Here is a 55329-nt window from a genome sequence, read left to right as displayed (position 1 = left end):
CGTGTTCGAGCTGACCCCCATGATGCCAGAAACCCGTTGCGCGATAGGGCAAGCCGCATTCGATGCAGCGATAGGCGTCGGGTCTGGCGAGCATGGGCCTGGTTCCGGTCGGCTGGTTCTGTCTGTCGACGTTCGACTTGAGGTGGCGTCCATCGAATTTAATACAGGCCGGCGCGATTGCAAAATCCGCGTGACAAAATTTGACGTTTACGTAAAAAGAAGATGGGAGACCGCCCAAAGGCGGATGGTTTTGCGGCTCTGCCAGCCATACTGTCGGCAGGCGGAAGCTGAGGAGGAAAGCGGCATGTATCAGGCACCGGTCGAGGACATTGCATTCACCCTCAAGCATGTGGCTGGCATGAAGTCGGCCCTCGATGCCGGCACGTTCGGCGATCTCGGTGAGGACCTGGTCGATGCCGTCCTTGGCGAGGCCGGCCGTTTCGCCACCGAGGAGGTGGCACCCCTTTACAAGATCGGCGACGAACACGGTGCCGTGCTCAAGGATGCCGCCGTCACCACGCCGCCGGGCTGGAAGGACCTCTATCGCCGCTGGATCGACGGTGGCTGGAACGCGCTCTCCGGACCGGAAGAATATGGTGGCCAGGCGCTGCCGACCATGCTCGGCGTCGCCGCGCTCGAAATGTGGAACTCCGCCGCCATGGCCTTCGGCATCGGCCCGACGCTGACCATGGGCGCGGTCGAAGCGCTCGACAAGCATGCTTCCGAAGACCTCAAGGCGAAGTACCTTGCCAAGCTCGTGTCCGGCGAGTGGATGGGCACGATGAACCTGACCGAACCGCAGGCCGGTTCCGATCTCGCCGCCTTGCGCGCCCGCGCAGAGCCCGCCGGCGACGGCACCTACCGCATCTTCGGCCAGAAGATTTTCATCACCTATGGCGAGCACGATTTTACCGACAACATCATCCATCTGGTGCTGGCGCGGCTGCCGGATGCGCCGGCCGGCACGCGCGGCATCTCGCTGTTCCTGGTGCCGAAATTCCTGGTCAGCGGCGACGGCTCGCTTGGCGCTCGCAACGACGTCTTCTGTTCCGGCCTCGAGCACAAGCTCGGCATCCATGCCTCGCCGACCTGCACCTTGATCTATGGCGACGGCTTTCAGGGCGCCAAGCCTGGTGCCATCGGCTGGCTGATCGGCGAGGAGAACAAGGGCCTCGCCTGCATGTTCACCATGATGAACAACGCGCGGCTTTGCGTTGGCATGCAGGGTGTGGCCGTCGCGGAAGCCGCCACCCAGAAGGCGATCGCCTATGCCAACGACCGCCGCCAGGGCAAGGCGGCGGATTACGCCGGTGCCGGCATGGCGCCGATCGTCCATCACCCCGACGTGCAGCGCAATCTCCTGACCATGAAGGCGCTGACGCAGACGGCACGGGCGATCAGCTATTCCTGTGCCCACGCCATCGACATGGCGCGTGTCTCGGATGGTGATCAGGCTGCGCATTGGCGCGACCGCGCCAATCTGTTGACACCGTTGGCCAAGGCGTTTTCGACCGACGTCGGCGTGGACGTCGCTTCGCTCGGCCTCCAGGTGCATGGCGGCATGGGCTTCATCGAGGAAACGGGCGCGGCAGCCCTCTATCGTGACGCGCGCATCGCGCCGATCTATGAGGGCACCAACGGCATCCAGGCGATCGATCTGGTCACCCGCAAGCTGCCGCTCGGCGACGGCGAACATGTGCATGGCTTCATCGGCGAATTGGCCGCGGTCGCCAACGCCGTGCGCACGTCGAATTTGCAGGGTTTCGGCCGCACCGCCGATGCGCTCGATGCTGCACTCAGCGATCTGACACTGGCGACCCGTTTCTTGCAGAGATTGTCGGCCGATGGCCGCGTGGAGGAAGCGCTGGCGGGTGCCACGCCGTATCTGCGGTTGATCTCGCTTGCCGCCGGCGGCGCTTATCTGGCGCGGGGTGCTCTTGCCGATCAGGGCCGCATCGCGCTTTGCCGTTTCTTCGCCGAAAACCTGCTCGGCGAGGCGGGTGCCTTGAAAGGGCGTGTTGTCGATGGCGCGGAGAGCCTCGCTGCCGCCGGCAAGTCGCTGATATCAGCCTGAATTCTCACAGCGCTCACCAGGGAAAAAGACCGTGACAGACCACATCCTCGTCGAGCGCCAGGGCGCCATCCAGATCATCCGCATGAACCGCCCAGACAAGAAGAACGCACTGACGCGCGCCATGTATGCGAAAATGTCGGCGGCTCTTGCCGAGGGTGACGCCGATCCGGCCATCCGCGTCCATGTCGTCCTCGGCGTGCCCGGCGCCTTCTCCTCCGGCAACGATCTTGCCGATTTCATGGTCGTGGCCACCGGTGGCGATGGCGGCACCGAAGTCTGGGATTTCCTGATGGCGCTGGCCAGGGTCGAAAAACCCATCGTCTCCGGCGTCGACGGCATCGCGGTCGGCATCGGCACGACGATCAACCTGCATTGCGACCTGACCTTCGCCACGCCGCGCACCGTGTTCAGGACGCCTTTCGTCGATCTCGGCCTTGTGCCCGAGGCGGGCTCAAGCTTGCTGGCCCCGCGCATCCTGGGGCAGCAAGGTGCTTTCGCCCTGCTCGGTCTTGGCGAGGGCTTTTCCGCCGAGCGCGCGAAGGCCACCGGCCTGATCTATGAAGTGGTCGAGGAAGGCGTGCTTGAGGCCTCGGTGTTGGCGGCTGCCGGCCAGATCGCCGCCAAGCCGCCGCAGGCGCTGAAAATCGCGCGTGACCTGATGCGCGGCTCGCGTGACGACCTCATCGCCCGCATCGGCGAGGAAAGCGAGCATTTCCGCGAGCGGCTGAAGTCGGACGAGGCGCGTGCGGCGCTCACCGCATTCATGACCAGAAAGAAATAGCTCGACCTTCTACCTCCCCTCGGTGGGGAGGTCGGCCCGCAGGGCCGGGTGGGGTGGAGCGCCGATCTATCCCGTGTAGCTCCTTCGCCACCACTCAACCTGTGACGAGCCGGCGTTATTTTCACAACCTCAGGGATAAAGCCGCGTCTTGTCCCAGCCGCCTTTGGCGTTGCGGGAAAAAACCACCCGGTCATGCAGCCGGAACGGCCGATCATGCCAGAACTCGATCACCTTCGGCACGATACGGAAGCCTGACCAGTGCTTTGGCCGCGGAATCTCGCCGATGGCATAGCGCGCCGTGTATTCGGCGACCGCTTTCTCCAGCGCGAAGCGGCTTTCCAGCGGCCGCGACTGCTTCGAGGCCCAGGCGCCGATGCGGCTGCCGCGTGGGCGCGTCGCATAATAGCTGTCGGCATCGGCATCGCTGACGATCTCCACCGGACCGCGAATGCGGACCTGGCGGCGCAGCGATTTCCAGTGAAAGCACATCGCCGCCTTCATGCTGCCAAGAATCTCCTGGCCCTTCGCGCTCTCGAAATTCGTGTAGAAAACAAAGCCGCCCTCATCGAACCCCTTGAGCAGCACCATCCGCACATCCGGCATGCCTTCGGCATCGACGGTCGCCAGTGCCACGCCATTGGCGTCGTTGATTTCGCTCTTGGTGGCGTCGTCCAGCCATGCGGCAAAGAGGCGAAACGGCTCGGCCGCTTCGGTAAAGTCACCGGTTGTTAACTCTGTGTCACTCATAGTTTTTCTCAAATTGTCACGAGATCAGGGAGGTTGCCGATTGTCGCGTATCGCGCAAGCTTTTGACAGCAGGCAATGGGGCGTTATCGCTTCGGCCAGCGCGAAAGCGGCGATCGTGTCAATCGCCCTGCCGCTTGTTGGCTGTGGCGCAGGCGGCTTCAGCCTGGAAAAGGCCGAAGTGGACCGCTCGATCCTGACCAGCAGCACGCAGGCTTCGGCCGCGTCGAAAGATTCGGACCGCGACTCAGACCAGACGACGATCGGCAACGCGGTGTCCTCCGCCGACATCGAGCAACTCGGCGGCCAGGCCGTGCCATGGGCCAATACCGGCACCGGCTCACGCGGCTCGATCACCGAACTGGCGGAACTGAAGGACAGGGGCCAGACCTGCCGACGCTTCAAGGCTTCGCGCGAGAGCTTCGATGGGGTTGCCATGTTCGAGGGCGAACTCTGCCTCGCCGATGCCGGCGGCTGGCGCATGCAGGGCTTCAAGGCGCTCTGAGCCGGACTCGAAAGTCGATCGGGTCGGCTCGGCGGGTCTCGCCGATCCTCAGCCGGCGACTTTCGGATCAGGCTCTGATTTTCCGCTTCCGATATGGTGACCCGCTACTGGAATTTCTTCCTATGCGAGCGCATATAGGGGGCAAGTATGGACTCAACTCATTTCCAGGGCAGGAAGCATGCGCGACCCGTATGAGGTCCTGGGCGTTGCAAAGAACGCATCGGCCAAGGACATAAAATCGGCGTATCGGAAACTCGCCAAGAAACATCATCCGGACCAGAATCCGGATGATCCCAAGGCAAAGGACCGTTTTGCCCAGGCCAACCAGGCCTATGAGATCGTTGGCGACGAGAAGAACCGTGCCGCCTTCGATCGCGGCGAGATCGACGCCGACGGCAAGCCGCGCTTCCAGGGATTTGAAGGCGCCGCCGGTGGCGGCGATCCCTTCGGCGGGTTTCGCCGCCAGCAAGGGGCCGGTGGTTCGCGATTCGAATTCCGGTCTGGGGCGTCCGGGCGGTGATCCGTTCGACGGCAACAGCGATATTTTCAGCCAGATTTTTGGTGACGCCTTTTCCGGCGCGCGCGGCGCTGGCGCTGGCGACCGCCGCCAGCCGGCGACGGCTGCCGATCTCAACGTCACGCTCGACGTCACCATCGAGGAAGCAGCGACCGCCGAAAAGGTGACGGCGATGTTCCCCGATGGCCGCAAGGTGGCGGTCAAACTGCCGGCTTTTGTTGAGGATGGCCAGACCATCCGGCTGAAGGGGCAGGGCGAGCAGGGGCCGGGCCAACCCGGCGACGCACTGGTCAAGATCCATATCCGCCGGCATCCGCGCTACCGCATCGAAGGCCGCGACCTGCATGCCGATCTGCCGGTGTCGCTGGCGGATGCGGTGCTAGGCGCCAAGGTGCCGGTCGAGACGCCAACCGGCAGGCTCGCGGTCAATGTTCCCGCCTGGTCGAGCTCGGACAAGGTCCTGCGGCTCAAGGGCAGGGGCTTGCCGGAGAAAGCCGGCGGCCATGGCGATCTCTACGCCCATGTGCGCATCATGCTGCCGGAGGGCGGGGATTCTGCACTCGAGGCCCTGCTGCGCGGCCAAAAAGGCTGATCCAGCGCTTTTGTCCCCCGAACTGTCCGGTTTGAGCGCTTGAAGGGGCTGTGTGCCTGTGCGATAGGCACTCCACAAAGCAGAAACCTTGCGGAGAGCGCTCACATGGCGGGTGGACAGGGCCTGATGGCCGGCAAGCGCGGCCTTATTCTTGGCGTCGCGAACAACAGGTCGATTGCCTATGGCATCGCAAAGGCCTGTGTGGATCATGGAGCCGAGATTGCGCTGACCTATCAGGGCGAGGCGTTCAAGAAGCGCGTCGAGCCGTTGGCGGCGGAACTGGGCGCCTTTGTCGCCGGGCATTGCGACGTCACCGATCCGGCGAGCCTCGATGAGGTTTTCGCCAATGTCGCCAGGCATTGGGATGGCAAGCTCGACTTCCTCGTCCATGCCATCGCCTTCTCTGACAAGGACGAGCTGACCGGCCGCTACGTCGAGACGACGCGCGACAACTTCCTGCGCACCATGGACATTTCGGTCTATTCCTTCACCACCATTGCCAAGCGCGCCGAGGCACTGATGACCGATGGCGGTTCGCTTCTGACGCTGACCTATTACGGCGCCGAGAAGGTGATGCCGCATTACAACGTCATGGGTGTCGCCAAGGCCGCGCTTGAGGCCAGCGTGCGTTACCTCGCCGTCGATCTCGGCGCCAAGAAGATCCGCGTCAACGCGATCTCCGCTGGCCCGATCAAGACGCTTGCCGCATCCGGCATCGGCGACTTCCGCTACATCCTGAAGTGGAACGAATACAATTCGCCGCTGAAGCGGACGGTCACCCAGGAAGAGGTCGGCGATTCCGGCGTCTATTTCCTGTCCGACCTGTCGCGTGGCGTCACCGGCGAAGTGCATCATGTCGATTCCGGCTACCATGTGGTCGGCATGAAGGCGGTCGACGCGCCTGATATTTCGACGGTCAAGGACTAATTCCCTCCGCCTATCCTCCGCCCAGGCCCTGGCCCGATCTCCGGAAGACCTGATGTACCCGCTGGTTTATATCGTGCGCCACGGCCAGACCGCGTGGAACGCCGAGTTCCGGCTGCAGGGGCAGGCCGATACCGATCTCAATGCCCTCGGCCGCGAGCAAGCGACCGGCAACGGGCATCGGCTGGCCGAACTCGTCGGCGATCCCGGGGACTTCGATTTCGTCGCCAGCCCGATGCGGCGGACGCGCGAAACGATGGAGCGAATCCGCGCCGCGATGACGCTCGATCCGCTCGCCTATCGAACCGATGCACGCCTCATTGAAGTCAATTTCGGCGACTGGCAGAGTTTTACCTTTGCCGAACTCGAGACGCAGTCACCCGGAGCAAGCCGGTCCCGTGCACTCGACAAATGGAACTTCCAGCCGCCCGGCGACGGGGCGGAGAGCTACCAGATGTTGCTCGAACGGGTGAAGCCCTGTTTCGACGGGATGGACCGCAGGACGGTCTGTGTGACACATGGCGGCGTCATGCGCACGCTGTTCCGCTTCGTACTTGATATGGCCGAAGACGAGGCCGCGAACCTGGGGATACCGCAGGATCGCGTGCTTAAACTTGAAGGCAAGAGCCTGGAGTGGCTTTAGCCCGCTTGGGCTGCGGCATATTCTCTAGTTTGTGTCGCCGTCCGGCAACTGCATATCGGTGATGACGTTCTCGCCATTGGTCACGTCGTAAGCGATGACGATGTCCATGCCTGGCTTCAGCGCGTCGAGGTCGGTTTCGGCATTCAGCTTGTAGGATTTGCCGTCGTCCAGCGTCAGGGTCAGCGCGTCCTTGTCGACCTTCTTGATCAGGCCTTCGGTCTGGCCGGCGAATGCAGCGGTGGAAAGCAGCAGTGTGGCGGCAACAGCGCCAATCAGGGTACGCATCATCGTCCTCTTTGGTCATTGCGCCGGCTTGGGTGGCGGCGGATCCTCAACGGCGAATGGAAGAAAGCAGAAACCAGCCGAATGTGTCAAAACTTAAACGGCGGGGATGACAGTTTGACCACCGCAAAAAACGCCAATAGAAGGCAGGCTTCAACCGGCTCCGCTGCCGGGCAGGGCACTTTTCCATGTCTCACAACACGTTCGGCCATCTTTTCCGTGTCACCACCTGGGGCGAAAGCCATGGCGCAGCGCTTGGCTGCGTGGTCGACGGCTGCCCCCCCGGCATCCGCTTTACGCGTGACGAGATCCAGGCCGAACTGGACAAGCGCCGGCCGGGCCAGTCGCGGTTCGTCACCCAGCGCCGCGAGCCGGACGAGGTGAAGGTGCTGTCGGGCTTCGTGCTCGACGAGGACGGCGAGACGATGATCACCACCGGCACGCCGGTCTCGATGCTGATCGAAAATGTCGACCAGCGTTCGAAGGACTATGGCGAGATCGCCCGCCAGTACCGGCCGGGCCATGCCGACTACACCTATGACGTCAAATACGGCATACGCGACTATCGCGGCGGTGGCCGCTCCTCGGCCCGTGAGACGGCGGCGCGGGTGGCGGCCGGTGCCTTGGCGCGCAAGGTGGTGCCGGGCATGGTGGTGCGCGGCGCGCTGGTCTCGATGGGCGAGAAATCGATTGACCGCGCCAACTGGAACTGGAATTTCATCGGCGACGCCGAGAACCCGTTCTTCACCCCAGATCCCGCTTCCGTTCCCGTCTTCACGAGCTATCTCGACGGCATCCGCAAGGCCGGTTCCTCGGTCGGCGCGGTGATCGAGATCGTTGCCGACGGCGTTCCGCCAGGGCTCGGTGCGCCGATCTATGCCAAGCTCGACCAGGACATCGCATCGGGCCTGATGTCGATCAACGCCGTTAAGGGCGTCGAGATCGGCAATGGTTTCGAGGCCGCGCGCATCACCGGCGAACGGAATGCCGACGAGATGCGCATCGGCAATGACGGCAAGCCGGTGTTCCTGTCCAACAATGCCGGCGGCATCCTCGGCGGCATCTCGACCGGCCAGGCGATCATTGCGCGCTTCGCCGTCAAGCCGACCTCGTCGATCCTGACGCCGCGCAAATCGATCGACAAGGACGGCAACGACGTCGAGGTGATGACCAAGGGCCGGCATGACCCCTGCGTCGGCATCCGCGCCGTTCCGATCGGCGAAGCGATGGTTGCTTGCGCCATCGCCGATCATTATCTGCGCCATCGGGGACAGACGGGGAAGGCAGTAGGGCAGTAGGGCAGTAGGGCAGTATGCTACGCCCAACGCTCAGACAGCCAAATTTTTGCTTTCCCCTGCTGCCTTACTGCCCTATTCCCCTACTGCCCTGCGAGCAAAGCGAGCGTCCATGCCTTACGATCAGAAGAAGATTGTCGAAGCCATCCGGGCCTTCGAACGCGGCGAGATCGTCGTCGTCATGGACGATGACGGGCGAGAGAATGAGGGCGACCTGATCGTCGCTGCTGTTCACTGCACGCCGGAGAAGATGGCCTTCATCGTGCGCAACACCTCGGGCATCGTCTGTACGCCGATGCCGCGCGAGGAAGCCAAGCGGCTCAACCTGCAGCCGATGGTTGCCGATAATGATTCCGCCCACACCACCGCCTTCACCGTCAGCGTCGATTTCAAGCATGGCACGACGACAGGCATTTCGGCCGACGACCGCACGCTCACCGTGCGCAACCTCGCCAATGGCAATGTCGGTGCCTCCGATTTCGTCCGCCCGGGCCACATCTTTCCGCTGATCGCGCGCGAAGGTGGCGTGCTGATGCGTTCGGGCCATACCGAAGCGGCGGTCGATTTGTGCAAGCTCGCCGGCCTGCCGCTGATCGGCGTCATTTCCGAACTGGTCAACGATGATGGCACCGTCAAGCGGGGCCCGCAGGTGCAGGCCTTCGCCGAGGAGCATGGTCTCAAGCAGGTTTCGGTCGCCGATCTCATCGCCTACCGCCAGCGCAAGGAAACGCTGGTCGAGCGCGTCGCCTGCTCCGATATCGACACGCTCGGCGGCAAGGCGCAGGTCTTCACCTACACGCTGCCCTGGGACACGATGCATCACGTCGCCGTCGTCTTCGGCGACATCCGCGACGGCGAGGAGGTGCCGGTGCGCCTGCATTCCGAGGATGTGGTGACCGACGTCTTCGGCACCAGCCACCGGCTCGACGGCATCATGAAAGCGATGGGCGAGCGCAAGCGCGGCGTCATCGTCTATCTCAGAGAGGGTTCGGTCGGCGTCGCCCACCAGGAGCGAAAGCGCCCGCTGAGTGGCGACCGCGAGGATCATGAAGAGGCCCGCCGGCGCGAGAACGAATGGCGCGAGATCGGCCTCGGCGCTCAGATCCTGAAGGATCTCGGCATTTCCTCGATCAACCTGATTGCCTCACGCGAGCGCCATTATGTCGGCCTCGAAGGCTTTGGCATCCACATCGCCAAGACCGAGATCCTCTAGGATATGTCGATATTCAGGTGAGGCCGGCCTGCAAATGACGGCTTTCTGCGCTTCCGGTGCTCACGGAGTCCGCTGCGCTCCGGTTCTCGAAATCCATCATTTTCGGCGCGGCCTGACCTGAATCTCAACATATCCTGGCCGTCACTCGGCGGGAACCGCGGCGGCTTCGCATCCATCCAGCTCGCACCTGTGGGTGGCCAGGCTGCGTTGGCCGAGCAGCACTGTGGCCAGCGCAATCGTGCCTGATGCAACGGAGACCCAGAACCCGCTCTGGGCGCCGAACGCATCCACCACCGCGCCGGCGACGAACGCGCCCAGCGCCATGCCGATGCCGATCCCTGTTGTCACCCAGGTGATGCCCTCGGTCAGCATCGCTTCCGGCACATGCCGTTCGATCAGGCCGAACGCGGTGATGAAGGTCGGCGAGATCGCCACGCCGCTAAGGAACACGGTCAGGGCCAGCAGCGGCACTGAGCCAGCCGTGAGCGGCAGCAATGTGCTGAGCGCCAGGACGGCGACTGCAATGGCGAGTTGCCGCTGTAGTGGCGCCGTCAGGTTGAGCGCGCCGACCACGATGCCGAGCACGAACGATCCCACTGCATAGACGCCGATGACGAGGCTGGCGGCACCGGGCTGGCCGAGCTCCTTGGTGAGCGCTATCGTGCTGACCTCCGTCGTCGCGAAGGTCGCGCCAACGAAAATTATGGCGAAGGTGATGATCTGCACCGGCCGCAGACGGATTGCCGAGCCGCTGGAGCCATGACCAACCGGCCGCACCTGTGGTTCGGTTGAACGCTGCAGGATGAACGCGGCCCAGCCGATGGCAAGAAACAGCGTGCTTGCCAGGACACCGGCTTCCGGAAACAGCGCGGCGCTAAGCCCTACCGAAAGCGATGCGCCGAGAATATAGACCAGTTCGTCCGCGACCGACTCGAAGGCGAATGCAGTGTTCATTTGCGGACGTCCGCGAAAAAGCTCGGTCCAGCGCGCGCGAACCATTGCCGGCATGCTGGGCATGGCGGCTGCCGCCAGCGCCGACACGAACAGCGTCCATACCGGCCAGTTGTGATTGGCTGCGGCAATCAGCACCGCAAAGGCGATAAATGTGATGAGGGTGGTGGGGACCGCAACCCGCGTCTGCCCAAGGCGATCCACCAGCCTCGAAGTCTGCGGCGAAACGAATGCGTTGCCGAGAGCGAATGTCGCCGAGACTGCGCCCGCCAGCCAGTATTCGCCGCGCGTCTGCGACAGCATGGCCACAATGCCGATCGGCGCCATGGCGATCGGCAGGCGCGCGATGAAGCCGGCGGCCGCGAAGCCCTTGGCTCCCGGAGCACGAAAGATTTCAGCATAGGGGTTTCGCATGGCGTTCCTCGACAAAGGGCGATCTGACAATTACATACGAAGCGTATGAAGATTAGATAGACCATACGCAACGTATGTCAATTGGCATACGGAGCGTATGTGGATAGGGCCAGACGCAATGCACAAACCCCGCAAGGAGATGATTGCCGAGACACGCGCCAAGCTGATCGCCGCGGCACGCCAGGCTTTCGGCACGACAGGCTACGCCGAAGCGTCGATGGATGATTTCACTGCCTCGGCCGGGCTGACGCGCGGCGCGCTCTATCATCATTTTGGTGACAAGAAGGGACTGCTGGAAGCCGTTATCGCCGAAATCGACGGCGAGATGGCGGCTCGGGTGAATGAGGTCGCCTCGAAAGCGCCGACCCGCTGGCAACACTTCGTCGACGAATGCACGACCTATATCGAGATGGCGCTGGAGCCGGAAATCCAGCGCATCATGTTCCGGGATGGTCCAGCCGTGCTGGGCGATCCGGCACAATGGTCGAATGCCAATGCCTGCGTCGGTTCAATGACCGATCATCTGACCGCGCTGCAGGGGGAGGGGGTGGTCGTCCCGAGCGTCGACCCCGAGACCGCCGCACGGCTGATCAACGGCGCCAGCAGCCAGGCGGCGCAGCGGATTGCCAATTCGAACGATCCCGAAGCGACATCGAAGATGGTGGTGGCGGCGTTCAAGCAGCTGCTTGAAGGCCTCCTCAGAAAACCAGGTTCATAACAGACCCAAATCCCCGTTTGGCGCCTCGCTGGCCACCGCCCCCGATTGACAATCTTCAGGCAGAGCGCATCCTCCGCAGCCATCTCTGAGGGGAGATTCGGAGCATGTGGGATTTCGAGATCGGCCGGTCGGTGTCCATCATGATCAGGACCTGGCCCTTCATTGTCTTTCGTATGATCGTCTATTTCGGCATCACGCTGGCCTACATCATGGCGACCGGCACCGGCGCCTCGGTCGGCTATGGCGTCGGCCATATCTCCACCGATCCCGACGGGCCAATGTCCTTTGCCCTGTGGGGTGGCGTGGTCGGTTTCGGCGTCGTCTCGATCGCCGTCTACTGGATCCGCGAATACATCCTCTACGTCGTCAAGGCCGGCCACATCGCCGTCATGGTCCATCTGATCGATGGCCGGGATGTTCCCGACGGCCAGAACCAGATCGCCTATGCGAAGCAGGTCGTCACCGAGCGTTTCGCCGAGGCCAACATCCTTTTCGTCGTCGACCAGCTGGTCAAGGGCGCCATCCGCGCCATCACCGGCCTGCTTGGCGGCATCGCCGCTTTCCTGCCCATTCCAGGCCTGAGCGGGCTGGTCTCTTTCATCAACACGGTGATCCGCCTGTCGCTGACCTATGTTGACGAGATCATCCTCGGCTACAACATCCGCATCAATTCGTCCTCGCCCTTCGAGACCGCGCGGCAAGGCGTCGTGCTCTACGCCCAGAACGGCAAGACCATGGTAAAGAACGCCATCTGGTTGGCGGTCATCATGTGGGGCGTGTCGTTCGTCATTTTCCTGCTGATGCTGGCCCCGGCCGCCGCCATTCTGTTCATGATGCCGGGACAACTGGCCGGCTGGGCCTTCGTGCTCGCCATCGTCTTCGCCTGGGCCTTCAAGGCGGCCTTCATAGAACCCTTCGCCATCGCCTGCCTGATGCAGGTCTATTTCAAGACCATCGCCGGCCAGGTGCCCGATCCGGCCTGGGATGCCCGGCTGGCCGAGGGGTCGTCGAAGTTCAGGGAGTTGAAGGACAAGGCGCTGGCCTCGTTCGGCGGCTCGCGCTGGGGCACGGCCGGCGCGACGCGCTGATCGGCGGGCTGCGCCGGCGCAATGACAGCGATGTTGAGGTCCGCCACCGCTGACTTGAGCCGCGCCTCGCCTTGCCCGCAAAATGTTTCGCTCATGATCAGTTCGGGCAGCGGCAGCCGCCGGCCCCAGCCATGCGTTTCAAGGTCCGGTTTCGGTGCGAACTCGGAAACACGGCCGACGCAGAGATAGGCGATAGGCGTTACATGGTCGGGAATGGAGAGCAGGCATTTCAACGCTTGCGGCTCGATGATGCTGACCCAGCCGACGCCGACGCCTTCGGCCCGCGCCGCCAGCCAGAAATTCTGCACCGCGCAAACCGTGCTGTAGAGATCCATCTCCGGATTGTGCCAGCGTCCGAGTGGCGAACCTTGCGAGCGCTGGCGGTCGCAAGTGATGCAGATGTTGAGCGCGCTTTCGCAGATGCCTTCCAGCTTGAGCTTGCGGTAGAGCGCCTGTCTTTCGGCCTCGATCGCCGGCAATTCCTGTTCTCGCGCGGCGAGGAACAGGTCGCGCACCTTCTCCCGTCTCGCGGCATCGCGGATGACGATGAAATTCCACGGCTGCATGAAGCCGACAGACGGCGCGTGATGGGCAGCGAGCAGCAAGCGCGCCAGCACCTCATCATCGAGTGCGGTGGGGAGGAAATGGCTGCGGACGTCGCGCCGCGTGAACATGGCGCGGTAGACTGCGTCGCGCGCCCTCCGGTCGAATCCGTCGTTCATAGAAGCGGTTACAGTTTCCGGCATCGCTCGTCCCCTTGCGATTTCAGTCCATGTCCTCCGCCTGACCATGCGGATGACGATGCCTGCCAGGCCGGTCTTCTGGCTCGGGATCAACCCGCGTCCGGTGCCTTCCCGTCATAGACAGTGGCATTTACCGGCGCGGTCCCCCTCACAGCGTTGGGCACGCCACGGAGTTCAACCGTGTTCCCGATTCTCCCGCTTGCGGCGGGCACCAGGCAGTGGCCGCGACCTTACGCCGAAGCTCCTGCGGCGCCAATCCCCGCAGCGACGCCAATGGACGCAGGTGTGATTTTCCCCAGCGATCGAGCCGCTACGCATGGCCATCGCGGCGCCGGGGCACTAGATAGGGAGCATGACAACCCGTCTTTACACCCACCCGATCTTTCTTGAGCACATCACACCGCCCGGTCACCCCGAGCGGCCGGACCGCTTGCGCGCCATCGAGCGCGTCCTCGACGACGAAGCCTTTGCCGCGCTTGATCGCGTCAAGGCGCCGGAGGGCGACGAGGCCACCATCCTCTACGCGCATCCCGCCGATTTCGTCGCCCGCATCCGCGCCGCCATTCCCGAAGAGGGCCTTGCCCGCGTCGATGCCGACACCACCGCCAGCCCGAAGAGCTGGCAGGCAGTGATCACCGCGATCGGCGCCGCCAACGCCGCCGTCGACGATGTTTTTTTAGGCCGAGCCGACAACGTCTTCGTCGCCGCCCGCCCACCCGGGCACCATGCCGAGAAGGCCACCGCAATGGGCTTCTGCTTCTTCAACACGGCGGCGATCGCCGCGCGCTATGCGCAGAAGAAGCATGGCGTCGAGCGCGTCGCGGTCGTCGATTGGGACGTGCACCATGGCAACGGCACGCAGGACATCTTCTGGGACGATCCGTCGGTGCTCTATTGCTCGACGCACCAGATGCCGCTTTATCCTGGCACTGGCGCGAAGAGCGAGACTGGCGCCGGCAACATCGTCAACGCGCCCTTGGCGCCGCAGACCGGCAGCGAGGTGTTTCGCGATGCCTTCCTGTCGCGCGTCCTGCCGGCGCTCGACAATTTCGCGCCCGATCTGATCATCATTTCGGCCGGCTTCGACGCACACCACCGCGATCCGTTGGCAGAGATCAATCTGACCGAGGACGATTTCGACTGGGCGACCGGCCAGTTGGTGCAACGTGCGGCCCGCCACAGCGGCAACCGGCTCGTCAGCCTGCTCGAGGGCGGCTACGATCTGCAGGGATTGGCATTTTCGGTCGCCGCTCATGTCGGGCGACTGATGAAAGGATGAATGATGGCTGCTGAGACCAACGAAGACGTCAAGGCAATGAGCTTCGAGCAGGCACTCGACGCGCTGGAGAAGATCGTGGATGATCTGGAGCGTGGCGACGTGCCGCTCGACCAGTCGATCCGCATCTATGAGCGCGGCGAGGCGCTGAAGGCGCATTGCGACCGGCTGCTGAAGGCCGCCGAGGACAAGGTCGAGAAGATCAGGCTGTCGCGCGACGGCAAGCCGGTCGGAACGGAGCCGCTCGACGCGGATTGAGGCACGGAGCAGCCTTACCGGCTTTTGGACACGATCATGGTTGAGGATTAAGCTCGTCCCGATTGAAACGGCTCCAGGACAAGAGGAGATACGGAAGCGATGTGCAGAAACATCAAGACCCTGTTCAATTTTGATCCGCCGGCAACCAATGACGAAGTCCGCGACGCGGCACTCCAGTTTGTCCGCAAGCTGAGCGGAACGACACGGCCGTCGAAGCAGAACCAGCACGCATTCGACCACGCGGTCGAAGCCATCACGGCATCGGCGCGCGAGCTGCTCGATTCGCTCGAAACCCACCAGCATCCGCGCAATCGCGAAGAGGTGGCGGCGAAACTGCGGGCAAAATCCGCGATCCGCTTTGCCTGAGGCGTCCAATGCGGTCCTTGACCGCTGACAAGGAGATCTCGTGAGCTTCTTCCCGGGGAAAGACCCTGAAGCCGGCGATGCCTTCGCCAGCGACCAGATCGAATTGATGGTCATCCCGAACGCCAAGGACATTGGCGGTTTTCAGGTGCGCCGCGCTTTGCCGACCGCCAAAAGGCGGCTGGTCGGGCCTTTCATCTTTTTCGATCGCATGGGCCCGGCGATCCTGCGCGGCGGCCAGGCGATGGATGTCCGTCCGCATCCGCATATCGGCCTGTCGACAGTCACCTATCTGTTCGACGGCAAGATCCGGCATCGCGATTCGCTGGGCACCGAAATGGTGATCCAACCCGGCGACGTGAATTTGATGACTGCCGGCCGCGGCATCGTCCACTCCGAGCGCACGCCGGAGGAACTGCGCGGTGCGCCGATGTCGATCTCCGGCCTGCAGACATGGCTGGCCTTGCCGGACGGCAAGGAGGAAGTCGCGCCGGTGTTCGAGAACACGGCTGCCTTGCGGCTGCCCGAGATCGATGCCGAAGGCGTCCGCGGCCGTGTCGTCATTGGTGACTTCCAGGGGCTGCGCTCGCCGGTGCGGGCGGATACCGAGACGCTCTATGCTGATCTCAGACTGGCGCCGGGCGCCAGCGTGAAAATCCCGGCCGATGCGGAAGAGCGCGCCATCTACACCCTGGAAGGCGAGGTCTCGATTTCGGGCGATGTTTTCCCGGCGGAGCGGCTGCTGGTGTTCCGGCCCGGTGACGAGATCGTCGTATCGTCGGATACCGGCGCGCATTTCATGCTGTTCGGCGGTGCCTCGCTCGGCTCGCAGCGCTACATCTGGTGGAATTTCGTCTCCTCGTCCAAGGAGCGCATCGAACAAGCCAAGCAGGAATGGAAGACGGGCCGCTTCGATATCGTTCCTGGAGATGAGGAAGAGTTCATCCCGCTGCCGGAAAACTAATGAATATCGCCCAAAAGGGGCCCGGTTTCGGGACCACGATATGGACGAAACAAGGACTTGAAAGCGCGGGCATAGCCTGTTTCGACGCGCTGTGCTTTTGGGAGCAGGCCCGCGTCACCGACACGCATTTACTTTCGCCGGCCGGCGGCCTATCCCGCCGTTGAACAGAAAGCCTGAGCACCCGTGAACGCAACGCCGCATACGCCGCTTCTCGACAAGGTCCGCATTCCGGCGGATTTGCGCGCGCTTGACGAGAGCGAATTGCCGCAACTGGCTTCCGAGTTGCGCCTCGAACTGGTCGACGCGGTGTCCCGCACCGGCGGCCATCTCGGCGCCGGTCTCGGCGTGGTCGAACTGACGGTGGCGCTGCACTACGTCTTCAACACCCCCGATGACCGGCTGATCTGGGATGTCGGCCACCAGGCCTATCCGCACAAGATCCTCACCGGCCGCCGCGACCGCATCCGCACACTGCGCCAGGAAGGCGGTCTGTCCGGCTTCACCCGCCGCGCCGAGAGCGAATACGATCCCTTTGGCGCCGCCCACTCCTCGACATCGATATCGGCCGGCCTCGGCATGGCGGCCGCCCGCGACCTTGCCGGCGGCCGCAACAATGTCATTGCAGTCATCGGTGACGGCGCCATGTCGGCCGGCATGGCCTATGAGGCAATGAACAATGCCGGCGCGCTCGACGCCCGCCTGATAGTCATCCTCAACGACAACGACATGTCGATCGCACCGCCGACCGGCGCCATGAGCGCCTATCTGGCGCGTCTCGCCTCAGGCAAGGCTTATGCCGGCCTGCGCGACTTCGGCAAGAAACTGACATCCTACCTCGGCAAGCGTGCCGATCGTGCCATCACTCGGGCGGTCGAGCATGCGCGCGGCTATGTCACCGGCGGCACTTTGTTCGAGGAGCTCGGTTTCTACCACATCGGCCCGATCGACGGTCACAATCTCGAGCATCTGATCCCGGTGCTCAAAAACGTCCGCGACAATGGCGAAGGCCCGGTGTTGATCCATGTCGTTACCCAGAAGGGCAAGGGCTACGCACCGGCTGAGGAAGCCGCCGACAAGTATCACGGCGTCAACAAGTTCGACGTCATCACCGGCGCGCAGGCCAAGGCGCCGGCCAACGCGCCGGCCAACGCACCGGCTTATACAAAAGTGTTCGCCGAGAGCCTGATCCAGGAGGCCCGCGAGGACGACCGCATCGTCGCCGTCACCGCCGCCATGCCGAGCGGCACCGGGCTTGACCTGTTCGGCGAAGTGTTCCCGTCGCGGACTTTCGATGTCGGCATCGCCGAACAGCACGCGGTGACCTTCGCCGCCGGTCTCGCCACCGAAGGCTACAAGCCGTTCGCCGCGATCTATTCGACCTTCCTGCAGCGCGCCTATGACCAGGTCGTGCATGACGTCGCGATCCAGAAATTGCCGGTGCGTTTCCCGATCGATCGCGCCGGTTTCGTCGGCGCCGATGGCGCCACCCATTGCGGTGCTTTTGACACCACCTTCCTGGCAAGCCTGCCGGGCTTTGTCGTGATGGCGGCCGCCGACGAAGCGGAGCTGCGCCACATGGTGCGCACCGCGGCAAGCTATGATGACGGCCCGATCGCCTTCCGCTATCCGCGCGGCAACGGCGTCGGCGTCGACATGCCGGAACGCGGCTCCGTTCTCGAAATCGGCAAGGGCCGAATCGTCAGGGAAGGTACAAAGGTGGCGCTGCTGTCCTTCGGCACGCGCCTGCAGGATTGCCTGATGGCTGCCGAGGAGCTCGGCGCGGCCGGGCTTTCCACCACCGTTGCCGATGCCCGCTTCGCCAAGCCGCTCGACGAGGATCTGATCCGGCGGCTGGCCCGCTCGCACGAGGTTCTGGTCACGGTGGAGGAGGGCGCCATCGGCGGCTTCGCCAGCCACGTGCTGCAGTTCCTTGCCCAAGAAGGACTGCTGGAAAGCGGCCTGAAGGTGCGCCCGCTGGTGCTGCCCGATATCTTCGCCGACCACGCCAAGCCGGAAAAGATGTACGCTGATGCCGGCCTCGACGCCGCCGGCATAGTGCGCACCGTTTTCACCGCGCTCGGGCATACGGCCCGCGCCCAGCGCGCCTGACTCAAAACCTCAAGCGCTTGAATCAGTTTGCCGGCTTTATTTCTTAACGCATTGTTTACGCTACCGTTTGGCGCTTTGCTTACCGTGTCTCTTGGCCGTTTTTCAACGGCGCCCTGCTAGATCGTGATCAGGCAGGGAGACAACAACAATGAGAACGCTTCTGTGTGGCGTGGCGCTTTCAGCCACCATCGCAGCATCCGCCGCCGAGACGCGTTACGACCGCAATCTCGAAAAAGCGGCGGTGGGCATCGTTGCCAGCAAGATGGGCGATATCAGGGGCGGCTTTTCCTACAAGCAGGTGCCGCAGCTTGTGGTTCTGCCCGATCCTGCGCCTGCGTCCGCGGCTGAGCCTCCACGTGAGCAAGCTTCAGGGGATCGGCACGACGGCTTGTCTCCTGCCGTCGAGCGCCAGGCGTCACGAACAATCTTCTAGAACCACATATCGCGCACGCAACGGCCATCGCGCGGCAGGTCGTCGTACGTGTCGAGACCGTCGAAATGGTCGATCGGCAGATCGGCGACGGCCTCCGGCGGCGCCAGCCGTACATTGACGGCGATGCGTGTGCGACCGGACGCGCCGGCGCGCAAGCCGCGCCAGGCCAGCACGCACGCGCAGGTCGGGCAGAACAGGATTTCCAGCGAGGGATCGCTCTTTCCGGCGCGCGTATAACTGCCCGTCGGTCCCGCAACACGGATGCGTTCGTCGGCATAATCATAGGCCCAGAGCGTGCCATAGCGCCGGCAGAGCGTGCAGTTGCAGGCTGTGATCGGCCCAGGATCGCCCTCCAGGGTCCAGTGGGTTGCACCACAGTGGCAGGTTCCCGTCAGCATTTCTTCTCCCCGGGTTTCGACGACAGAGGGCTCTGCTTGATACCATTTTGCCGGACCCGATACGGTGCACGCAAGCCGCTACGCGGCTCGATGCGTTAGCCGCTCTTTCCTTGTTGCGCCCAATGTCCTTGCCTTCGCTGCCGGCTTTCGCCATGAAGGCCGATGAACTTGCCTCTGCCAGCCAGCACCCGCCAGCGGCTCGACGACCTGCTCGTCCAGCGCGGCCTGTTTGCCAGCCGCTCGCGTGCCCGTGACGCGGTCGAGCGTGGCACGGTGACGGTTGACGGTGTCATGGCCCGCAAGCCCGGTCAGAACGTTTCGCCGCAATGCCTTGTTGCCATCGATGATCCGGCGCAGGGCTATGTCTCGCGCGCGGCGCTGAAGATGATTGGCGGGCTCGACCATTTCAGCCTCGACCCAACCGGCCGCGAAGCGCTCGACATCGGCGCCTCGACCGGCGGCTTCACCCAGGTCCTGCTCGAACGCGGCGCGTCCCATGTCACGGCAATCGACGTCGGTCATGGCCAGATGCATCCCGATGTCCGCAAGGACCCGCGCGTGACGGCCATCGAGGGGCTGAATGCACGGGATCTCACTGCCGAGGATCTTGCCGGCCGTATTCCGGATTTCATCGTTTCCGACGTCAGCTTCATCTCGCTGAAACTGGTGTTGCCGCCGGCGCTCGCCATTGCGAAGCCCGGTGCCGCCGCGATCTTTCTGGTCAAGCCGCAATTCGAGGCGGGTCGCGAGGCGATCGGCAAGGGCGGTCTGTTGAAAGACCCCTTCGATGCCGCCCGTGTCGCCGGCCTGCTGCAGGATTGGCTTGATGCCGTTCCCGGCTGGCGCTCGCTCGGCCTGCATCTGTCGCCGATCGAAGGCGGCGACGGCAATCGCGAATTCCTGCTCGGTGGGATCAAGGATCGATGAGTACGCGCTTCACCATCAAAAAGCTGGGCGCCCAGGGCGACGGCATTGCCGAGACTGAAAGCGGCGATCTGTTCATTCCCTTCACGCTGCCGGACGAGACCGTCACCGCCGCGCGCGAAAGGGATCGCGCCGCGTTGATGGCGGTGCTGGAAGCCTCGCCGCTGCGCATCGAACCCGCCTGCCGCCATTTTACCGAATGCGGCGGCTGCGCCCTCCAGCATTTCGAGGCCGAAGCCTATCGCCAGTGGAAACGCGACAAGGTGGTGCACGCCTTGAAGGGCTTCGATTGCGACATCGATCCGCTGGTCGCCTGCGCGCCGCACACGCGCCGCCGTGTCGTGCTCGCCGCCCGGCGCAGCGACAAGGGTATGCTGCTCGGCTTCAACCGCCATCTGTCGCCAGAAATCATTTCCATATCGGAATGCCCGATCTCGCTGCCCGAGATCGTCGCGGCACTCGACCGGTTGAGGGCGCTCGCCGACCTGATATGCGCCACCACCAAGTCGTTCCGGATGGCGGTCACCGTGACCGGTTCCGGCCTCGACGTCGCGGTGCATGAGTCCGGCAAGCTCGGCGAACACCAGCGCCGTATCGCGTCCAATTTTGTCCTTGCGCAGGGATTTGCCAGACTGTCCATCGACGACGAAATTGTCATCGAGCCAAGGAAGCCCGTGGTCATGTTCGGCAGCGTTGCGGTCGCGCTACCGCCTGGCGCCTTCCTGCAGGCAACCGAGGCCGCCGAACAGACCATGGCCGAGATCGTCGGCGGCCATCTCAAGCGCGCCAAGAAGGTCGCCGATCTTTTCGCCGGCTGCGGCAGCTTTGCCTTGCGGTTGGCTGCGAAGTCGGAAGTCCATGCAGTGGAAGGCGATGCGGCGGCACTTTCGGCGCTGGACAAGGGATCACGCTTTGCGACCGGCCTGAAGCGGGTGACGGGCGAACGCCGCGACCTGTTCCGCCGGCCGCTGACGTTCAAGGAGTTGAACGCCTTTGACGGCCTGGTGTTCGATCCGCCGCGCGCGGGCGCCGAGGACCAGTCGAAGCAGATCGCCCGATCGGATGTTCCCTTCGTTGCCGCGGTGTCCTGCAATCCGGTGACGCTGGCTCGCGACCTGCGCATTCTCATCGACGGTGGCTATCAACTGAAAAGTGTGACGCCGATCGACCAGTTCCTGTGGTCGCCGCATGTCGAGGCGGTCGCCCTGCTGGAAAAGCCGAGAAAAAGGCGCGGCTGAGCCGGACAATGATCACGTTTGGTTGAGACCGGGCAATCCGGCCGCTTGAGGCCGGATTGACGCCGCAAAGCCGCCTTTTTGCGCCGGCTAGTCTGGGCTCTGGGGCGGAAGCATCGGCACTCTCACCTGACGGATGATCGTAATGCGGACGGTCTCGAAACTCCTCGCTTTCTTCCTTGCCCTCACCATTTTCGCGTTTGGGTCGACGGATGGAGCGCTGGCGCAAAGCCAAAAGCGCCTTGCCTTTGTCATCGGCAACGCTGCGTACCCGGCGGGCGCACTGGCGACTCCGGCCAACGACGCTGGCCTGATTGCCCAGACATTGCAGGCGGCCGGGTTCGACGTGGTCGGCGCGCGTGATGTCGACCAGGAATCTCTGCGTGGCGCTTATCGCGATTTCCTCGCCAAGGTGACGGCAGCCGGTCCCGACGCGGTGGTATTCGTCTATCTGGCCGGCCAGGGCCTGCAATTCGAGGGCGAGAACTATTTCGCGCCCATCGATGCCCAGATATCCAACGCCGCCGATGTGCCGATGGCCGCGGTACGGGTTTCCGATCTCACCAAGCCGCTCGCCGCGTTGCCGACGAAGGTCAACATCGTCGTGCTCGACGCGGCGCGGGCAAATTCCTTCGCCAGGTCGAACCAGCCGCTGGCCGGCGGCCTCGCACTGGTCGATCCCGATCCGAACATGCTGATCGCTTTCAACGCCGCCCCGGGCACGGTCGCGCCGGAAGGCAAGGGCCCGTACGGCGCCTATGCGCAGGCGCTCGCCGAAATGATCCGGGACGGCGGGCTGCAACTGGGCGACGTCTTCGACCGCACGCGGCTGCGCGTCAACGAGGTGACGCAGGGCGCGGAGGTGCCCTGGAACGTCTCCAAGATCAGCGATCCCTTCGTCTTCTTCGACCGTGGACCGGATGCTCCGGCGCCGCAGGTTTCGGCCGCCGAGGTGCGGACAAACCGCACCAAGGAGATCCGCGACTTCGATGCGCATGACGCCTATATCGCGGCTCTCGATCGCGACACGATGCGCGGCTACGAGGATTTCATCGTCGCCTATCCGCACGACCCGATGGCCAAGCGCGTGCGTGCCATTCAGGCGGCGCGGCGCGAGGCGATCACCTGGCGCCAGACCTGGCTCAGGGACACGCCCGAAGCGTACTGGTCCTATCTCGATCGCTACCCGCATGGTCCGCATGCCTGGGACGCCCGCCGCCGGCTCAAGCATTTCGACGCCGCACTGGAGCCGCCGCAGAGTTTTGCCGTCTACGCCTATGACGTGCCGCCGCCACCGCCGGAAGAGATCGTCTATGTCGACCGGCCCGTGCTTTATTTCGACGACCCCGAGTTCGACTTCGATCCGCCGCCGCCTGTGGCGGTGATCTTCCTGCAACCGCGGCCGCGCGACTTCATTGAGCTGCCACCACCACCGCCGCCAGTCGGTATCTTCCTTCTGCCGACGCCTGCCTTTGTGCCGGTGCCGGCCTGGGTGAACCCGCCGCATGACATCTTCCCGCCGCCGAACGACGTCATCTTCAACAACATCCACAACACCACCATCGTCAACAACACGACGATCAACGAGAACCAGGGTGGCCTCACCACCGGCCAGAAGCTGACCGCGGGTGCTGTGGGCCTTGGTGCGGCCGCTTTGGCGACCAAGGTGGCGCTGCCGGCTTTCCTGCAGAAGAAGGAAGCGACGCTCGCCAAGGTCAATCCGGGCGGCCTGCCGTCGAAACTGGTCCGGACGGGCCAGCAGAACGGCGTCGCGCCGCGGGCGGACAGGCTAGCCGGTCACGCTCTGCCCGGCGCGGATGGCAAGACGCTGCCGCTGGTCAACGGCAAGCCTGTGCTCAATGGCCAGAACCTGCCCGATGACCGCTATGGGAAGCGCAAGCAGGGCGTTGCAGCCGGGAACGCTGCCGCGACCGCCAATGGCGGGACACCGGTTCCGAATGGACAGGGCAAGGGCGGCAAGCTCCGCAAGCTCCCGGCCGGGGGTGCCACGCCCGTTGGCAACGGGCAGGACGCCCAGCAGAAACTGAAGACCAACAATCCCATAGCGCTCAACGGCCAGATCGCGGCCAACGGCAAACTCAAGAAGCTTCACGGTCAAGCTGGGGGCGGCCCGGCTACGACGAATGGGGCCGTCAACGGACAGGGCAAAGGCCCCAAGTTCCACAAGCCGCCGGTCGATGGCGGACCGGCGGGCGACAAGGTCTCGAGCGGCAATCCGCACCGTCAGGTCAAGCAGCAGGCACAGGTGCTTTCGAAACCGCAAAAGCCTGAATTCCACGCCGCCCAGATGCGTCGGCAGCCGTCGGCACAGCAAAAACCGCAGCGGGAGGCTGGCAAGAAGCCGCCTTGCGGACACCCCAATGAACCTGCCTGCAAGAAGTAGTGTTTGTCGGACCGCGAAACATGGCCGTGCCGCGCGACACACGATGCCATCACAACTTCGTGGTTGGCCAAGGCCAAGATTGCGCGCTGCTTTGGCTCACTGATACCAGTCAACGTTGGGTGGGGCGCTCAAGGGAGTAACAATAATGAGGATTGCAAGCGTTCTGACATCGATCGCCGTGGCCGGGCTCGTTGCGACGGGAGCTGCCGCGGCAGCGACGACAGCAGCAACCACGACGGCGCCGGCCACCACCACAGCCGCCCCCATGAAGAAGGCGGCGGCGACTGCCACGACGCCTCAGAAAACCGCGATTTCAAAGCAATGTTCGGCACTTGCCGATGCCCAGAAGTTGCACGGAAAGGCACGCGAGAAGTTCCGGGCCGACTGCAAGAAGAACGGCGGCAAAGCCACCTGATCAGAGGTCTATCCACGGTGATTGTTGCCAGCCTGCCCTGCCGGGGAGATGGCGGCGGTTTCCGGAAAATATGAACCGGGTTTCCGTCTGAAGCCGGTTTCACCTGCGCTCGATCAAGGGCGCATGAGACGGTCGTGGGACCTTCCGTTCTGACCGCTGAAAATTCGCCGAACGTCCGCAGCGCGCCGAACGTCCGCAGCGCCTGGACCGCTGCGGTCCTGACACAAGCTCCTCAGTCGACGAGCTTGACGGCCTTCGGCGTGCCACCCCGCTTGTTGATCGACACCCAGATATTCGGGTTCTGCTGCGATTGGCGTTTCACGAAGTAGTAGCCGGTCGCGTTCCACGGCCTGATTTCGTTGACCAGATTGTCGAGGACCAGATCGCCCTTGTCGGTTTTCACCGTCAGGATGGTGTGGCCTTCATTGTCGAGGTCGTGCACCACGGTCATCAGCAGCGCCTGCCGGGGGAATCCAGCCTCCTGAAGAAGCTTGCGCTTGTAGAGTGCGTAGATCTTGCAGTCGCCCTTGCCGTCAACCGGGTAATCCCAGTGGTCCGCCATCGTGCCCCAGTGATCGAAATTGCTGACGGGTTTGATGGCGCTGTTAGCCTTCTGATTGATCCGCTTGAGGGTGCGCAGGTTCTGCGCGGTCAGCTTGACGCTCGCGGCCGGCAGAGCCGGCACCTTGCACTCTTTTGGTCGGCGATGGCAGAAATCGACCCAACCGTAGGGGACGCTGGTGGAGCCGCCCACCGCGGCGGAGAGTGACCCATCCTTGGATGGTTGCGCCGATATTCGCTTGAACAAGGTCGACTGTGCCGCCGCCGGGCTGACTTGCAGGGATGTCGCACCAATCAGCGAAACGAAGCCAAGCAGGATAGACGAAGTCAGGACGGAAGAATGCCGCATTGCCGAAACCACCACCGCAACGAGGAAACTGGTACTGCGTTCGTGCGCAAAAGGCAGCCCAGGCATTCAGACACTTAACAATTTCCTAACGTGGATTGTGTTCACTTCAAGGTGCCCACCAGGATTCAGGCTGGAAAACGCCGGCCTCACCCCGTCGCTGAGAGAATACGCTCCACAAAGGCAGGCACTATCTGTGTCGCTGGACCTTCCATCTGTTCGTCGAAGCGGGAGGCCCAGCCGGCACATTTCAAATTGAGTTCGACCGTCAAGGCGCCGGCGGCGCGCGCCTCCTCGACGAACCCGGCCGCCGGGTAGACGCTGCCGCTCGTTCCGATCGCCAGGAACAAGTCGCAACGCGTCAACGCCTCGCCGATCTCTTCCATGCGGTGGGGCATCTCGCCGAACCAGACCACATCGGGCCGCAACTTGCCTTTGGCGCCGCAGGCCTGGCATCCGGATTGAACCACGATGTCACCGGCCCAGGCGCTGCTTCTGCCACAGTCCTGACAAAGCGCGCGGCCGAGTTCGCCATGCATATGGATCAGGTTTCGCGAGCCGGCGCGCTCATGCAGATCGTCGATGTTTTGGGTGACGAGGAGGACGTCGCCCTGGACTTCGCGCTCAAGCCTGGCGAGTGCTGCGTGGGCGGCGTTCGGTTCGACGCCGTCCATCTGCCGCCGGCGCATATTGTAGAAATCCTGCACCTTGGCGGGGTCGCGGGCAAAACCTTCGGGCGTCGCAACGTCTTCGAGGTTGAATTTCGCCCAGACACCATCCGGATCGCGAAAGGTCGCGACCCCCGATTCCGCCGAAATACCGGCGCCTGTCAGAATGACGATCTTGGATCTGGACATGATCGCTTGCCCCCGGAAACATCTTTTAGAAGGCGACGTTACCGGAACGATCCCAAGGCCTCAAACCCGGGTGCCGCCGACCGTCATCTGGTTCATCCTGAGATGCGGCTGGCCGACGCCGACCGGCACGCCTTGTCCGGCCTTGCCGCACATGCCGATGCCATTGTCGAGCTTCATGTCGTTGCCGACCATCGAGACGCGGTGCATGGCATCCGGTCCGTTGCCGATCAGCATCGCGCCCTTGATCGGCTGCGTCACCTTGCCGTTCTCGATCATGTAGGCCTCGGTGCAGCCGAACACGAATTTGCCTGACGTGATGTCGACCTGGCCGCCGCCGAAGGAGACGGCATAGATGCCGTTCTTGACCGAAGCGATGATCTCGTCCGGCTCCATGTCGCCTGACGTCATGTAGGTGTTGGTCATGCGCGGCATCGGCTGGTGCGCATAGCCTTCGCGCCGGCCGTTGCCGGTGGCTTTCATACCCATCAGCCGGGCGTTCTGCCGGTCCTGCATGTAGCCGACCAGTTTGCCGTCCTCGATCAGCACGTTGCGGGCTGACGGCGTGCCTTCATCGTCGACGGTTAGCGAGCCGCGCCGCTCGGCGATGGTGCCGTCGTCGACGACGGTGACGCCCTTGGCGGCGACCTGCTGGCCCAGCAGGCCGGCGAAAGCCGAAGTTCTCTTGCGATTGAAGTCGCCTTCCAGCCCGTGCCCGACGGCTTCGTGCAGCATAACGCCCGGCCAGCCGCTGGACAGTACGATGTCGAAGGTGCCGGCCGGAGCAGGGATCGCCTCGAGATTGACCAGAGCCTGCCTGAGCGCTTCCTTTGCTGCGTGCCTCCAACTGTCCTCAATCAGGAAGTCGCCAAACGCCTTGCGTCCGCCCATGCCGTAGGACCCGCTTTCCTGGCGGTCGCCATCGCCGACGACGACCGAAACATTGATGCGGACCAGCGGCCTGATATCGCGCACCACCTGGCCGTCGGCACGGACGATCTCGACATGCTGCCAGGACGCGGCAAGCGAGGCCGTCACCTGGCGCACGCGCGGATCCTCGGCGCGCAGCCAGGCGTCGATTTCCTGCAGCAGCTTTGCCTTGGCCTCGAAGGAGGGCGAGGGGATTGGGTTCTCGTCGCCGTAGAGATGGCGGTTGGTGCGGGCGGGTGCGGCGGCTAGCGTACCGGAATAGCCGCCCTTGACGGTCGAGACGGCAGCGGCCGCCCGCAGCAGCGAGGCCTCGGACAGGTCGCTCGAATGGGCGTAGCCGCTGGCTTCGCCGGCGACCGCGCGCAGGCCAAAGCCCTGGTCGGTGTTGAAATTGGCGGTCTTCAGCCGGCCATTGTCGAACATCAGCGCTTCGCTCTCGCTGTATTCGAGAAACAGTTCGCCGTCGTCGGCGCCGTTGATGGTGTCCGCAACGATCTGCTTGATGCGATCGTCTGAAATGTCGAATTGGCCGATCAGGCTGTTCATGGCGCATCCGTTCGTGGGAAGAGAGCTGGTTTCCCACGATGTAGGCGCGAAGCCGCGCCGAGACAATCGCCCCCGACGCGCTGAGCGGGCAAATGCGCTCGCCGACAGAGCGCCGGCGTCACTTTTGGTTGATGAAATCCTTGATGTTGGTGGTCATCGAATCCCAGTTCGAGAACTGTTCCTCGAGATTGGCCTTGGTGATGCCGCCGATGAAGCTGACATCCATCTTGAAATTGGAACCGTCGCCGGAAAACGCCTTCACCCAGCGATACTTCTTGTTCCACTCGTTGGCTTGCTCGGCCGTGAAAGCGTCGGTGTAGCCCGAGGAAAACTGGATGGATTTGCACTTCTCGTGGTTCTCGCAGCCATAGAAGTAGATGAGATATTTCATCCCCTCGAGCCGGCCGGAGACCATGGGGTCGCCACCGTCGTCCTTGTCCAGCTTGGCCGAGCCGTAGCCCTTGGCCATGTCGAGAATTGCAGCCGGATCAGGCGCCGTGATGATTTCGCTATCTTCAGCCCGCGCACCGGAAATCGCGCCGGTCGAAATCAGACCGGCGGATAAAAGCATTGAAAACGAGCGCATGATGATCCCCACCGCCAAAAACCCGCATCCCCCGGGAATTCTGCGTCAGGGCCGGGTCTTTCGCAAGCGTCTTGCTTGTCAGGGAAGGGCAGCGAAGCCGTCGGCAAAGCCCTTGAGGTCGACCGGGATGCCGATGCCTTCTTCAGGCGTCTGAAAGACGATGAACGTCGCCGACGTGCCGGTCTTCAGCGTGTCGAGCAGCGGTTTTTCGAGAATGACTTCCGCGTAGCAGCCGTCCTGGAAGCAGCGCACGAAATAGGCGCGGCCGATGTCCTTGCCGTCGACATTGAGGCCGAGCCCGTTCGGCAAAAGCACGCCGAGCGGCGCCAGCACGCGCAGGATCTCGGCCTTGTTGTCGGCGGTGCGCAGCACGACGACCGACAGCCCCATCTCCGGCCGATCCTCGGCGACGACATTCTGCATCATCACGCATTGTTCAGAGGTTGCACCGGCCGGCGTGTCGCAGATGATCGACCATGCGCCATGCGTCGAGCGCACCGTGCCGCTCGGCTGGGCGGCATTGGCCTGACCGGTGACGAACAGACCGGCCGCGGACAAGACGGCGAGAAACACGGCCTTCGCCAGTGCTCTCGAAAGCTCCTGTCTCGTATGCCTCAGTCCCGAAAGCCAAGAGTTCATGACGGCTCCATTGCGAATCACGGCACTTTAAGCCGCGCCAATGCCAAGTAAAGGACGAGACCGCGGCCGAACTGTCCCGAAACAGGCAATACAGCGCTTTTCCCTGCCAAATTCGCCTGAATTACGACGCTTCGCACACCCCGCCAGCATGAGGCGGGCAACCCGCCGAACATACGCGATTCGTCGCCGTGGCCGCTGCCCCGGAAGGGCCATGCCAGCTTGCGCGCAAAAATGCCGCACAGTTTCCTCCGCTCCTTTCTTGCGGAGGGAAAAAGAGTATGGTTTGAACCACCTTGAGACTGTCGGGATTCCCGTCCCGGCATTGTTCGTTATTCTCGTTGGCGCGGCCGCGAGGAACTGGGAGACGAAGAGGGCGATGAGAAATTTCCTAGCAGACGCCAAGTTTCTAGCCAGTGCTGGGGCTGCCACCGCGTTTTTCGCCGGCACATCCGCCCATGCCGATCAGCCCGTGAACTGGGAGACGAGCTTCCAGGCGCCGGCGACCGACATGATGCGCCAGATCGAGTGGTTCGGAAACTACACGATGTGGTTCATCGTCCCGATCACCATTCTGGTGCTGCTTCTCCTCGCCTACTGCATCGTGAAATTCCGCGCGAGCGCAAACCCGGTTCCCTCCAAGACCAGCCACAACACGCTGATCGAGGTGATCTGGACCGTCGGCCCGGTCGTGATCCTGCTCTGCCTCGCCATTCCTTCGTTCCAGCTGTTGACCGCGCAGTACACCCCGCCGGAAGAAGCCAAGCTGACCGTCAAGGCAACCGGCAACCAGTGGAACTGGGATTACGAATACCAGACCGACAACACGCTCTCCTTCAACTCCGCCATCCTCCAGGAGGGCGACCGTGCCGCCGCAGGCAAGGAAGACCGCAAGGTCTATCCGCGACTGCTCGCCGTCGACAACGAGTTGGTGGTGCCGGTCAACACGATGACCCGCGTGCTGGTCACCGCGACCGATGTGATCCACTCCTTTGCCATGCCGTCGTTCGGCATCAAGATCGACGCCGTTCCGGGGCGCACCAACGAGACCTGGTTCAAGGCGGAGAAGGAAGGTATTTTTTACGGCCAGTGCTCGCAGCTCTGCGGTAAGGACCATGCCTTCATGCCTATCGCCATCCGTGTCGTCTCGGATGCTCAGTTCAAGACATGGCTGGCGGCAGCCAAGACCAATCTGCCCGGCGCCAACAAGACGCTCATGGCCGAGGTCGACGGCCAGAACAAGGTAGCGGCCGCCGGCAATTGATGCCGCGGGTTAGCAAGATTTAGGGAACGGAGCGGAACATGGCAGACGCTGCAGCTCACGACGAGCACGACCACAAACCTTATCACGGTTGGGTGCGCTGGGTTTATTCGACCAATCACAAGGATATCGGCACGCTCTACCTGATCTTCGCGATCATGGCCGGCATCATCGGCGGCGCGCTGTCGGTTGCCATCCGCATGGAACTGCAGGAGCCTGGCATCCAGATCTTCAGCGGTCTGGCGCAGATGGTCTACGGCATGAATGGTGACGCCGCGATCGACGGCGGCAAGAGCATGTACAACGCCTTTGCCACCGCGCATGCGCTGATCATGATCTTCTTCATGGTCATGCCGGCCCTGATCGGCGGGTTTGCCAACTGGATGGTGCCGATCATGATCGGTGCTCCCGACATGGCGTTCCCGCGCATGAACAACATCTCTTTCTGGCTGCTGCCGCCGGCCTTCATCCTGCTGCTCACCTCGATGTTCATGCCGAGCGCGCCGGGCGCCTACGGTGTCGGCGGCGGCTGGACGCTTTATCCGCCGCTGTCGACCTCGGGTCAGCCCGGGCCGGCCATGGATCTGGCGATCCTGTCGATCCACATTGCCGGTGCCTCCTCGATCCTCGGCGCCATCAACTTCATCACCACCATCTTCAACATGCGCGCCCCTGGCATGACGCTGCACAAGATGCCGCTGTTTGCCTGGTCGGTACTGGTCACCGCCTTCCTGCTGCTGTTGTCCCTGCCGGTTCTGGCCGGCGGCATCACCATGCTGCTCACCGACCGCAATTTCGGCACCACCTTCTTCGCTCCCGATGGTGGCGGTGATCCGATCCTGTTCCAGCACCTGTTCTGGTTCTTCGGTCACCCGGAAGTCTACATCCTGATCCTGCCGGGCTTCGGCATCATCAGCCACGTCATCTCGACCTTCTCGAAGAAGCCGGTGTTCGGCTATCTCGGCATGGCCTACGCCATGGTCGCGATCGGCGCCGTCGGCTTCATCGTGTGGGCTCACCACATGTACACGACCGGCCTGTCGCTCGACACGCAGCGCTACTTCGTCTTCGCCACCATGGTCATCGCGGTGCCTACGGGCGTGAAGATCTTCTCCTGGATCGCAACGATGTGGGGCGGGTCGATCTCGTTCAAGACGCCGATGCTGTGGGCGCTGGGTTTCATCTTCCTGTTCACCATCGGCGGCGTCACCGGCGTCCAGCTGGCCAATGCCGGCCTCGACCGCTCGCTGCATGACACCTATTTCGTCATCGCCCACTTCCACTACGTGCTGTCGCTGGGCGCGGTGTTCGCGATCTTCGCCGGCTGGTACTACTGGTTCCCGAAGATGACCGGCTACATGTACTCGCCCGTCATCGCCAACACCCACTTCTGGGTCACCTTCGTCGGCGTCAACCTGATCTTCTTCCCGCAGCACTTCCTCGGTCTTGCCGGCATGCCGCGTCGTACCATCGACTATCCGGACGCGTTTGCCGGCTGGAACTATGTGTCGTCTATCGGCTCCTATATCTCGGCCGTCGGCGTGGCGATCTTCCTCTACGGCGTGTTCGAAGCCTTCCAGAAGAAGCGGATCGCCGGTGCCAATCCATGGGGCGAGGGCGCCACCACGCTCGAATGGCAGCTGCCTTCGCCGCCGCCGTTCCACCAGTGGGAGCAACTGCCGAAGATCAAGTAAAGCGGCTCCCCGCTCGAATACGAAACCGCCGGCCCGCCGGCGGTTTTGGCCAACGGAATGATGGACTGAGTACGCATGGCCCTAGTCGACGAAACCAGCATTGACCAAGCCGGCTTCCGCATGTCGGAAGCGACGGCGGGCGATTTCTTCGCCCTGCTGAAGCCGCGCGTCATGTCGCTGGTGGTGTTCACCGCCTTTGTCGGGCTGGTAGCCGCACCCGTGACCATCAATCCGCTGCTGGCGGTGATTGCCATCCTGTCGATTGCTATCGGTGCCGGCGCCTCGGGCGCGCTCAACATGTGGTACGACGCCGATATCGACGCGATAATGACCAGGACGGCCAGCCGTCCGGTGCCGTCCGGCCGCATCCAGCCGCACGAGGCGCTGACCTTCGGCCTGGTGCTCTCGGTGCTGTCGGTGATGACGCTCGGCGTTCTGGTCAACTGGCTGTCGGCGAGCCTGCTGGCCTTCACCATCTTCTTCTATGCCGTCGTCTACACGATGTGGTTGAAGCGCTGGACGCCGCAGAACATCGTCATTGGCGGTGCAGCCGGCGCCATTCCGCCGGTCATAGGCTGGGCCGCGGTGACCGGGTCGGTCAGCCTCGAAAGCATCATCCTGTTCCTGATCATCTTCCTGTGGACGCCGCCGCATTTCTGGGCGCTCGCGCTGTTCAAGTCCGAGGATTATGGCCGCGCCGGCATACCGATGATGCCCAATGTCGCCGGCGAGGCGTCGACCCGCCGTCAGATCTTCGCCTATGCGCTGGTGCTGGCCCCGGTCGGCGTGCTGCCGTGGCTGCTCGGCTACACCTCGCCGATCTATGGCGTGGCCTCCGTGCTGCTGGGCGCTGGCTTTGTCTGGTATGCGTGGAAAGTGCTCGGCATGGCCGACGATGACCGCGCCATGAAGCCGGCCAAGGCGCTGTTTGCCTATTCGCTGCTTTATCTCTTCGCCATCTTCGCTGCCTACCTGGCCGACAGCGTTGTCGAACGCGCACTTGCCATGGGTGGGGCATGACCATGGTCGAGGAAAAACTCGAGACGGTCACTTTGACCGATCGCCAGAAGAAAGCCCAACGCAGCCGATCCATCGCCATAGGCGTGGCGCTGGCGGCGCTGGTCGTCATTTTCTACATCGCGACGATCGTCAAGTTCGGTCACAATCTGGGCACGATGTGATGAGCGTCGAGATGTCCAAAAAGCCGGCCGGCAAGAACAGCAACGCCATCGTCGCGGCGGTCTGCCTTGCTTTCTTCACCGGCATGATCGGCATGGCCTATGCCGCCGTGCCGCTCTACAAGATGTTCTGCCAGGCGACGGGCTATGGCGGCAAGACGCAGCGTGCCGAGAAGCAGTATGCAGGCCGCGTGCTCGATCGTGAGATCACGGTGCGCTTCGATGCCAATATTGCCGGCGTGCCGTGGGAATTTCAGCCGGTCCAGCGCTCGATGACCATGAAGATCGGCGAGACCGTGCAGGCGCATTACCAGGCGACCAACAAGTTCGATCGCCCCGTCACCGGCCGCGCCACCTTCAACGTCCAGCCGGAACTGGCGGGTCCGTATTTCAACAAGGTCGAGTGCTTCTGCTTCACCGACACATCGCTGAAGCCCGGCGAGACGCTGGACATGCCGGTCCTGTTCTACGTGGATCCCGATATCGTCAACGTGCCGGAACTGAAGGACGTGAAGACGATCACCCTGTCCTACACGATGTTCCCGGTCGAGAAGACCAAGCCGGTCGCCTCCTCGGAGCCGGTCCAGGGCAGCAGCAAGACAATTTCCAATACCGAAGCAAATCTCGGGGGTTGATATGGCAGACGCGCACGCAAAACCACAGCATGACTATCATCTCGTCGACCCGAGCCCATGGCCTTTCCTGGGCTCGATAGGCGCGCTCGTCATGGCCTTTGGCGGTGTCGCCCTCATGGAGTACCTGAAGGGCGGCACCTTCCCGATCTTCGGCTTCAACATCGCCAACCCGTGGCTGTTCTTCATCGGCGTCGTGATCGTGCTCTACACCATGTTTGCCTGGTGGTCGGACACGATCAAGGAAGCGCATGAGGGCCATCACACGCGGGTCGTGTCGCTGCATCTGCGCTACGGCATGATCATGTTCATCGCCTCCGAGGTGATGTTCTTTGTCGCTTGGTTCTGGGCCTATTTCGATGCCAGCCTTTTTGCCGGCGAGGCACAGAACTACGCGCGCGCCACATTTACCGGTGGCGTCTGGCCGCCAAAGGGCATGGAAGTTCTCGATCCATTCCATTTGCCGCTCTACAACACCATCATCCTGCTGCTGTCGGGCACAACGGTCACCTGGGCGCACCATTCGCTCATCCATGGCGATCGCAAGGGCCTGATCAACGGTCTGGTGCTGACCGTCGGCCTCGGCATGCTGTTCACCATGGTGCAGGCCTACGAGTACATGCACGCTCCGTTTGGCTTCAAGGATTCCATCTACGGCGCCACCTTCTTCATGGCCACCGGCTTCCACGGTTTCCATGTCATCATCGGCACCATCTTCCTGCTGGTCTGCCTGATCCGGGCGATGAAGGGCGACTTCACCCCCAAGCAGCATTTCGGCTTCGAGGCGGCCGCCTGGTACTGGCACTTCGTCGACGTGGTCTGGCTGTTCCTGTTCGCCTCGATCTATGTCTGGGGATCGGTCGGCGCGGTGATCGAAGGCCACTGATCTCGGCCTTTGGAATTTCGATTTGGGTAGGGGCGGCCGCGGCGACGTGGCCGCCTTCTTCTTTTCGGCGCAATGATCGCCGATCGATTGCCAATGCGGCCGACAACTCCCTGGGCGATTTGCGCATTCATCCTCCTGGCGTTCCCGGCCCATGCGGCTGAGACGGTCGATCTGGTGCGTGTCCACAAGGCGGAAAGGCTGCTGGAACTGATCGGCGGCGGCAAGGTTCTGCGCAGCTACAGCATCGCGCTCGGTGGGGATCCCGTCGGCCACAAACACCAGGAGGGTGACCAGCGCACGCCCGAGGGTCGCTATGTCCTCGACTGGCGCAACCCCGACAGCATCGCGCACAGATCGATTCACATCTCCTATCCCAATGCCGACGATCTGGCGGCCGCGACGGCACGCAATTCCGACGCCGGTGGCATGATCATGATCCACGGCCAGCCGAACGGTTTCGGCTGGTGGGGCTGGCTGCTTCAATTGGTCGACTGGACCGATGGCTGCATTGCCGTTACGGACACTGACATGGACGAAATCTGGGCAATGGTGGCTGACGGCACGCCGATCGAGATCGGGCAATAAGCAATGAGCGACGACAAGGCGATCTGGCCTCCGATCGAACCGATTTCGGCCGGCCTGCATGGCCGTTGCCCGCGCTGTGGCGAGGGGCGGCTGTTTTCCGGGTTCCTCACCGTCGGCAAACGCTGCGTCAATTGCGGCCTCGACTATTCCTTTGCCGATGCCGGCGATGGGCCGGCGGTCTTCGTCATCCTGATCATCGGCTTCCTGATTGTCGGCCTGGCGCTCTGGGTGGAAGTGACGCTGAGCCCGCCGCTCTGGCTGCATCTGTTGATATGGATCCCGCTGGCCATGGTGCTGTGCCTGACGGCGCTGCGGCTGATCAAGGGCGTGCTGCTCACCCTGCAATATGCCAACAAGGCGGCGGAAGGCCGGCTGGACCGCGGCGAATGAGCGAGGCATACATCAAAAGTGACGGCCGTTCGCGGCCAAGGTCGGCATTGCTGCTCGGCCTTGGCCTGGTGCTGCTTTTGATTCTGCTGGCGCTCGGCACCTGGCAGGTCCAGCGCCTGCACTGGAAGGAAGGTCTCCTGCAGACCATCGACCAGCGCACCCACTCGGCGCCACGCCCACTGGCCGATGTCGAGAAGGAATTCGCCTCGACGGGGGACGTCGACTACACGCCGGTTACGGTCTCCGGCACGTTCCTGCATTCAGGCGAACGGCATTTCTACGCGACCTGGGAGGGTGATGCCGGCTTCAACGTCTACACGCCGCTTGCCCTCGACGACGGCCGCTTCGTGCTGATCAACCGTGGTTTCATACCCTATGATCTGAAGGATCCCGCCAAGCGCCCCAAGGGGCAGGTGACAGGCAAGGTGACCATCACCGGGCTCGCCCGCAATCCACTGCCGGCAAAGCCGTCGATGATGCTTCCCGACAATGATGTGGCCAAGAACATCTTCTACTGGAAGGACCGCGACGTCATGGCGGCGAGCGCCGGCCTGCCTGTCGGGTTCACGCTGGTGCCGATCTTCATCGATGCCGACAAGACGCCGAACCCCGGCGGTCTGCCGGTCGGAGGCGTCACCATCATCGATCTGCCGAACAGCCATCTGCAATATGCTGTCACCTGGTATGGGCTTGCGGCAGCACTCGCCGCCGTGCTCATCCTGCGGCTTCGCCGTCCCGCGAAAGAGGAATGAACGCGCGACACCCTTGACAGGGCAGGGGTAGCCACCTCATTTCGGCGCTGACGAACCGGCCAGGATTTAATGCTTCAGACAACCACCAAGCCTCCGCTGACGATCCGGCTCTGCCAGCCACGCGGTTTTTGCGCCGGCGTCGACCGTGCCATCCAGATCGTCGTGCTGGCGCTGAAGAAATACGGCGCGCCGGTCTATGTCCGTCACGAGATCGTCCACAACCGCTACGTCGTCGAGGGGCTGCAAAGCCTTGGCGCCGTCTTCATCGAGGAGCTTTCCGAAATCCCGGCCGAACACCGGCAGTCGCCGGTCGTCTTCTCGGCGCATGGCGTGCCGAAATCGGTGCCGGCGGATGCTCAGGCGCGCAAGCTGTTCTATCTCGACGCAACCTGTCCGCTGGTCTCGAAGGTCCACAAGCAGGCGATGCGCCATCAGCGGCTTGGCCGCCACGTGCTGTTGATCGGCCACGCCGGGCACCCCGAGGTGATCGGCACGATGGGGCAATTGCCAGAGGGCGCGGTCACGCTGATCGAGACCGAGGCCGATGCCGCCAGGCTTGAGCCCGCCGATCCAAAGGCTCTTGGCTTCGTCACCCAGACCACGCTGTCGGTCGAGGACACTGCCGGCATCATCCGTGCGCTGCAGGACCGCTTTCCCGACCTTCAGGCGCCGGCGGCGGAATCGATCTGCTACGCCACCACCAACCGCCAGGAAGCGGTCAAGGACACCGCCCCGGGCGCTGACCTCTATCTGATCGTCGGCGCTCCCAATTCCTCAAATTCGCGCCGCCTTGTCGAAGTGGCGGAGCGTGCCGGTGCCACCATGTCGCTTCTCGTGCAGCGAGCCGCCGAGATTCCGTGGAATGACATCGGCAACATTTCGACGCTCGGCCTGTCGGCAGGGGCATCGGCGCCGGAGATCATCGTCGACGAGATCATCGACGCGTTCCGCCAGCGCTTCGATGTCACCATCGACTTGGCCATCACGGCCACCGAAACAGAGGATTTTCCGGTCATGCGGGTACTGCGCGATGTCGAACTGACGCCGGCCGACATGGCCTTCGTCAATGGAGCCGCGTAGGGCAGATGGCGGTCTACACCGACGTTGCGGAGGGCGAACTCGGCGCTTTCCTGAAGCACTACCCGGTCGGCGATCTCCTGTCCTACAAAGGCATCGCCGAAGGCACCGAGAATTCGAATTTTTTGCTGCACACCTCGACTGGCTCCTACATCCTGACGCTCTACGAGAAGCGCGTCGAGAAGGCGGATCTGCCGTTCTTCCTCGGGCTGATGGGCCATCTCGCCAACAAGGGCGTGTCCTGCCCGCTGCCGGTGATCGCGCATGACGGCAGTGTCATCGGCACGCTGGCCGGCCGTCCGGCTGTCATCATCACCTTCCTCGAAGGGCTTTCGCTGCGGCGGCCGACGGCAACGCATTGCGCCGAGGTCGGCAAGGCGCTGGCCGCCCTGCACCTTGCCGGCGCCGATTTCTCGATGACCCGTCCCAACGCGCTCGCCATCGACGGCTGGCGCAAGCTTTGGAACGCAGCCCGCGATCGGGCCGACGAGGTCGAGCCTGGGCTGGCGGCCGAGGTCGACGCCGACTTTGCCGATTTCGAGCGCAATTGGCCGAAAAACCTGCCCGAGGGCATCATCCATGCCGATCTTTTCCCGGACAACGTCTTCTTCCTGGGCGAAAAGCTTTCCGGCCTGATCGACTTCTATTTCGCTTGCGATGACCTTTACGCCTATGATGTCGCCACCTGCCTCAACGCCTGGTGCTTCGAGAAGGATTTTTCCTTCAATCTCACCAAGGGCAAGGCCCTGCTTGAGGGCTATCAAAGCGTGCGTCCCTTGAGCGCTGAGGAAAAGGCGGCATTGCCGATGCTGGCACGCGGTTCGGCATTGCGCTTCATGCTGACACGGCTCTACGACTGGCTGACGGTTCCCGATGGCGGGCTGGTCATGAAACGCGACCCGACCGAATATATCAGGCGGATGCGGTTCCATCGGGCAATCAAATCTGCTTCGGAATATGGATTGGCCGAATACGGGGTATCATGAGCAAACAGGTTGAAATCTTCACCGACGGCGCCTGTTCGGGCAATCCAGGCCCTGGCGGCTGGGGTGCTATCCTGCGCTTCAACGGCACCACCAAGGAGCTTTCCGGCGGCGAAGCCGAAACGACCAACAACCGCATGGAGCTGCTGGCGGCCATCTCGGCGCTCAATGCGCTGAAGGCGCCTTGCACGGTCGAGCTTCACACCGACAGCAAATATGTCATGGACGGCATTTCCAAGTGGATCCATGGCTGGAAGAAGAACGGCTGGAAGACCGCCGACAAGAAGCCGGTCAAGAACGGCGAGCTCTGGCAGGCGCTCGACGAAGCCAACCGCCGCCACAAGGTTACCTGGAACTGGGTCAAGGGCCATGCCGGCCACGCTGAGAACGAGCGCGCCGACGAATTGGCACGGGAAGGCATGGCGCCGTTCAAGAAGGGCTCTTTCAAGCCAACGGTGTCGGCGCCAAAGCCGGACATCCAGGCAAAGCAGCCGGCGGCCACAAAGGCGCGTCGTTCGACCCAGAGTTATTGATTTCCGGCAGCCGGTCCGCTCTCAGGCAAGAACCCCGATCGTGCCGATCCTCTACTATGTCACGCATCCCCAGGTGCAGATCGATGCCGCCATTCCCGTGCCGAAATGGGGGCTGTCCGACATAGGACGGGCAAGAGCCGTTGCCATGCTCGATCAGCCATGGGTCGGTTCAATCCGGCGTATCGTATCGTCGGGCGAGCGCAAGGCGACAGAGACCGCGGAGATCCTCGCAGCGCATCTCCACCTCGCGGTCGAGGTGAGGGAGCGCATGCACGAGAATGACCGCTCCGCGACAGGCTTTCTGCCGCCGCCGGAGTTTGAAGCGGTCGCCGACCAGTTCTTCGCCAACCCGGACAGCAGTATTCGTGGCTGGGAGCGAGCCATAGATGCCCAGAGCCGTATCGTGCGTGAGGTCAGCGCCGTGCTCGCCGGTGATGAGGCCTGCGACATCGCTCTCGTTGGCCATGGAGGCGTTGGAACGCTGCTGCTGCTGTCTCTCAGCGGGCGGAGGATCAGCCGCGAAGCGGATCAACCAGCAGGCGGTGGCAACTATTTTGCCTACGACATCGACGCGCGCCGCGTCATCCATGGGTGGCAGCCGATCGACAGGCTGGAGCAGCCCTAACCCTCAGCGGATCAGCAGCGCCGTGCCCCAAAGGCCGAGCGCGAACACGGTATGCGCCACCAGGTTCAGCGCCCGGATCTGCATCGGATTGGGTCGCTTCGAGGCTGCCCATCCGGCGCCCATGCCGGGTGCCAGCAGGAACCAGCCGGCGCCGACGGTGACGATGCCGAGGATGAAGGCCGGCAGGAAGGTCGGCGCGGCCAGCCAGCCAGCTCCAGCCACCACGACCAGGATGATGCCGTAGACGATGCCGACGAAATAGTGAAACGCCCAGCCCAGCGCCACTTCATGTGCGTAAGGCTCTGCCTCGCCAATATCGTTGTGAAAGACCTTGTCGGTGAGATGCCAGACCCAGCGGCCGACCGGTCCCCAGTTCGGCCGGGGTTGGCCGAACGCCTTGTGCAGGAAGATGGCCCAGAGATCCATCAGCACGGTAGCGCCGATCCCGATCGCGACAGCACGCCAGAAGACGTCAAACATTGTTGGGATCCCCCGAAAGCCAGCAGTTCTGGAGCGCAAGCGGTTGTCGGGCGAGGTCGGCCGTTGCGGCCTCGCCCGATGCGGCCGTTGAAGCTTAGAGTTGCCCGAGAATATGCGCCGCGCCGGACTCGTCGACGCCGGGCTTGGTCTCGACATTGACTACGGTGACCTTGCCGTCGTCGATGATCATCGAAAACCGCTTCGAGCGCAGGCCCATGCCGCCGGCGGAAAGGTCGTTGTCGAGGCCGACCGCCTTGGCGAAATCGCCATTGCCGTCGGCGAGGAACAGGATCTTGCCCTCGCCGCCGGTGAAGCGCGCCCAGGCGCCCATGACATGGACGTCGTTGACCGAAACGACGGCGATGGTGTCGACGCCGCGTGCCAGGATGGCATCATGGTTTTCGAGATAGCCGGGCAGATGGTTGTTGCTGCAGGTCGGCGTGAAGGCGCCGGGAACGCCGAACAGAACCACCTTCTTGCCCGGGAAAATTTCTGCAGACGTGATCGCCTTGGCACCGTCGGCGGTCATCGTCTTGAAGGTCGCTTCGGGCAGCTTGTCGCCAACGGAGATGGTCATGAGTTCCTCGCTTGGGGAATGGGAAGGATGTCCGCTTGCGTAGCGAACTCGGCGGCTTCCTGCAATCGTCTGGGCAAGCTGGATCAAGGGAAAGGCAAAAGCCCTTCGACGGCGCCCGCCGAACTCGTCAGCGTGTAGTGAAGCCCGCCATCCGTTGGCGTTGTCGAAGGGCGGTCGAGGATCGGCACGGTGAAGATCAGCTTGCCGTCCTTCTCGCTGCGGGCAGGGGTGCCGAACATATAGTCCCGCTCGCCGGCGACGAAGAAATCCGCCGCCTCGGGGTCACCGGGAAAGCTCGCCTCGACAACCAGCGTTTCGTGATCGCCCGGCAGCACGTTGATGCCGAAATCGGGCTTTGCCGGCGCCGGCAAAGCCGTGAAACTCGCCTTCACCAGGGCTGCGTCGTCGGCATTGTCAGGATCGGAAGCAGGGTCGACGGTCAGCCGTGTCTGCACCGGGATACAGATTGTTTCACAAATGCCGAGAAAGATATCGGCATCGATGACTGCCGGCTGGTTCGGCGTCGCCAGCGTGAATGTCACAGGCAGCGAGATCGGATAGTTGTAGCCAGCCCATTTGCCATAACCATCGTCGTGGCGTTGGGGTGCTGGAAACGAGAGTTGGGCATCGGCGATGTTGGTGCTGGCCGAAATGTCGATCTGCGGCGGCACGCCCGCGTCGCCCGGATCGCGCCAATAGGTCTTCCAGCCGGGCTTGAGCGCGATGTCGAGAACACCCTGGATGCGGCCGGCCTCATCGGGTTTGCCTGATGTCACCAGCCGCACCTTGCCGCCTTCGCTGTTGTACCAGGCGGAGGAGGAGGCGGAGGCGGGGAGGACAGCCGCCGATCCGATGGCGGCGCCGAGCAGCAGGATTTTCAAGCTTTGCATGGCGGTGATTTGATCGTCCGTTCGTGGCTTCGCAATGATTTCATCGCCCTCCCGGTATCATATTTGCGTGACCCCTGCTGGCAAGCCACGGCGGCCTGGCCTCATGGGCTTTGGTCGAATCCGGTGCGGCGCATCTTTTCGGCGCCCGGGAAACACGGTACCTTCCCTGCCATGGATTTGTTGCGCCACAAAAAGACAGCCGCTGGACGCGGCTTTCTCGACGATCAGTTCCTGATTGCCATGCCCGGCATGAAGGACGATCGTTTCACGCGCTCGGTCATCTACATCTGCGCGCACTCAGATGAAGGCGCGATGGGCCTGATCATCAACCAGACACAGCAGATGCTGTTTCCGGACCTCCTGGTGCAACTCGGCATCATGAACGAGCAGGAGGCGATCCGCCTGCCGGCGCAAGCGCGCGATTTCGTCGTGCGCAATGGCGGCCCTGTCGATCGCAGCCGGGGCTTCGTCCTGCATTCGGGCGACTACCGCGTGGAATCGTCGCTGACCGTTTCCGACGACATCTGCCTGACCGCGACCGTCGACATTTTGCGCGCCATATCGTCGGGCCGCGGCCCGCGTTACGCGCTGATGGCGCTCGGCTATTCGGGCTGGGGTGCGGGCCAATTGGAAACCGAGATCGCCGAGAATGGCTGGCTGACCTGCCCGGCCAGCCCCGAGCTTCTGTTCGACGCCGACATCGAGCGCAAATACGATCGCATCCTCGCCTCGATCGGCATCGACCTCGCCCACCTCAGCCTGGCCGCCGGACACGCCTGACCGATCAAACCGACGCAGCCTCTAAGCCTGCGTCAGCGGATACTGTTCCTTTAGCGTCTTCAGCACCTGGTCGCCGGGCATCGGCGCGCCGAACATGAAGCTCTGCACATATTCGCAGCCCATCTGGCGCAATTCCAGCGCATCGCGCTCGTCCGAAATGCCCTCGGCGACCACCGACAGGCCGAGCTCATGCGCCATGTTGACCATGGATTTGAGCAGTACGGCGCGTTTGGGCGTGCTGTCGTCGACAAAGCTCTTGTCGATCTTGATCGTGTCGAACGGGAAACGTGTCAGATAGGCGAGCGACGAATAGCCGGTGCCGAAATCGTCCAGCGACAGGCCGATGCCGAGCTGCTTCAGCTTGGTCAGCACGTGGGCGGTCTGCTCGGGATTATCCATCACCAGGGACTCGGTGAGTTCGAGCCGGAAACAGCGCGGTTTCAGATTGGCCCTTGCGATGACGGAGCGGACATCGCTGACCAGGTCGCGGCGGATGAGCTGGCGGCTGGACAGGTTGACCGAGACCGATAGCGGCGCATCGCCGATCTGCTTTTGCCATCCGGCCAGATCCTCGGCCGCCTGCTGCATGGCAAACAGCCCAAGCTGCACGATCAGCCCGCAGCTTTCGGCGACGGGGATGAAATCGGCCGGCGGGATCATGCCGCGGCGCGGATGGTCCCAACGCAGCAAGGCTTCGAAGCCGGCGACGCTGCCGTCTTCCAGACGCACGATCGGCTGGTAGGCCAGGGTGAATTCGCGCCGCTCGATGGCGCGCCGCAAGTCGGATTCGAACTGTAGCCGATCGGTGCCGACGGTGCGGAAGGCCGGGCGGAACGGCTCGATCCTGTCGCCGCCGAAACGCTTGGCCTGATGCATGGCGAGCTCGGCATCCTTGACCATGTCCTCGGCCGAGGTCTGCGCCGAAGTCCAGGTGATCAGGCCGATCGAGGCGGTCAGCACGATCTCGCGCTTGGCAAAGGTGATCGGGTTGTTGATCGCATGCTTGATGGCATCCGCCACGCCGGCGATGCGGGCAGGGTCCTGTTCGGACAAAAGCATCAGCGCGAACTGGTCGCCGGCAAAACGCGACAGCGAATCCTTCGGCTTCAACAGCCGGTGCAGGCGGCGCGCGATGGTGAGCAGGATGGTGTCGCCGGCCGAGATGCCGAGCCCGTCATTGACCTGCTTGAAGCGGTCGATGTCGATGACGAAGACCGTCGGACGCACCTTCTCCTCGGTGCGGGCGATCGAGATGATCGCCTCCAGCCGGTTCATGTACAATTCGCGGTTCGGCAGGCCGGTCAGATTGTCGTGCACGGCGTCGTGCAGCAGCCTTTCCTCGGACTTCTTCTGCTCGGTGACGTCGACCATGGTGCCGACGCAGCGGATGACCTCGCCGTCCGATCCGATGACCGGCCGCGCGCGCAAGTTGAACCAGTGATAGTGCCCGTCGGCGCCGCGCAGGCGGAAATTCTGCGACACCCGGCCACGCCGGTGTTCGAGCACCACGTCGAGCGTCGTGCGGAACGTGTCGCGGTCGTCGGCATGCAGCACCGGCAGCCAGTTGCGCGCCGCACCGCCGAGGCTGTTGGGCGCGAGGCCGAGCTGGATGCTGACATCGGGCTTGGTGACGACGCGGTCGCGCAGCACGTCCCAATCCCACACCGTGTCGCCCGATCCGGCAACCGCCAGCGCCTGGCGTTCGAGGTCGGAGAACAGCCCCTGATGCAGCGCGCCGCCGGCAAAGGCGTGCTGCATAACGGTGAAGCCGATCAACAGGATGATCAGGATCAGCCCGCCGCCGAGCGCCGGCTGGGCGATGTCGTTGTCGAGCATGCCGGTGATCGCCATCCACGACCCGCATAGCCACAACAGCACCATGACCCAACTGGGCACCAGCATGATGGCGCGGTCATAGCCACGAATCCCGAGGAAGATGATCAGGCCGAGCCCGGTCAGCGCGGTGGCGGCAAAGGAGATGCGGGCGATGCCGGCGGCGACCGCCGGATCGACGATGGCGACGCCTGCAATCAGCACCAGCCCAAGGATCCAGACCAGGGCGCCATAGCTGAAATGGCCGTGCCATCGGTTGAGGTTGAGATAGGCGAACAGGAAGACCACGAAGGTTGCCGCAAGCGCCACCTCCGTTCCCGCTCGCCACATCTGCTCATTGCCGGGCGAAATCTCGATGACCTTGTTGAGGAAGCCGAAATCGACGCAGATATAGGCAAGCACTGCCCAGGCAAGGGCCGCGGTCGCCGGGAACATCGAGGTCCCCTTGACGACGAAAAGGATGGTCAGGAACAGCGCCAGAAGGCCGGCAATGCCGATGACGATGCCGCGAAACAGCGTGTAGGAGTTGACCGAGTCCTTGTAGGCTTCCGGCTCCCACAGATACACCTGCGGCAGCTTGGGCGAGGCGAGTTCGGCGATGAAGGTGATCACCGTGCCGGGGTTCAGCGTCACCCGGAACACATCGGCGTCGGGGCTGGTCTGGCGGTCGAGCGCGAAGCCCTCGCTGGGCGTGATCGCGGCAATGCGGGTGGCGCCGAGATCGGGCCAGAAGATGCCGGAATTGACCAGTCGGAAATGCGGCGCCACGATCAGTCTGTCGAGCTGCTGGTCGGTGGTGTTGGCCAGCGCGAACACCGCCCAGTCGCCGGTCGAGCGCGCGTCATTGGCCTCGACCTCGATGCGCCGCACGATGCCGTCCGGCCCTGGCGCGGTCGATACCTGGAAGTTTTCGCCCTGGTTGCGGTAGATCTCGAAGGCGCGCGACAGGTCGAGCGCGACGTCGTCGCGGGCAATTTTGATCGGTTCGACGGCAAAGGCCGACGAAGCCGCGCACAGCGTCAGGATTGCCGCGACGACAAAGGCGAACAGTGGCCCGTTTCGCAGGAAATTCGTCAAAAATCAGTCCTTCGTTCCTGCGGCCAGCGGATCGTCCGCGATCCGGGCGTAGAGGTAGTGGTCCTGCCAGATGCCGTTGATCCTGAGATAGGATCTTAACAGTCCTTCGCGCCGGAATCCGGCTTTTTCAAGCACGCGGATCGACCGGATGTTGTCGGGGATACAAGCCGCCTCGATCCGGTGCAACCTCAGCGTATCGAAGGCGAAGCGCGCCACGACCTTGACCGCGTCGGTCATCAGCCCGCGGCCGCCGAAGCGCTCGCCGATCCAGTAGCCGACATGGCCGCTTTGCGAGACACCGTGGCGGATGTTGCCGAGTGTGATACCGCCGGCCAGCTTGCCGCTCGACTTCTCGAAGATGAAGAAGGCGATCGCGGTTCCTTGCGCATAGTCTTCGCGATAGCGGCTGATGCGCAGGCGCCATGCCGTGCGATCGAGTTCGTCGGGCGTCCAGCGCGGTTCCCACGGCTCCAGGAACGCCCGGCTTTCGCCGCGCAGCGCCGACCATTCCCGGAAGTCATTGGTGTAGGGCACACGCAACGTGACGCGGTCGCCCTTCAGCGCCGGCAGGTCACGGCGAAAGAAAGGGAGCGCGAACACGGCGCTTGGGGGGCTTAGACGGCGAGCTTGCGGGCCGTGGTCTGCGTGCCCGGAAGCGAATCGAGGATCGCCTCATATGGAGCCAGCGTACCCACGGGCCCGACAGCGGTAAGCGTCGGCTTGGTCGAGAACATCCGCGACGACAGGTCGGTCAGCCGCTCGATCGTCAGCGCCGACAGGCGCTCCATCAGTTCCTCCTTCGCGATCGGCCTGCCGAACAAAAGCAGTTGCCGTGCGATCTGCGAGGCGCGGCTGGCCGGGCTTTCGGCGGACATGATCAGCCCGGCGCGGTACTGGGCCCGCGCGCGGTCCAGTTCTTCCTGCAGGATGTTCTCGCCGGCCTTCTGCAACTCGTCGATGATGACGGGAACCAACTCCGCGATGTCGCTCTGCCCGGTCGCGGCGTGGACGCCGAAGATGCCGGTGTCGGAAAAGCCCCAATGGAAGGCATAGACCGAGTAACACAGGCCGCGTTTCTCACGGACTTCCTGGAACAGGCGCGACGACATGCCGCCGCCGAGGATCATCGACAGCACCTGTGAGGCGTAGAAGTCGCGCACATGATAGGCGCGGCCTTCGAAGCCCAGCACGATCTGCGCGTCCATCAGGTCGCGGTCCTCGCGGAAATCGCCGCCGACATACTGCGCATATTGCGGGATGGTGCTGTCGGCCTTGCTGCGGAAACCGCCGAGCTGCTTCTCGACCTCGCGCACGAAATTGTCGTGCTTGATGTCGCCGGCAGCCACGATCACCATCCGCTCGGCGCCATATTGGCGTTCGATGAAATCGTGCAACTGCTTGGAGGTGAAGGATTTGACGGTTTCCGGCGTGCCCAGGATCGAGCGGCCGATGGTCTGGTGGCGAAAGGCCGTCTCGGTGAAACGGTCGAAGACGATATCGTCTGGTGTGTCGTGCGCGGCGCCGATCTCCTGCAGGATCACGTGCTGTTCGCGTTCGAGTTCCTGCGGGTCGAATTCGGATTCCTGCAGGATGTCGGCAAGGATATCGACCGCCAGCGGTACATCGTCGGACAGCACCCTGGCATAGTAGGATGTGGTCTCGACGCTTGTGGCGGCGTTTATCTCGCCGCCGACATCCTCGATTTCCGAGGCGATTTCGAAGGCCGTCCGCCGCTTCGTGCCCTTGAACGCCATGTGCTCGAGCAAATGGGCCATGCCATGCTCGTCGTCACGTTCATTGCGTGCGCCGGACTTGACCCAGGCACCAAGAGCAACCGATTCGATACTTGGAAGGGTTTCGGTGGCGACTGTCAGGCCGTTCGACAGACGGCTTACCTCAACACCCATATGGCTCGTACTCCCTAACGCGCCGCCCGCGCGCGGCGGCTGACGTAATCTTCCACCATTTTCAGGTCGGATGGAAGTACCGTGTATTTTTCCTCAAATGTCATCAATCCCCCTAGCCATGCGGGCAGGGCCGGCGAAACCCCGCTGGCGGCCTCGACGGCGGCCGGGAATTTTGCCGGATGGGCGGTGCCCAGCACCACCATGGGGACAGTGCCCGATGCTTTGCCGGCCGCGACATGCACGGCCGCCGCGGTGTGCGGGTCGAGCAGGTAATTGCTGGCTGCGAGCGTCGAGCGGATGGTGGCGGCGACCTCGTCCATGGTGGCACGGCCGGCGTCGAATTCGGACCGCATCCCATTGATTTCACGGGCTTCTATGGTGAAGGCGCCGGATTGCTTCAGGCCATCCATGTAGCGCCGCACGGTTGCCGCGTCGCGGTTCGAGGCCTCGAACAGCAGACGTTCGAAATTCGACGAAACCTGGATGTCCATCGACGGCGAGGTGGTCGCAAAGACACCCTTGGTGCGGTATTCGCCGGTCGCGAAGGTGCGCGCCAATATGTCGTTGTCGTTGGTGGCGATGACCAGTCGCTCGATCGGCAGCCCCATCTTCTTGGCGGCGTAGCCGGCGAAGATATCGCCGAAATTGCCGGTCGGCACGGTGAACGACACCGGCCTGTCCGGCGCGCCGAGCGACAGTGCCGAGGAGAAATAGTAGACGATCTGGGCCATGATCCGCGCCCAGTTGATCGAATTGACCCCCGACAGCGCCACCCGGTCACGGAAAGCGTGGTCGTTGAACATGTCCTTGAGCAGGCCCTGACAGTCGTCGAAATTGCCTTCGATCGCCAGCGCATGGACGTTCCCGGCCGTCGACGTCGTCATCTGCCGCTGCTGCACCGGCGAAACGCGGCCATGCGGGAACAGGATGAAGATGTCGGTGCGGCTGCGTCCGGCAAAGGCGTCGATGGCCGCGCCGCCGGTATCGCCTGACGTGGCGCCGACGATGGTGGCATGCTGATCGCGTTCGGCAAGCACGTGGTCCATCAGCCGGGCGAGCAACTGCATCGCCACATCCTTGAAGGCCAGCGTCGGCCCGTGGAAGAGTTCAAGGACAAAGGTGTTGGAGCCGGTCTGCACCAGCGGGCAGACGGCCTCGTGGCGGAACGTGGCGTAGGCTTCGCGCACCAGGCGTTCGAAGACGGGCGCGGCGATTTCACCGCCAAGGAACGGCGTCAGCACGCGGATCGCGAGATCGGGATAGGCAAGGCCACGCATGGCGCGGATATCGGATGGCGAAAACTGCGGCCACTCGCGCGGCACGTAAAGCCCGCCATCGCGCGCCAGGCCCGCCAGCACGGCATCGGAAAATCCAAGCGCGGGTGCTTCCCCGCGCGTACTCACATATTGCATGTCTCAGTCCCGTTGCCGCTTGGCTTTTGCGTTCACCACAAGGTGGTTAATTTCTGTGCCGGCTCCAGTCGCATTTTTGCCGCGCCGTTGATATACGTCACCAGCTTTGCGAGAGGGAAGTGGGAGTTTCATGGCGTTTCGTACATTCAGTGGTCGCTTTTTGGCGGGTCTTGCGCTCACCGGCTTTATGCTCGCCGCCGCCGGCTGCCAATCGGGCGACAATGGCATCCTGAACCTCGGCTTGGGCGGCAAGAAGGACCCGACAGCGCCACCGCCTCCGCAGGATCCCAAGATCCTGGCCAGCCAGTTGACTGCCTATTGCCCGCGGGTGACGGTGCGTGACGGCACGGCCTTCTTCAACACCTATGTCAATGAGGTCAAGAAGGCCAAGCCGAAGCTCAAGAAGACTGGCGACGCCGCGGCGGATGCGGCGGCCCAGGCTGCGGCTGACGCCGCCGCTGCCACTCCGCCCGACGATTCTCAGAGGATCATTTATCAGGCCTCGATCAGCGACGTGACCCGCGATTGCAGCCGCGCCGACGGCCAACTGACGATGAAGATCGCGGTCGCCGGCAAGATCGTGCCAGGACCGAAGTTCACGCCCGGCACCATCACCATGCCGATCCGCACCGCGGTGATGCACGGTACCGACGTGCTTTATTCGCAGATTCACCAATATCAGGTCCAGGTCACCGATCCCTCGGTCGCCACCCAGTTCGTCTTCACCGATTCCAATGTCGTCGTGCCGGCGCCGACGGCGCAGGACTATCAGGCCTATGCCGGCTATGACGAAACCGCGCCGAAGGCGACGACCGACAAGCCGAAGAAGACCCACAGGAAGAAGGCCACCGCGACTAACTAGTCGCGGTTTAGGGCAGCGTGCGTCGCGGCGCCGATTCAGGCGTCGGCCGACCATTCCGACAGTGCCGCGATCACGCTTTTCAGCTCTGCCCAGCGGCGGATCACCGTCTCGGCGCCGGCCTCCGTCAGCGCATCGGCATGGCCAGGATAGCTGTGGCTGGCGCCAGTGAAGCCGATCACCCGCATGCCGGCCGCCCTGGCGCCGGCAACGCCGTGCACGGAATCCTCGATGACGAAAGTGTTCGCCGGGTTCGCGCCGAGTTTTTCGGCAGCGAGCAGGAACACGTCCGGAGCGGGCTTGGTCTTTTTGCTCGGCATTTCCAGCGCCGAGAAGATGCGGCTGGCGAAAAACGGCAGCAGATGCACCTTCTCCAGCATGAATTCTATGCGCTCCGAGCGTGAGTTGGAGCAGATGCAGCGTTGCGCCGTGACCGAGGCGACCGCTTCGCGCACGCCCTCGATGGCACGAACATCGCTGCGCAGTTTGCGGTCGACAAGCTCTTCGGCGCGATCGATCAGCGACGCCTGGAACGGGATTTTGGATTTTTCCTCGATCCGCAGCAGGATGTCCTTGAACGTCAGGCCCGCATAGGTCTCGGCAACCTCCTCGGCGGAGATTTCATATCCGGCGAGCGTGATCAATTCGGCCTCGACCCGCGCGGCGATGATTTCGGAATCGACGAGCACGCCGTCGCAATCGAAGATGACAAGGTCTGGCTGGGGCATGGTGATCCGGACAAAGGGAGGGCGAGCGGCCATGAAGGCCTCAGGCGGCGCGGCATACACCAATGGCCCGGCCTTCGCAAACCGGCAGGCGGTCGCACGGGCCTTCACCGAATATTTACGCTGATCGGTAACCATAACGGGGAGTAAACAGTAACGCGTGCCTTGGGTGTAAAAATGTCTGCCGTGCGTCTTCTCGCCGACCTTTCCCATGCTCCCCAGCAATCCGAATGGCTGGACACGATCCTGAAAGGCGACTGCGTCGCAGCGCTCGACCGCCTGCCCGAAAAATCGATCGACGTCATTTTCGCAGATCCGCCCTATAATCTGCAGCTCGACGGCGACCTGCACCGCCCCGACCAGTCCAAGGTCGACGCGGTCGACGATGATTGGGACCAGTTCGAGAGTTTTGAGGCCTATGATGCCTTCACCCGCGCCTGGCTGCTGGCGGCGCGGCGGGTGCTGAAGCCCAATGGCACAATCTGGGTCATCGGCTCCTATCACAACATCTTCCGGGTCGGCGCCAAGATGCAGGATCTGGGCTTCTGGATCCTCAACGACGTGGTCTGGCGCAAGACCAATCCGATGCCGAATTTCCGCGGCCGCCGTTTCCAGAACGCCCATGAGACGATGATCTGGGCCTCGCGCGACCAGAAAGGCAAGGGCTACACCTTCAACTACGAAGCCATGAAGGCGTCCAACGACGACATTCAGATGCGCTCCGACTGGCTGTTTCCGATCTGCACCGGCGGCGAGCGGTTGAAAAACGACAATGGCGACAAATTGCACCCGACGCAGAAGCCGGAAGCATTGCTCGCCCGCATCATGATGGCGTCGACCAAGCCTGGCGACATCGTGCTCGATCCCTTCTTCGGCTCCGGTACGACGGGTGCGGTCGCCAAGCGCCTTGGCCGCCATTTCGTCGGCATCGAGCGCGAGCAGGCCTATATCGACGCCGCGAACGAGCGTATCGATGCGGTGCGGCCGCTGGAGGATGCCGATTTGACAGTATTGACCGGCAAGCGTGCCGAGCCGCGCGTTGCCTTCGTCAGCCTGATCGACACCGGGTTGATGACACCTGGCGCCACGCTCTATGACGCCAAGAAGCGCTGGGCGGCCAAGGTGCGTGCCGACGGTACGGTGGCGATCGGTGACAGCGCCGGCTCGATCCACAAGATCGGCGCCGAAGTGCAGGGACTGGACGCCTGCAATGGCTGGACCTTCTGGCATTATGAGCGCAGTGGCGGGCTCACCCCGATCGACGAACTGCGCCGTATTGCCCGGCTTGGCATGGAGCGGGCAGGGGCCTGAGCCTCCTGCCGCCTACGCAATTTGCGTTGATTCAAAATCTCAGCGGATCGCCGCAAGCGATTCAGGCCACACCTTTATACCGAGGCGCTCAAGATCTGCTTGAAGCTTCTTGGCATCGGTGAACAGCACTGCCTGCCAGCCTGCGGCCCTGGCGCCGTCGACATTCTTCTGGCTGTCGTCGATGAACAGCGATGCAGCCGGATCAAGGTCGAATGCAGCGACGTGATGGTCGTAGATCCTGCGATCCGGTTTGATCAGCCCGATCTCGGCGGACACGGTTATGCCGCGCGGGCGGTCGAGGAATGGAAAGCGGCCGCGCGCCTCGATGAACGTGTCGGCAGCCCAGTTGGTCAGCAGCGTCACGTCGTGGCCGGTGTCGATCAGCCTCTCCAGGATGGCAACACTGTCTGCATAGGCATGCGGTGCCATCTCGTGCCAGTGACGTCGGAAATTGCGTATGTTTTCCGCATGATCCGGATGGTCCGCGATGGCAATCGCCTCGGCCTCTTCCCAGGTCCGGCCGCGGTCCTGCTCGATGTTCCAGTCATGCGTGCAGACATTATCGAAAAACCATTTCCGCTCGGTTTCGTCGGGAATCAGCCGGCTGAAGGGGATATTGGGATCGTAATGGACCAGCACCTTGCCGATGTCGAAAACGATGTGGCGGATCTCAGTCATGAAGCCTCTTTCAATGCGGACGTTGCTTTTTCGTCGCGCCGGGTATCGCAGCCTCGATTGCCTTTTTCATGACAGTTGGCAGGGCCTCCCCCGAAATGTCCTGACGCAATGACCAGAAATGACCGGCCGGTGTCTCGCCCTTGCTGCGGGCCAGGAAGATTTCGAGCTCGAGGGCGAAATGGGTGAAGACATGCGAAATTGTCCCGGTGCGCTTCCAGTCAGCCGGGAACGGAGCTGCCGCTTGCGTGGTGGCGCCGTCGATGCGTGCGGTCCAGGCGGTGGTCGGCACCTCGGTCATGCCGCCCAGGAGGCCCTTGTCCGGCCGTTTGCGCAGAAGAATGGCACCGTCCTCGCGCACGGCCACGAAAGCAGCACCGCGTCGCTGCGGCTTGTCGGCTTTCGGCCGCCGCACCGGGAAGTTTTCGGGGTCGCCTGAAACGACGGCACTGCAGTCCTCGCGCAGCGGGCACAGCATGCAGCGCGGCCGGCGCGGGGTGCAGATCGTGGCGCCGAGATCCATCATCGCCTGGGCGAAGTCGCCCGGCCTTGCCGCCGGCACCATGGCCTCGACATGGGCGCGTATTTCAGGCTTGGCTTCGCTCAGCGGCGTCGTGATCGAAAACAGCCTCGAAATGACGCGTTCGACATTGCCGTCGACAACGGCGGCCGGGCGGTCGAAGGCGATCGCCGTGATGGCCGCCGAGGTGTAGGCGCCGATGCCGGGCAGGTCTCGTAGACCAGCCTCGGTGTCGGGAAACTGGCCGCCACGCGCCGCCACCAGATCGGCGCAGGCCTTGAGGTTGCGTGCTCGGGAATAATACCCCAGCCCCGCCCAGGCCTTCATCACGTCCTCGGTCGGCGCCGCGGCCAGCGCCTCGACATCGGGCCATTTCTCGACAAAGGCGCGGAAATAGGATTTCACCGCCTCGACAGTGGTCTGCTGCAGCATGACTTCGGAAAGCCAGATGCGGTAAGGGTCGGGCCGCGCGCCGCGCGCATGCTCGCGCGGGCTCACGCGCCACGGCAGTTCGCGATGATGCACGTCGTACCAGGCCAGGAGGCGCGACGCGGTGTCGTCCGGCATAGCCTTGCCGGTCTGGGCTTCGGGGGTCTGGGCCTTGCGGGGCTGGTCTGCTGGTGCCATTGATCGTGGATTGGCCTGGCCGGTATTGCTGGGGTCGTGGCTGGAGAACGTACATGGCAGGGAGAACGCCCTACGGCAATCCCGTCCCGGTGAGCGATCTTGCGACCAAAATACTCGATCCGGTGCTGCGCAAACGGGCAGGCATCTCGATTGGTCTCGTCCAGTCCTGGGAAGAGATTGCCGGACCGCGCCTTGCCAGCCGCTCGCGGCCTGAAAAGATCCAGTGGCCGCGCCGCCTGCATGAGGACGATCCGTTCGAGCCTGCGGTGCTGGTCATTGCCTGCGAAGGCATGGCGGCGCTGCATTTGCAGCACGAGACCGGCGAGATCATCAACCGGGTCAACGCTTTTCTCGGCTTTACGGCAATAGGCCGCATCAGGATCGTGCAAAAACCGGTGACGGCGGACAAAGGACGGCCTAAACCGACCTTCAGGCCTTTGACGGCGGCGGAGAAGACGAAGTTGTCCAGCACGGTCGAACTGATCGAGGATGACGGGCTGCGCGCCTCGCTGGAAAGGCTTGGCGCAACCATTTTGGGTGAAAGGAAGTCAAAAACCCCTTGAAGACAGTCATCGATTTGTCGTCAACATCTCGCATTCGTGATCGACTTTGTCAGGTTTTGCGATTGGATTGGGGATGGAGATGCCTTAATTCGCGCCAAGTCTCGCCTTTTCGTGCCTTTGCATTGCAAAATTCAACCCTTGTCAGGTGATTCGTATGAACCGTCCTCCGTTCGGCAAAAGTCTGTCTCGCAGAAACGTCCTGTCTTCGCTGGCAGCCATTCCGGCGGTGGCCCTGCTCGCCGCCTGCAGCAACTCCGGCGAAGAGGCCAAGGCGGCGGATGTGAAGCCGGCGGATCCAGCCGCTCCCGCAAAGCCGGCCACGCCGGCTGCCGTTCAGGTTCCCGAGTCCCAGGGCAACGTCGACATGGCCGAATTGCTGAAGCCGGGCGCATTGCCTGACAAGCAGCTCGGCAAGGATGACGCCAAGGTCACCATTGTCGAATACGCCTCGATGACCTGTCCGCACTGCGCGCATTTCGCCGCAACCACCTTCCCGGACCTGAAGAAGAAGTATATCGATACCGGCAAGGCACGCTATATCCTGCGCGAATTCCCGTTCGATCCGAGCGCCGAAGCCGGTTTCATGCTGGCGCGCTGCGCCAAGGATAACTATTTCCCGATGGTGGACGTGCTGTTCGCGCAGCAGGCGAACTGGGTTGGCGTGTCCAACACCAAGGAAGCGCTGCTGCAAATCTCGAAGCTCGCCGGTTTTACACAGGAGTCCTTCGAGGCCTGCTTGACGGACCAGAAACTTCTGGACGATGTGAGATCGGTCCAGAAGCGCGGCGCCAATGAATTCAAGGTCGACTCGACACCGACCTTCTTCATCAACGGTAAGACCTACAAAGGGGCGATGTCGATTGAGGAAATGTCGGCCATCATCGACCCTCTGCTCTGACATCAGGTCAGCGCTGAAGCGGCAGCGTTTCGGCGCTCGCCTTTACGGGGCGCGTGAATGAAGTTTTCGCGCCTCCGCCTCCTTGGTTTCAAGTCCTTCGTCGAGCCCGGCGAGTTCGTTATCGAACGCGGGCTGACGGGTATTGTCGGGCCGAACGGCTGCGGCAAGTCGAACCTTGTCGAGGCGCTGCGCTGGGTGATGGGCGAAAGCTCCTACAAGAACATGCGCGCGTCCGGCATGGACGACGTCATCTTTTCCGGCTCGGGCACGCGGCCTGCGCGCAACACCGCCGAAGTCACGCTTTTCCTCGACAACAGCGACCGCTCGGCACCGGCCGCCTTCAACGACGCCGATGAATTGCAGGTGTCGCGCCGCATCGAGCGCGAGGCCGGCTCGCTCTACCGTATCAACGGCAAGGAAGCGCGCGCCAAGGATGTGCAGCTTCTGTTTGCCGACCAGTCGACCGGCGCGCGCTCGCCCTCGATGGTCGGCCAGGGCCGCATCGGCGAACTGATCCAGGCCAAGCCGCAGGCGCGCCGAGCCCTGCTCGAAGAGGCGGCCGGCATTTCCGGCCTGCACACCCGCCGCCACGAGGCCGAACTGCGGCTCAAGGCGGCCGAACAGAATCTCGAACGCCTGGACGACGTCGTCGGCGAACTGGAAAGCCAGATCGAAAGCCTGAAGCGCCAGGCGCGCCAGGCCTCGCGCTTCAAGAACCTGTCGGCCGACATCCGCAAGGCCGAGGCAACGCTGCTGCATCTGCGCTGGACGCTGGCCAAGACGCAGGAAGGCGAGGCGCGCTCGGCGCTAGCGGTTGCCACGGCACTTGTCGGCGACCGCGCCGCCGCGCAGATGGCCGCCGCCAGGGAGCAAGGCA

58 protein-coding genes, 2 pseudogenes and 1 riboswitch (2 of these 61 cut by a window edge) are annotated in these 55329 nt (G+C 63.2%); of the genes and pseudogenes, 39 read left to right on the top strand and 21 right to left on the bottom strand.

The annotated features are described in order from the left end of the window. Positions 1 to 94: the start of a hypothetical protein gene (locus AC56QX_RS29565; protein WP_497112052.1), read on the bottom strand. It extends 143 nt beyond the left edge of the window; 94 of the gene's 237 nt are visible here — the first part of the coding sequence; its start codon is at positions 92 to 94; the stop codon falls past the left edge of the window. 210 nt (positions 95 to 304) lie between these two features. On the opposite strand from AC56QX_RS29565, the gene AC56QX_RS29560 reads away from it, so the two are divergent. After that, entirely contained in the window at positions 305 to 2074 is a 1770-nt protein-coding gene (locus tag AC56QX_RS29560) for an acyl-CoA dehydrogenase family protein (protein WP_497112050.1), read from the top strand. Between the two features lie 31 nt (positions 2075 to 2105). Then, positions 2106 to 2855: a crotonase/enoyl-CoA hydratase family protein gene (locus AC56QX_RS29555; protein WP_497112048.1), complete on the top strand. Its 750-nt coding sequence runs from the start codon at positions 2106 to 2108 to the stop codon at positions 2853 to 2855. A 129-nt stretch (positions 2856 to 2984) separates the two neighbouring features. Here AC56QX_RS29555 and pdxH read toward each other — a convergent pair whose 3' ends face one another. Next, complete coding sequence (gene pdxH, locus AC56QX_RS29550; protein ID WP_497112047.1) at positions 2985 to 3602, bottom strand: pyridoxamine 5'-phosphate oxidase; 618 nt, start codon at positions 3600 to 3602, stop codon at positions 2985 to 2987. Positions 3603 to 3642: 40 nt separating this feature from the next. On the opposite strand from pdxH, the gene AC56QX_RS29545 reads away from it, so the two are divergent. From AC56QX_RS29545 to AC56QX_RS29530, 4 genes and pseudogenes are all read left to right on the top strand, one after another. Next, on the top strand, positions 3643 to 4104 hold the full coding sequence (locus AC56QX_RS29545) for an RT0821/Lpp0805 family surface protein (protein ID WP_497112046.1): 462 nt from the start codon (positions 3643 to 3645) through the stop codon (positions 4102 to 4104). A gap of 178 nt (positions 4105 to 4282) precedes the next feature. Next, a pseudogene (locus AC56QX_RS29540) lies at positions 4283 to 5213 on the top strand (DnaJ C-terminal domain-containing protein). A 105-nt stretch (positions 5214 to 5318) separates the two neighbouring features. Continuing rightward, on the top strand, positions 5319 to 6140 hold the full coding sequence (gene fabI / locus AC56QX_RS29535; protein WP_497112044.1) for an enoyl-ACP reductase FabI: 822 nt from the start codon (positions 5319 to 5321) through the stop codon (positions 6138 to 6140). Between the two features lie 52 nt (positions 6141 to 6192). Continuing rightward, positions 6193 to 6780 carry a histidine phosphatase family protein gene (locus AC56QX_RS29530; RefSeq protein ID WP_497112043.1) on the top strand — a complete coding sequence of 196 codons (588 nt, stop codon included), beginning with the start codon at positions 6193 to 6195 and terminating at the stop codon, positions 6778 to 6780. Between the two features lie 24 nt (positions 6781 to 6804). On the opposite strand, the gene AC56QX_RS29525 is transcribed toward AC56QX_RS29530, so the two are convergent. Further along, positions 6805 to 7065, bottom strand: coding sequence for a DUF1344 domain-containing protein (locus AC56QX_RS29525; protein ID WP_027041441.1), 261 nt, complete (start codon positions 7063 to 7065; stop codon positions 6805 to 6807). A gap of 185 nt (positions 7066 to 7250) precedes the next feature. Between AC56QX_RS29525 and aroC the strand changes: the two genes are divergently transcribed. Both aroC and ribB read left to right on the top strand, forming a co-directional pair. Next, a complete protein-coding gene (aroC, locus tag AC56QX_RS29520; protein WP_497112042.1) occupies positions 7251 to 8360 on the top strand; it encodes a chorismate synthase in 1110 nt (369 codons plus the stop codon). A gap of 109 nt (positions 8361 to 8469) precedes the next feature. Further along, the gene (ribB, locus tag AC56QX_RS29515) at positions 8470 to 9570 is read left to right on the top strand and encodes a 3,4-dihydroxy-2-butanone-4-phosphate synthase (protein ID WP_497112040.1); all 1101 of its coding nucleotides are present in this window, start codon (positions 8470 to 8472) and stop codon (positions 9568 to 9570) included. A gap of 141 nt (positions 9571 to 9711) precedes the next feature. Here the strand turns inward: ribB and AC56QX_RS29510 are convergent, their stop codons facing one another. Continuing rightward, positions 9712 to 10935, bottom strand: a complete 1224-nt coding sequence (locus AC56QX_RS29510) for an MFS transporter (RefSeq protein WP_497112039.1) — start codon at positions 10933 to 10935, stop codon at positions 9712 to 9714. Between the two features lie 118 nt (positions 10936 to 11053). Between AC56QX_RS29510 and AC56QX_RS29505 the strand changes: the two genes are divergently transcribed. Next, complete coding sequence (locus AC56QX_RS29505) at positions 11054 to 11653, top strand: TetR/AcrR family transcriptional regulator (protein WP_497112037.1); 600 nt, start codon at positions 11054 to 11056, stop codon at positions 11651 to 11653. 104 nt (positions 11654 to 11757) lie between these two features. Continuing rightward, positions 11758 to 12741, top strand: a complete 984-nt coding sequence (locus AC56QX_RS29500; RefSeq protein WP_497112035.1) for a hypothetical protein — start codon at positions 11758 to 11760, stop codon at positions 12739 to 12741. A gap of 164 nt (positions 12742 to 12905) precedes the next feature. Here the strand turns inward: AC56QX_RS29500 and bluB are convergent. Then, a pseudogene (gene bluB, locus AC56QX_RS29495) lies at positions 12906 to 13415 on the bottom strand (5,6-dimethylbenzimidazole synthase); the annotation flags it as partial. 120 nt (positions 13416 to 13535) lie between these two features. Continuing rightward, positions 13536 to 13715, bottom strand: a riboswitch (cobalamin riboswitch). 121 nt (positions 13716 to 13836) lie between these two features. Between bluB and AC56QX_RS29490 the strand changes: the two are divergent. The 6 genes from AC56QX_RS29490 (at position 13837) to AC56QX_RS29465 (ending at position 18887) form a co-directional block, all read left to right on the top strand. Then, complete coding sequence (locus tag AC56QX_RS29490; RefSeq protein ID WP_497112033.1) at positions 13837 to 14763, top strand: histone deacetylase family protein; 927 nt, start codon at positions 13837 to 13839, stop codon at positions 14761 to 14763. A 3-nt stretch (positions 14764 to 14766) separates the two neighbouring features. Further along, a complete protein-coding gene (locus tag AC56QX_RS29485) occupies positions 14767 to 15018 on the top strand; it encodes an exodeoxyribonuclease VII small subunit (protein ID WP_056565628.1) in 252 nt (83 codons plus the stop codon). A 99-nt stretch (positions 15019 to 15117) separates the two neighbouring features. Continuing rightward, positions 15118 to 15384: a DUF2277 domain-containing protein gene (locus tag AC56QX_RS29480; protein WP_497112031.1), complete on the top strand. Its 267-nt coding sequence runs from the start codon at positions 15118 to 15120 to the stop codon at positions 15382 to 15384. Positions 15385 to 15424: 40 nt separating this feature from the next. Continuing rightward, positions 15425 to 16345, top strand: coding sequence for a pirin family protein (locus AC56QX_RS29475; RefSeq protein ID WP_497112030.1), 921 nt, complete (start codon positions 15425 to 15427; stop codon positions 16343 to 16345). A gap of 183 nt (positions 16346 to 16528) precedes the next feature. After that, entirely contained in the window at positions 16529 to 18454 is a 1926-nt protein-coding gene (gene dxs / locus AC56QX_RS29470; RefSeq protein WP_497112028.1) for a 1-deoxy-D-xylulose-5-phosphate synthase, read from the top strand. A 148-nt stretch (positions 18455 to 18602) separates the two neighbouring features. After that, on the top strand, positions 18603 to 18887 hold the full coding sequence (locus AC56QX_RS29465; protein ID WP_497112027.1) for a hypothetical protein: 285 nt from the start codon (positions 18603 to 18605) through the stop codon (positions 18885 to 18887). On the opposite strand, the gene AC56QX_RS29460 is transcribed toward AC56QX_RS29465, so the two are convergent. Then, on the bottom strand, positions 18884 to 19285 hold the full coding sequence (locus AC56QX_RS29460; protein WP_497112026.1) for a GFA family protein: 402 nt from the start codon (positions 19283 to 19285) through the stop codon (positions 18884 to 18886). The two genes, AC56QX_RS29465 and AC56QX_RS29460, sit on opposite strands and share 4 nt — an antisense overlap. 162 nt (positions 19286 to 19447) lie before the next feature. On the opposite strand from AC56QX_RS29460, the gene AC56QX_RS29455 reads away from it, so the two are divergent. The 4 genes from AC56QX_RS29455 to AC56QX_RS29440 all read left to right on the top strand — a co-directional run bounded on the left by AC56QX_RS29455 (position 19448) and on the right by AC56QX_RS29440 (position 24263). After that, positions 19448 to 20212 carry a TlyA family RNA methyltransferase gene (locus AC56QX_RS29455; protein ID WP_497112025.1) on the top strand — a complete coding sequence of 255 codons (765 nt, stop codon included), beginning with the start codon at positions 19448 to 19450 and terminating at the stop codon, positions 20210 to 20212. Next, positions 20209 to 21447 carry a class I SAM-dependent RNA methyltransferase gene (locus tag AC56QX_RS29450; protein WP_497112024.1) on the top strand — a complete coding sequence of 413 codons (1239 nt, stop codon included), beginning with the start codon at positions 20209 to 20211 and terminating at the stop codon, positions 21445 to 21447. The genes AC56QX_RS29455 and AC56QX_RS29450 overlap by 4 nt, the downstream gene beginning before the upstream one ends. A 133-nt stretch (positions 21448 to 21580) precedes the next feature. Beyond that, positions 21581 to 23848, top strand: coding sequence for a caspase family protein (locus AC56QX_RS29445; RefSeq protein ID WP_497112023.1), 2268 nt, complete (start codon positions 21581 to 21583; stop codon positions 23846 to 23848). A gap of 145 nt (positions 23849 to 23993) precedes the next feature. Next, positions 23994 to 24263: a PsiF family protein gene (locus tag AC56QX_RS29440; protein ID WP_497112021.1), complete on the top strand. Its 270-nt coding sequence runs from the start codon at positions 23994 to 23996 to the stop codon at positions 24261 to 24263. Between the two features lie 232 nt (positions 24264 to 24495). On the opposite strand, the gene AC56QX_RS29435 is transcribed toward AC56QX_RS29440, so the two are convergent. From AC56QX_RS29435 to AC56QX_RS29415, 5 genes are all read right to left on the bottom strand, one after another. Beyond that, the gene (locus AC56QX_RS29435) at positions 24496 to 25173 is read right to left on the bottom strand and encodes a transglutaminase-like cysteine peptidase (protein ID WP_497112020.1); all 678 of its coding nucleotides are present in this window, start codon (positions 25171 to 25173) and stop codon (positions 24496 to 24498) included. Positions 25174 to 25319: 146 nt separating this feature from the next. After that, the gene (locus AC56QX_RS29430) at positions 25320 to 26027 is read right to left on the bottom strand and encodes an NAD-dependent deacylase (protein ID WP_497112019.1); all 708 of its coding nucleotides are present in this window, start codon (positions 26025 to 26027) and stop codon (positions 25320 to 25322) included. A 60-nt stretch (positions 26028 to 26087) separates the two neighbouring features. Further along, entirely contained in the window at positions 26088 to 27500 is a 1413-nt protein-coding gene (gene tldD, locus AC56QX_RS29425) for a metalloprotease TldD (RefSeq protein WP_497112018.1), read from the bottom strand. A 118-nt stretch (positions 27501 to 27618) separates the two neighbouring features. Further along, a complete protein-coding gene (locus tag AC56QX_RS29420) occupies positions 27619 to 28086 on the bottom strand; it encodes a YbjN domain-containing protein (protein ID WP_497112017.1) in 468 nt (155 codons plus the stop codon). 78 nt (positions 28087 to 28164) lie between these two features. Further along, the gene (locus AC56QX_RS29415; RefSeq protein ID WP_258584930.1) at positions 28165 to 28725 is read right to left on the bottom strand and encodes an invasion associated locus B family protein; all 561 of its coding nucleotides are present in this window, start codon (positions 28723 to 28725) and stop codon (positions 28165 to 28167) included. A gap of 376 nt (positions 28726 to 29101) precedes the next feature. Between AC56QX_RS29415 and coxB the strand changes: the two genes are divergently transcribed. The 13 genes from coxB to AC56QX_RS29350 all read left to right on the top strand — a co-directional run bounded on the left by coxB (position 29102) and on the right by AC56QX_RS29350 (position 39318). After that, positions 29102 to 29986 carry a cytochrome c oxidase subunit II gene (gene coxB, locus AC56QX_RS29410; protein WP_497112016.1) on the top strand — a complete coding sequence of 295 codons (885 nt, stop codon included), beginning with the start codon at positions 29102 to 29104 and terminating at the stop codon, positions 29984 to 29986. Positions 29987 to 30024: 38 nt separating this feature from the next. After that, on the top strand, positions 30025 to 31677 hold the full coding sequence (gene ctaD / locus AC56QX_RS29405) for a cytochrome c oxidase subunit I (RefSeq protein WP_497112015.1): 1653 nt from the start codon (positions 30025 to 30027) through the stop codon (positions 31675 to 31677). Positions 31678 to 31752: 75 nt separating this feature from the next. Next, positions 31753 to 32697, top strand: coding sequence for a heme o synthase (locus AC56QX_RS29400; protein WP_497112014.1), 945 nt, complete (start codon positions 31753 to 31755; stop codon positions 32695 to 32697). Continuing rightward, entirely contained in the window at positions 32694 to 32858 is a 165-nt protein-coding gene (locus AC56QX_RS29395; RefSeq protein WP_258584926.1) for a cytochrome c oxidase system small membrane protein, read from the top strand. The genes AC56QX_RS29400 and AC56QX_RS29395 overlap by 4 nt, the downstream gene beginning before the upstream one ends. Beyond that, on the top strand, positions 32858 to 33490 hold the full coding sequence (locus AC56QX_RS29390; RefSeq protein ID WP_497112012.1) for a cytochrome c oxidase assembly protein: 633 nt from the start codon (positions 32858 to 32860) through the stop codon (positions 33488 to 33490). Before AC56QX_RS29395 ends, AC56QX_RS29390 begins: the two co-directional genes overlap by 1 nt. Position 33491: 1 nt before the next feature. Further along, positions 33492 to 34373 carry a cytochrome c oxidase subunit 3 gene (locus tag AC56QX_RS29385; RefSeq protein WP_027058181.1) on the top strand — a complete coding sequence of 294 codons (882 nt, stop codon included), beginning with the start codon at positions 33492 to 33494 and terminating at the stop codon, positions 34371 to 34373. A 93-nt stretch (positions 34374 to 34466) separates the two neighbouring features. Then, positions 34467 to 34958, top strand: a complete 492-nt coding sequence (locus AC56QX_RS29380) for a L,D-transpeptidase family protein (protein ID WP_497112011.1) — start codon at positions 34467 to 34469, stop codon at positions 34956 to 34958. Positions 34959 to 34961: 3 nt separating this feature from the next. After that, a complete protein-coding gene (locus AC56QX_RS29375; RefSeq protein WP_497112010.1) occupies positions 34962 to 35348 on the top strand; it encodes a DUF983 domain-containing protein in 387 nt (128 codons plus the stop codon). Then, positions 35345 to 36100 carry an SURF1 family protein gene (locus tag AC56QX_RS29370; protein WP_497112009.1) on the top strand — a complete coding sequence of 252 codons (756 nt, stop codon included), beginning with the start codon at positions 35345 to 35347 and terminating at the stop codon, positions 36098 to 36100. Before AC56QX_RS29375 ends, AC56QX_RS29370 begins: the two co-directional genes overlap by 4 nt. A gap of 69 nt (positions 36101 to 36169) precedes the next feature. Continuing rightward, positions 36170 to 37180, top strand: a complete 1011-nt coding sequence (gene ispH, locus AC56QX_RS29365) for a 4-hydroxy-3-methylbut-2-enyl diphosphate reductase (RefSeq protein WP_497112008.1) — start codon at positions 36170 to 36172, stop codon at positions 37178 to 37180. A 5-nt stretch (positions 37181 to 37185) separates the two neighbouring features. Beyond that, positions 37186 to 38163, top strand: coding sequence for a homoserine kinase (locus AC56QX_RS29360; RefSeq protein WP_497112007.1), 978 nt, complete (start codon positions 37186 to 37188; stop codon positions 38161 to 38163). Beyond that, complete coding sequence (gene rnhA, locus AC56QX_RS29355; protein ID WP_497112006.1) at positions 38160 to 38693, top strand: ribonuclease HI; 534 nt, start codon at positions 38160 to 38162, stop codon at positions 38691 to 38693. The genes AC56QX_RS29360 and rnhA overlap by 4 nt, the downstream gene beginning before the upstream one ends. A gap of 40 nt (positions 38694 to 38733) precedes the next feature. Continuing rightward, the gene (locus AC56QX_RS29350; protein WP_497112005.1) at positions 38734 to 39318 is read left to right on the top strand and encodes a histidine phosphatase family protein; all 585 of its coding nucleotides are present in this window, start codon (positions 38734 to 38736) and stop codon (positions 39316 to 39318) included. Positions 39319 to 39321: 3 nt separating this feature from the next. Here the strand turns inward: AC56QX_RS29350 and AC56QX_RS29345 are convergent, their stop codons facing one another. From AC56QX_RS29345 to AC56QX_RS29335, 3 genes are all read right to left on the bottom strand, one after another. Then, positions 39322 to 39798 (bottom strand): DUF2938 domain-containing protein, encoded by a 477-nt coding sequence (locus tag AC56QX_RS29345; protein WP_497112004.1) that lies wholly within the window; start codon positions 39796 to 39798, stop codon positions 39322 to 39324. A gap of 94 nt (positions 39799 to 39892) precedes the next feature. Next, positions 39893 to 40375, bottom strand: coding sequence for a peroxiredoxin (locus AC56QX_RS29340; RefSeq protein ID WP_497112003.1), 483 nt, complete (start codon positions 40373 to 40375; stop codon positions 39893 to 39895). Between the two features lie 83 nt (positions 40376 to 40458). Continuing rightward, positions 40459 to 41265, bottom strand: a complete 807-nt coding sequence (locus AC56QX_RS29335; RefSeq protein WP_497112002.1) for a protein-disulfide reductase DsbD domain-containing protein — start codon at positions 41263 to 41265, stop codon at positions 40459 to 40461. A gap of 171 nt (positions 41266 to 41436) precedes the next feature. Here AC56QX_RS29335 and AC56QX_RS29330 point away from each other — a divergent pair, with 171 nt between their 5' ends. After that, on the top strand, positions 41437 to 42045 hold the full coding sequence (locus AC56QX_RS29330) for a YqgE/AlgH family protein (protein ID WP_497112001.1): 609 nt from the start codon (positions 41437 to 41439) through the stop codon (positions 42043 to 42045). A gap of 21 nt (positions 42046 to 42066) precedes the next feature. Here the strand turns inward: AC56QX_RS29330 and AC56QX_RS29325 are convergent, their stop codons facing one another. From AC56QX_RS29325 to thrC, 4 genes are read right to left on the bottom strand one after another with little or no spacing between them, the layout of a single operon-like run. Continuing rightward, complete coding sequence (locus AC56QX_RS29325; protein WP_497112000.1) at positions 42067 to 44955, bottom strand: EAL domain-containing protein; 2889 nt, start codon at positions 44953 to 44955, stop codon at positions 42067 to 42069. 3 nt (positions 44956 to 44958) lie between these two features. Beyond that, entirely contained in the window at positions 44959 to 45555 is a 597-nt protein-coding gene (locus AC56QX_RS29320; RefSeq protein ID WP_497111999.1) for a GNAT family N-acetyltransferase, read from the bottom strand. A 14-nt stretch (positions 45556 to 45569) separates the two neighbouring features. Further along, entirely contained in the window at positions 45570 to 46862 is a 1293-nt protein-coding gene (locus tag AC56QX_RS29315; protein ID WP_027041484.1) for a M16 family metallopeptidase, read from the bottom strand. Positions 46863 to 46876: 14 nt separating this feature from the next. Further along, positions 46877 to 48274, bottom strand: a complete 1398-nt coding sequence (gene thrC / locus AC56QX_RS29310; RefSeq protein WP_497111998.1) for a threonine synthase — start codon at positions 48272 to 48274, stop codon at positions 46877 to 46879. A gap of 130 nt (positions 48275 to 48404) precedes the next feature. Between thrC and AC56QX_RS29305 the strand changes: the two genes are divergently transcribed. Further along, positions 48405 to 49136, top strand: a complete 732-nt coding sequence (locus AC56QX_RS29305; RefSeq protein ID WP_497111997.1) for a hypothetical protein — start codon at positions 48405 to 48407, stop codon at positions 49134 to 49136. A 35-nt stretch (positions 49137 to 49171) separates the two neighbouring features. On the opposite strand, the gene AC56QX_RS29300 is transcribed toward AC56QX_RS29305, so the two are convergent. Then, entirely contained in the window at positions 49172 to 49861 is a 690-nt protein-coding gene (locus tag AC56QX_RS29300) for an HAD family hydrolase (protein WP_497117956.1), read from the bottom strand. 174 nt (positions 49862 to 50035) lie between these two features. Here AC56QX_RS29300 and AC56QX_RS29295 point away from each other — a divergent pair, with 174 nt between their 5' ends. After that, positions 50036 to 51169: a site-specific DNA-methyltransferase gene (locus AC56QX_RS29295; RefSeq protein WP_475451817.1), complete on the top strand. Its 1134-nt coding sequence runs from the start codon at positions 50036 to 50038 to the stop codon at positions 51167 to 51169. Between the two features lie 39 nt (positions 51170 to 51208). Here AC56QX_RS29295 and AC56QX_RS29290 read toward each other — a convergent pair whose 3' ends face one another. Then, positions 51209 to 51847 (bottom strand): HAD family hydrolase, encoded by a 639-nt coding sequence (locus AC56QX_RS29290; protein WP_497111996.1) that lies wholly within the window; start codon positions 51845 to 51847, stop codon positions 51209 to 51211. A gap of 10 nt (positions 51848 to 51857) precedes the next feature. Continuing rightward, complete coding sequence (mutY, locus tag AC56QX_RS29285; RefSeq protein WP_497111995.1) at positions 51858 to 52991, bottom strand: A/G-specific adenine glycosylase; 1134 nt, start codon at positions 52989 to 52991, stop codon at positions 51858 to 51860. Positions 52992 to 53044: 53 nt separating this feature from the next. Here mutY and AC56QX_RS29280 point away from each other — a divergent pair, with 53 nt between their 5' ends. The 3 genes from AC56QX_RS29280 to smc all read left to right on the top strand — a co-directional run. After that, positions 53045 to 53554, top strand: a complete 510-nt coding sequence (locus AC56QX_RS29280; RefSeq protein ID WP_477219627.1) for a DUF721 domain-containing protein — start codon at positions 53045 to 53047, stop codon at positions 53552 to 53554. A gap of 154 nt (positions 53555 to 53708) precedes the next feature. Further along, the gene (locus AC56QX_RS29275) at positions 53709 to 54452 is read left to right on the top strand and encodes a DsbA family protein (protein ID WP_497111992.1); all 744 of its coding nucleotides are present in this window, start codon (positions 53709 to 53711) and stop codon (positions 54450 to 54452) included. Positions 54453 to 54509: 57 nt separating this feature from the next. Further along, positions 54510 to 55329, top strand: the 5' portion of a protein-coding gene (gene smc / locus AC56QX_RS29270; protein WP_497111991.1) for a chromosome segregation protein SMC. It continues 2639 nt past the right edge of the window; only the first 820 of its 3459 coding nucleotides appear in the window; it begins with the start codon at positions 54510 to 54512; its stop codon lies beyond the right edge, outside the window.

It is taken from the genome of Mesorhizobium sp. RCAM 06353, from assembly GCF_059683585.1.
The sequence above is the reverse complement of the archived record's forward strand: the minus strand, read 5'-3'. Positions and strand labels throughout refer to the sequence as shown.

Coding starts and splice junctions, on each gene's coding strand:
- AC56QX_RS29400 (WP_497112014.1), top strand. CDS start 31,753: ATGGCCCTAGTCGACGAAACCAGCATTGACCAAGCCGGCTTCCGCATG.
- AC56QX_RS29445 (WP_497112023.1), top strand. CDS start 21,581: ATGATCGTAATGCGGACGGTCTCGAAACTCCTCGCTTTCTTCCTTGCC.
- AC56QX_RS29500 (WP_497112035.1), top strand. CDS start 11,758: ATGTGGGATTTCGAGATCGGCCGGTCGGTGTCCATCATGATCAGGACC.
- rnhA (WP_497112006.1), top strand. CDS start 38,160: ATGAGCAAACAGGTTGAAATCTTCACCGACGGCGCCTGTTCGGGCAAT.
- AC56QX_RS29370 (WP_497112009.1), top strand. CDS start 35,345: ATGAGCGAGGCATACATCAAAAGTGACGGCCGTTCGCGGCCAAGGTCG.
- ispH (WP_497112008.1), top strand. CDS start 36,170: ATGCTTCAGACAACCACCAAGCCTCCGCTGACGATCCGGCTCTGCCAG.
- AC56QX_RS29560 (WP_497112050.1), top strand. CDS start 305: ATGTATCAGGCACCGGTCGAGGACATTGCATTCACCCTCAAGCATGTG.
- mutY (WP_497111995.1), bottom strand. CDS start 52,991: ATGGCACCAGCAGACCAGCCCCGCAAGGCCCAGACCCCCGAAGCCCAG.
- AC56QX_RS29390 (WP_497112012.1), top strand. CDS start 32,858: ATGAGCGTCGAGATGTCCAAAAAGCCGGCCGGCAAGAACAGCAACGCC.
- coxB (WP_497112016.1), top strand. CDS start 29,102: ATGAGAAATTTCCTAGCAGACGCCAAGTTTCTAGCCAGTGCTGGGGCT.
- AC56QX_RS29330 (WP_497112001.1), top strand. CDS start 41,437: ATGGATTTGTTGCGCCACAAAAAGACAGCCGCTGGACGCGGCTTTCTC.
- AC56QX_RS29430 (WP_497112019.1), bottom strand. CDS start 26,027: ATGTCCAGATCCAAGATCGTCATTCTGACAGGCGCCGGTATTTCGGCG.
- AC56QX_RS29395 (WP_258584926.1), top strand. CDS start 32,694: ATGACCATGGTCGAGGAAAAACTCGAGACGGTCACTTTGACCGATCGC.
- AC56QX_RS29290 (WP_497111996.1), bottom strand. CDS start 51,847: ATGACTGAGATCCGCCACATCGTTTTCGACATCGGCAAGGTGCTGGTC.
- AC56QX_RS29505 (WP_497112037.1), top strand. CDS start 11,054: ATGCACAAACCCCGCAAGGAGATGATTGCCGAGACACGCGCCAAGCTG.
- AC56QX_RS29380 (WP_497112011.1), top strand. CDS start 34,467: ATGCGGCCGACAACTCCCTGGGCGATTTGCGCATTCATCCTCCTGGCG.
- ribB (WP_497112040.1), top strand. CDS start 8,470: ATGCCTTACGATCAGAAGAAGATTGTCGAAGCCATCCGGGCCTTCGAA.
- AC56QX_RS29490 (WP_497112033.1), top strand. CDS start 13,837: ATGACAACCCGTCTTTACACCCACCCGATCTTTCTTGAGCACATCACA.
- AC56QX_RS29530 (WP_497112043.1), top strand. CDS start 6,193: ATGTACCCGCTGGTTTATATCGTGCGCCACGGCCAGACCGCGTGGAAC.
- AC56QX_RS29345 (WP_497112004.1), bottom strand. CDS start 39,798: ATGTTTGACGTCTTCTGGCGTGCTGTCGCGATCGGGATCGGCGCTACC.
- AC56QX_RS29280 (WP_477219627.1), top strand. CDS start 53,045: ATGGCAGGGAGAACGCCCTACGGCAATCCCGTCCCGGTGAGCGATCTT.
- fabI (WP_497112044.1), top strand. CDS start 5,319: ATGGCGGGTGGACAGGGCCTGATGGCCGGCAAGCGCGGCCTTATTCTT.
- AC56QX_RS29525 (WP_027041441.1), bottom strand. CDS start 7,065: ATGCGTACCCTGATTGGCGCTGTTGCCGCCACACTGCTGCTTTCCACC.
- AC56QX_RS29305 (WP_497111997.1), top strand. CDS start 48,405: ATGGCGTTTCGTACATTCAGTGGTCGCTTTTTGGCGGGTCTTGCGCTC.
- AC56QX_RS29385 (WP_027058181.1), top strand. CDS start 33,492: ATGGCAGACGCGCACGCAAAACCACAGCATGACTATCATCTCGTCGAC.
- AC56QX_RS29415 (WP_258584930.1), bottom strand. CDS start 28,725: ATGAACTCTTGGCTTTCGGGACTGAGGCATACGAGACAGGAGCTTTCG.
- AC56QX_RS29300 (WP_497117956.1), bottom strand. CDS start 49,861: ATGCCCCAGCCAGACCTTGTCATCTTCGATTGCGACGGCGTGCTCGTC.
- AC56QX_RS29295 (WP_475451817.1), top strand. CDS start 50,036: ATGTCTGCCGTGCGTCTTCTCGCCGACCTTTCCCATGCTCCCCAGCAA.
- AC56QX_RS29360 (WP_497112007.1), top strand. CDS start 37,186: ATGGCGGTCTACACCGACGTTGCGGAGGGCGAACTCGGCGCTTTCCTG.
- AC56QX_RS29420 (WP_497112017.1), bottom strand. CDS start 28,086: ATGCGCTCGTTTTCAATGCTTTTATCCGCCGGTCTGATTTCGACCGGC.
- AC56QX_RS29340 (WP_497112003.1), bottom strand. CDS start 40,375: ATGACCATCTCCGTTGGCGACAAGCTGCCCGAAGCGACCTTCAAGACG.
- AC56QX_RS29275 (WP_497111992.1), top strand. CDS start 53,709: ATGAACCGTCCTCCGTTCGGCAAAAGTCTGTCTCGCAGAAACGTCCTG.
- AC56QX_RS29450 (WP_497112024.1), top strand. CDS start 20,209: ATGAGTACGCGCTTCACCATCAAAAAGCTGGGCGCCCAGGGCGACGGC.
- thrC (WP_497111998.1), bottom strand. CDS start 48,274: ATGCAATATGTGAGTACGCGCGGGGAAGCACCCGCGCTTGGATTTTCC.
- AC56QX_RS29375 (WP_497112010.1), top strand. CDS start 34,962: ATGAGCGACGACAAGGCGATCTGGCCTCCGATCGAACCGATTTCGGCC.
- AC56QX_RS29335 (WP_497112002.1), bottom strand. CDS start 41,265: ATGCAAAGCTTGAAAATCCTGCTGCTCGGCGCCGCCATCGGATCGGCG.
- AC56QX_RS29435 (WP_497112020.1), bottom strand. CDS start 25,173: ATGCGGCATTCTTCCGTCCTGACTTCGTCTATCCTGCTTGGCTTCGTT.
- AC56QX_RS29510 (WP_497112039.1), bottom strand. CDS start 10,935: ATGCGAAACCCCTATGCTGAAATCTTTCGTGCTCCGGGAGCCAAGGGC.
- AC56QX_RS29480 (WP_497112031.1), top strand. CDS start 15,118: ATGTGCAGAAACATCAAGACCCTGTTCAATTTTGATCCGCCGGCAACC.
- AC56QX_RS29440 (WP_497112021.1), top strand. CDS start 23,994: ATGAGGATTGCAAGCGTTCTGACATCGATCGCCGTGGCCGGGCTCGTT.
- pdxH (WP_497112047.1), bottom strand. CDS start 3,602: ATGAGTGACACAGAGTTAACAACCGGTGACTTTACCGAAGCGGCCGAG.
- AC56QX_RS29460 (WP_497112026.1), bottom strand. CDS start 19,285: ATGCTGACGGGAACCTGCCACTGTGGTGCAACCCACTGGACCCTGGAG.
- AC56QX_RS29315 (WP_027041484.1), bottom strand. CDS start 46,862: ATGGGTGTTGAGGTAAGCCGTCTGTCGAACGGCCTGACAGTCGCCACC.
- AC56QX_RS29455 (WP_497112025.1), top strand. CDS start 19,448: ATGAACTTGCCTCTGCCAGCCAGCACCCGCCAGCGGCTCGACGACCTG.
- tldD (WP_497112018.1), bottom strand. CDS start 27,500: ATGAACAGCCTGATCGGCCAATTCGACATTTCAGACGATCGCATCAAG.
- ctaD (WP_497112015.1), top strand. CDS start 30,025: ATGGCAGACGCTGCAGCTCACGACGAGCACGACCACAAACCTTATCAC.
- AC56QX_RS29485 (WP_056565628.1), top strand. CDS start 14,767: ATGGCTGCTGAGACCAACGAAGACGTCAAGGCAATGAGCTTCGAGCAG.
- AC56QX_RS29465 (WP_497112027.1), top strand. CDS start 18,603: ATGAGAACGCTTCTGTGTGGCGTGGCGCTTTCAGCCACCATCGCAGCA.
- aroC (WP_497112042.1), top strand. CDS start 7,251: ATGTCTCACAACACGTTCGGCCATCTTTTCCGTGTCACCACCTGGGGC.